This is a genomic window from Syntrophothermus sp. (assembly GCF_013314835.1).
Classification (GTDB): Bacteria; Bacillota; Syntrophomonadia; order Syntrophomonadales; family Syntrophothermaceae; genus Syntrophothermus; species Syntrophothermus lipocalidus.
Genome location: NZ_JABUEX010000002.1, coordinates 1 through 57,671, shown reverse-complemented (window position 1 = coordinate 57,671; position 57,671 = coordinate 1). Strand labels below are relative to the sequence as shown.

Here is a 57,671-nt window from a genome sequence, read left to right as displayed (position 1 = left end):
GCGGTCTTTATACCACCGCCGGTACTGACGGGCGAAGCCCCGATAAACATTAAGACTGTCAATACCAAAAGAGTAGACGGTTCCAGTTTGGCAACATCAACACTGGTATAGCCAGCGGTCCTAGGGGTAATACTCATGAACAACGAGTTTACCATTGATTTGAATACCCCTGTTCCCTGCAAGACGCCGTCACGTTCAATTCCCCAAAACAAGAAACAACCTAGTATTATTAGCAAGCCGGTAGTTATGAGCACAACCTTGCTGTGCAGGCTCAAAGTCTTAAAACGTCTCTGCCTCCGCAGATCAACCAGGACTGGAAATCCTAATCCTCCCAGAAGAATCATGCTGCCTATTATGCCTAACACCCGCCAGTCGTGACGAAACGGAATCAAGCTACAGTACTGATAAAACTCCCGCCCGAACAAATCGAACCCCGCGTTACAGAAAGCGGAAACAGCGTGGAACACCCCGTAATATAAGGCCTTGCCAAAACCAAAATAGTTCCACAGAGTAAGAGTAAGTAACAAAGCGCCGACGCCCTCGATAAGAAAAGTCATTAACAAAATGGCCCTGACTAAACGCACTATACCCCCTAGGCTCTCCACATTAAGCGCTTCCTTCATAACCAGGCGTTCCCTAAGGCCTATACGTTTGCGCAGAAGAAAGGCGTATATGCTGGCAACCGTTACTATACCCAAACCGCCCACTTGAATCAGCAAGAGTATAATTACTTGTCCAAAACGGGAGTAAAAAGTCCCTGTATCTACGACGACCAGCCCGGTAACACACACGGCCGAAGTCGCTGTGAACAGAGCATCGACATAAGAGTTGTCCCGTGCCCCCGCCACGGCCGCCGGTAAGGTTAAGAGAACAGAGCCTACGAAGATCACGGCCGCAAATCCGAGAACCACAAGCTTGGCCGGAGACAACTTCCAAACGCCATTGTTCTTAACCAACACTCAACTCTCACCTTGCTTAAAAAAAGCATGGTATCTATATACCACGCTTTTCTATGAAATCGCCGTTGTATGTTCCTAGCCTACCCTGTACTAAAGGTTCTTCTTGGCCAAAGCTGCCAGTTCCGAAAACGCGTCCGGATCGTTTACAGCCAGGTCGGCCAGTACCTTCCGGTTAATTCCAACTCCTGCCACTTTCAAGCCAAACATCATCCTGCTATAGGATATACCGTTATTCCGGGCAGCTGCGTTGATGCGGGCTATCCAGAGCTTGCGAAAATCCCTCTTCTTCAGCCGGCGGTGAATGTATGCGTAATTGCCCGACTTCATCACCTGTTGCTTCGCTACCCTGAACAGCTTGGACTTGGCACCGCGGTACCCTTTGGCTAGCTTGAGAATCTTCTTATGTCTTCTGTGGGTAGTGACTCCACCTTTTACCCTTGGCATAATCCGTACCTCCTCTATTTATAAGGAATCAGGTTGGCAATCCTTTTGGTATCACTTTTGCTGACCAGAGTTGACTTGCGCAGATTCCTCTTCCTCTTGGAGGTTTTCCCTCCCAGCAAATGGCTGTGAAAAGCTTTGGCTCTTTTAATCTTGCCTGATCCAGTTTTTCCGAAACGCTTAGCTGCACCCCGGTGTGTTTTCATTTTGGGCATCGTCCAGTATCCTCCTTTGCGTAATCAAGCATTAACCGTGTCATTACGGGGAGTAAGTATCATTATCATGTTCTTGCCTTCAACCCTGGGCTCGCGTTCAATCGAGGCCAAAGAAGACAGTTCTTCCGCAAACCTCATGCATAATTCTTGTCCTAGCTGGGCATGCGAGATTTCCCGGCCCCGGAACATTATCGTTACTTTAACTTTATCTCCATTCTGCAAAAACCGCCTGGCATTTTTAGCTTTGACGAGGAAATCGTGATGATCGATTTTCGGACGCATCTTAACTTCCTTGACCGTTATTACTTTTTGCTTTTTACGCGCTTCCTTATCCCGTTTACTCTGCTCATACCTGAACTTTCCAAAGTCCATCAAACGACAAACCGGCGGCTTGGCCCCAGGTGCGACTTCTACTAGATCAAGGTTTTTCTCAATTGCTCTCTGTAATGCTTCTTTCACCGGTACTATACCTATCTGTTCCCCGTTTTCATCGATCAACCTAACCTCTCGAGCCCGGATTTCCTCATTGATTCGCCAGTCCTTGCTAATAAGAAATTCACCTCCTGAAAACTACAAGCGGGCCCGCTTAGCCCGCTCAATCATGTCTCCCCGTGGCGCAAAACAGTTTTGCCCAGCACCTAGCATCTACTAACCCAGTACCTTATAAGCACCCTGATCGCCATAAGGTGAGAAGCGGAGCTTCTACTTAGAAACAACTATGCTCATTGCCAGATACTAGTCTACCTTCTTGCAACCGCCTTGTCAATAGCTCCCTTGCCTCTTTTCTACCCTACTACTTTTCCTGCGATCTCTTTCTTTATCCGATTCAAGAACTCGGCAACCGGTTGCGGCCCGAGGTCACCCTCCTTGCGCTTGCGAACCGAGACCGTTTTGTTTTCCGTCTCCTTGTCTCCCACTACCAAGAGGTACGGTATACGCTGTAATTGGCCTTCCCGGATCTTGTAACCCACCTTCTCGCTCCTGAGATCGCTCTCTACCCTGAGCCCAGCTTCCCGGAAACCGGCTTCCAGTTCCACAGCGTACCCGTGATGCCGCTCGGTTATCGGAATTATGCGTACCTGCACCGGAGCCAGCCAAGTAGGAAAGGCGCCACCGAAGTGCTCGGTAAGTATTCCGATGAACCTTTCCAAGCTGCCGTAAATAACCCGGTGTATCATAACCGGGCGGTGTTTTTCACCGTCTTCACCGACATAGGTTAGGTCGAATTTCTCCGGCATAAGAAAATCAAGCTGGATGGTCCCACACTGCCAGGTCCGGTCTAACGAGTCCCGCAGGTGAAAATCGATCTTGGGGCCGTAGAAAGCGCCGTCGCCCTCATTGATCTTGTACTCCATCCCCTTCTCTTCCAATGCCTGCCGCAACGCGCCGGTCGCCTTTTCCCAGATTTCGTCGGATCCCATCGCCTTCTCCGGTTTGGTCGACAGCTCAACATGGTAGCTGAAGCCAAACAGACGGTAAAAATGATCAACCATGTCGATGACGCCTTTGATTTCTTGGGTTATCTGCGAAGGTAGCATGAAAATATGGGCGTCGTCTTGGGTAAAAGCCCTGACCCTCATCAACCCGTGCAGTACCCCTGATTTTTCGTGACGGTGTACCAAGCCTAATTCGCCCAGACGTATAGGCAACTCCCGATAACTGTGCAGGTTCTGTTTGTAAACCAGTATCCCCCCTGGACAGTTCATGGGCTTTACCGCGTAATCTTCTTCGTCGATGGTAGTGAAGTACATGTTCTCGCGATAGTGCTCCCAGTGTCCGGATTTCTCCCACAAAGAACGGTTGAGGATTATCGGGGTTTTTACCTCCTGGTAGCCGGCTTTAATGTGTTCCTGCCTCCAGAAAGTCTCCAATTCGTTGCGGATTATCATTCCCTTGGGTAAGAAGAAAGGAAACCCCGGGCCTTCATCAAGAACTACAAACAGACCTAGCTCTCGCCCTAAACGGCGATGATCCCGCTTCTTGGCTTCTTCTAATTTATACAGGTAATCATCGAGCATAGATTTCTTAGGAAAAGAGGTGGCGTAGATCCTCTGTAGCATCTTGTTCCGTTCGTCCCCGCGCCAATAAGCCCCAGCCAAACTCATCAGCTTGATGGCTTTGATCTTGCCGGTGGACACCAGGTGAGGACCGGCGCAGAGATCGATAAACTCTCCCTGCTGGTAAACGCTGATGGTCTCCCCTTCTGCCAGTCCCTCGATCAGTTCCACCTTATACGTTTCACCCAAACCAGAGAAAAGCTCGAGCGCTTCTTCACGGGAAATTTCCTTTCTCACGATCGGGTAATCGGCGGAGATGATACTCTGCATTTCTTGCTCAATACGATCAAAATCCTCAGGAGTAAACGGCTGTTCCGGATCAAAATCGTAATAAAAACCTTTGTCTATAGCCGGGCCTATCGCCAGTCGCGTTCCGGGAAACAACCGCTTCACCGCCTGGGCCATAACGTGAGCACTGGAGTGGCGGTATACTTCGCGCCCGTCCTCATCCTCAAAAGTCAGTATCTCCAGCCTCCCGTCCGCAGGTATAGGGGCAGCGAGGTCCATCAGTTTCCCGTTAAACCGAACGGCCAGAGCCTCACTCATCAACCTTCCACCTAGGTCCTGAACCACTTGAGCAAAAGTCGTTCCTTCCGGGTAATCTCTAACCTTTCCATCCCCGAGCGTGATCCTCAACATCGACTGGTCGCCTCCCATAATAATAGCCTCGACAACATAAACCGCTGCTAGTCTGCGTAAGACATGGATGTCCTGAACGTTGTTAATGAATATAGCAGACTTTGGCTGGTGCCGCAACCGACCGCGAGTGGTTCACGAGTAGTTTAGGCTGAGGAAGGACCGCAATCTTTGCTCACGGTTTCCTTTAAAGCCGCAAAAACCCCACCCAGCCCTGAAAGCTCGCTCGGAATGATGATCTTGGTAGCATTACCGTAACCGAGTTCTTTCAAGGTCTCCAGGGATTTCAAAGCAAGAACCTTCTCATCCGCTCCCGCTTCTTTAATCATTTTCAAGCTGTCAGCGAAGGCCTGCTGAACCTTCAGAATAGCCTGGGCTTCCCCTTCAGCCTTTAGAATCGTAGATTCCTTGATTCCCTCCGCTTCCCGAATAGCAGCTTCTCTCTTGGCTTCAGCCTGGAGGATGGTTGCCTGTTTTTCCCCTTCCGCGGTAAGGATAGCCGCAGTCTTTTGCCCTTCAGCCCTTAAGATAGCTTCCCTTTTTTCACGCTCGGCTCGCATCTGTTTCTCCATCGCCTGCTGTATGTCGGCCGGAGGCAGAATGTTTTTCAGCTCAACCCGGTTGACCTTAATCCCCCACTTGTCGGTTGCTTCGTCCAGTACCTGACGCAACTTCGTGTTCACGATGTCCCGTGAAGTGAGGGTATGGTCTAATTCCAACTCGCCCACGATGTTGCGGAGGGTAGTAGCCGTCAAATTCTCGATAGCCGCGATCGGGTTTGCAATCTCATACACATAGCGAAATGGGTCGGTAACTTGATAGTACACCACCGTGTCAATCTGCATAGTCACATTGTCTCGGGTTATCACCGGTTGGGGAGGAAAATCCACGACCTGTTCGCGCAGGTCTACGATGGCCCGGAACCGATCAATAAAGGGTATCACGATATTTATGCCTTGTTCGGCCTTACCATGAAACTTCCCCAGTCTTTCGATGATCCCTACCGTCGACTGTCTGATGATCTTGATCGACCTGAACAGGATGACCAGAACAAATATTAGTAGAATCCAGGAAATAACTTCCATTCCTTTCACCTCCGGTTTTTTGCCTAACAAACCTTCCTCAAAGGAGCTTACTGGTCTGCGGGTTGGACCCTTACCTTGACTCCTTCCACCGAACGAATAATTACAGGCACACCTTCAGGAATGTCCTGGTCGGCTACAGCCGTCCACACGTCGCCGTAGACCTTGACCTGACCCGTTTCTCGCGGAGAGATAGCTTTGATGACAACCGCTCGTTTGCCGATAAGCGAATCCACGTTACTCCTCACGTCCCTGGTTTCAAAAAACTTCATCGCCAAAGGCCTGGTGAAAACCGTAAAAAAGACGGTAAATCCTGCGAAAACGGCCAGCTGTGCCGCCAGCGATTTAGTCAGGCCAACCCAGGTGAACAAAGCCACCAAAAGCGCAGCCAAAGCCAGCCACAAGAACCAAAACCCGACTGTTAGTATTTCGACGATTCCACACGCCAAAGCTATGACCATCCAGACCACATGGCTCACGCCTACCCCTCCTCTCCCGTGAAGTTGAAGTGACATCGCTGATTTCAGTGCAAGCAGTTGTTCCCGACCCTTCTCGTAGACCTACCTTCGCACAACATCTAACAGGATATTCGCCTTTAGGTCGTACAAATCCTTTATAAACGTTGGGAAAATGTCGGAATTACAGACAACATCCGTAACCAAAACCTAGGAGTGACATAGGAAAGCGACAAAAGAAGATGTTTGAACGGCAGGAAAAGACGGCCAAATTGCCACGACACTACTGATGTCACGACCAGATATAGCAGTAATGCTAAGGTCCATTATGGCTACATGGTATGTTAGTGTTCATCCGCGAACGTCAGTGTGCATCTGTGGTTACATTTTCGGAACAAAAACTTAAACGTCGCCTTTCTTGATCAAGCTTTCGCGGCAACGATCGCATCCGGTACAGGTAACGATTTTCTCCTTGAAGACCTTCTTTATGATCTTTATCGACTCATTGCAAGGCAGGTTTCCACTGCTTCCATGCAAAACAACCCGGCGGGGTGCTAACGTTATCAACACGCTCACCAACACGTCGTCAGTGCTTATATCGTCAGTGAATATTTCCTCCAGACATCCCCGCACATAGGTTTCGTCTAAGGAATTTCCACTTTCATCCCACATCGAGAACCCCCCCGCACCTGTCATCATTAAATTTACTTCCAGCACGCGGGATGGCTGCGAGTCGACAAAGTAGCGCAGTAACTTGACAAATTCGTTATATTCCTTCTCGTTGTTCACTTCCTCCCATGCCAAGTCAACTGCAAACTGTATTTCCTTCAAGTAATCCCTTAAGTAAAAGCTTACAAAACCGTCCAAGATGAGCATGTCATGCTCTAAGAGGTGATCAAGGACCCGGTGAGCTATCCTGCTCTTACGGCCAAACCGCATCAAAAGACTCAGGCTCTCGCTGTCATCGCAACATCTCATGAAACTAAGGGCCTTTTCCAGAATCAACGACCTTTCTTCCGGCAAAAGGCCTCGGTACGTTTTGTCCAGCCTGCGTTTAACCAACTCTTCTTCCCACAAACTGATGATATGTTCCGCCACAATCTCAGCCAACTGGTACTTAAAAATGTACACGAAGTCCTCTTCTCGAAATAAAACCCCTTTCCGTGGATAATGCAGGGTCACCAGCAAACAGTGATACCTGTCCTGCTGCTCGTACCTGGTCTCTATCGAACAACCCCTTTCTTTAAGCCAGTTGAAATTATGGTGCAATTCTCGTTCAAGACTATTAATTGCTATACTACTGGCTATTCGCATCCTGTAAGTCATCGCTAGCCCTCCCTGCAGTTGATACTCTAATTATATGTGAGGGCCAATCCTCCTATACGAACACGCCAACCCCAGAAAAAACTACCTGAGAAGGTACGACTGAACACAACAGGTCTCTGTCTCCAGACTGCATGAAAGGTGTGCCTTTGAGGGGTCTTTATAGTTGTATTGTCTATCACGGTGATGTCTCGGCAGAAGCTAAAAGCTCGGTTAAAGTTACAAACCTGTAACCCATTTTTTGGTATTCATTTATCAGTATAGGCAAAGCCTTTACTGTCAAACTCCGGTCAAGCCGGCCATCGTGGGCAAGAATGATTATTCCAGGATGAGCCTTCCCTACTACCCTATAGGCCATGTCCCTGGGATCCCTAAAAGCGCGGTGTTCCACTCCTATGTCCCATAGAACGGTTTTCATCCCCAGCCTCTGCGCAATTTCCACAACCTGGGTATTGAATAAGCCTCGGGGTGGCCGGAAGTATCGGGGAGCCCTTCCAGCCGTAATTTCGATGACTTTCTGGGTAGTCTCCAGCTCCTTCAATATCTCCGCCGCGTTCTTTTTACCCAAATCCGGGTGAGTATAGCTGTGATTCTCTATCTCATGTCCCTCTTGTAACTCCCTCTTTACTATATCAGGATGCCTTTGGACCGACTCGCCTACCACAAAAAAAGTAGCGTGTACACGGTGTTGTTTTAATATGTCTAACACTTGAGGAGTATAGCGAGGATCCGGCCCGTCATCGAAGGTTAAAGCTACCAACTTTTCCTTGGCGTGAACGTGATGTATCACCCGAGAGTCGAACCAGTACCTGAGAACGAACAGGTTTTGCCCGGAATAGATGTTGTCGGCGGGATAGGCCCATATGTTCTCCTTCAGCCAGACCCCGGTTGTGATCATCGCAGCCAAGGTAACAATCACCTGTAATATGACCTGGCTCGTCTTGCTCACAAAAAACACTCCTATTTTGACTCGTGTTTCATGCTTGTGACTCTCTTTGCCCTATTCCTATCCCGACCAAACCGGGCGTAACCGTACTCCCTATCTGGAAACACCAAACAGTAGACGCGTTTAATAAACGGCCTTGGGATAAAGCCAGGCGCTAATGGTGGCAATAACCAGCACATCTAGAACCAGTATACCGAAGCACCTCAATACTACCGGATTACCCGTGACCAGAAACGAGCGCAGGAGTTCCACCACGTACGTCAAAGGATTTACTCTGGCAATCAATTGAAGCCAGTGCGGCATAATATTCAGCGGATATAGAGCATTTGAGGTAAAGAAAAACGGCATGGTAAAAGTCGACCGAAACAGCCTGGGGCACATAACCGATATATCTACGGGCCAGGCCAGGTTGGGTAACAATGTCGAAGCCCATAACCCAGGCAACGCCGGAAGTAGGAGGTAAGAGGGTTGTGAGCATTCGGACAGTAGTAGTCTTTCCCGCACCGTTAGGTCCTACTACTCCAAAAATCTCCCCTTCCTTTACCGAAAAAGAAACCCCGTCGACTGCCACCTTGGTCCCAAACACCTTGCTCAAGCCTTCTACCCGCAGAGTGTATGCGCCGCTATCCTCGCCGTTTTTTACCAAGCCTATCCCTCCCGTAGCAAGGCGCCTCCAGGTTTGCCCCTTCTTGGCCTTTTCCTTCGGCCCTTATAACATTCAGGCCATTCAACAAAGCCACAAGATTCTCATTCAAGTCATCCAGGTTTAGGCCGTCGCCATGAGCAACTGCCTCTTCCAGGATGAAGGCTCGGTACTTAAAAACCCGCCTGCACAGTTCTTGTCCTTCCGGGTTGGGAGCAAGGTACACCGAGCGCCGGTCCGACTCCTCCCGCCAGCGGTTTACCAGTCCAGCTTCCACTAAGCCATCTACCAACCCGGTGAGGGTTGCGGGGGCCATTCCGAGACGCTTTTGTATATCGCCCATAGTCGTAGGATAATTCTCATTTACGTCTTGAAGAACAATAAACCGGGCCATAGTAAGCCCCTGCTTGGAAAGAAACTTCCTGGTATGCAGATTGATCCTCTGAAAGACCCGCCATAGTAGCTGCTGCAGTTCCTCGACCCTGTCAAAACATCTGCTCATTATTTAGCCTCCCGTATATTTAGGAAACCAAATTATTAGTCCGCTGTCAAGCTGGTAGGCTACAGGAAAATGCGCCGAACCCGGTACAGGGGATTTCTTTGAACTAGCAAGATTAGCTAGCAAAAGCCAAAAAATACCGGACGGGCCAAACCAGTCTCTGCCCATGTATTGGTTCCTAACGGCAAAACATAAGAGAAACAAAATAAGCTAAAATCATCGTATGGCATGCGATAACTCCCGAGAGAGGAGTCAGGCTGACCCGGGCTCCTGGCAAGTAACCGTCGACTTTTTCAGAGGAGTAATAACAGCTATGACCTCGAGAGTAAGAAACATCGCTCTGATGATAACTTTAGTCTTTGGTTTAATTGCTGTCGTTGTCTTCTGTATGGTTCTAGGACATAGAACTATGAATCCGCAAAAAAGTTTGGTTCACAACAGAGTCACCAGTTCACCGAAACATCGAATTCTGATCATAGCCCCGCACCCAGATGATGAAAGTCTTGGGACCGGGGGTCTTATCGCTGATGCAGCGATTAGAGGTGATAAGGTCAAGATCCTTTTCATGACCAACGGAGACGGTTTTCATTTCGGGGCTGAAAAATATACGGGGCGGGCAAAGGTGAACAAAGATGATTACTTGCGTTACGGTTTCCAAAGGCAGAAGGAGGCCATTTGCGCCGCCACTAAACTGGGGATCAGAACCAATGACGTGACCTTCCTCGGTTTTCCTGACCAGGGGTTAGCTTCTATATGGCGCCATTACTGGGATCCAAGCAAGCCGTTCATATCAAGGCAGACCAAGTTTTCTCATGTTCCTTACCCTACGGCCGTGGATTACGGACAGGCTTACTCAGCTCCTGTTCTGCTCGGGGTTTTGGAACGGATAATGATGGAATACCAGCCCACGGATATCTATGTTACCGGTACCTCCGACCGCCATCCCGACCATTGGGCAACTGGTGTTTTTACTCTTCTCGCGATGAGTATGCTAGAAAGTAAGGATCCCTGCTTTTGCCCACATTTGTACACCTTCGATATCCACCGGGCGAATTGGCAAGTAGATTTACCGGTCGGCACAGACAGTGACCTGTCGCTACCCGACTCTTTCTTCGACTATGGAGATGAGTTATACAAGCGTAAGGTGTCACGGAAAGCCTTAGAAGCCAAAAAGCAGGCACTTTCCTGCTATAAAACCCAGGCCATCGTGATGCCCTCGTTTCTTAAGAGCTTTGAGCGGCCATACGAGCTGTTCCGCCTGCACACACCGCGGAGTATTGTCTCTACAAACCAAGTTCCAAAAAACAGCTGGCCGGCATCATCGTTGCTGGCTCTCCACCCGGTTGATCACCCCAAGCGAGAATCGGGAAGCGTGATCAAATCAGCCTACGTCTTGCAACACGGTCCGGACTTATACTTAAAGCTAGTAACCGGAGGCAATTGCTCCCCCGGTACCTCCTACTCAATTAATGTTTGTACAGTGCCGAGCGGTCCTAACGAAGCGATCGAGAGGGTCTCTTTGCGGTTAATACCCAAAACCAGAAGCTATGAATTGGTAGATGTATGGCCTCCACTCAATACCAAAGAAGTCAAAGTGGCTTATACCAAAGACGCTGTTCAGATAAGACTAGCTGGTATTCTTCTGCCAAACGCAAAATATTTCTTGTTCAACATCGACTTGAACAACTACGGGAAAATTGTAGACAGGATACCATGGGAGAGGTTTAATGTTACGCCAAACCGGAACTGGAGAAAACCACTTAACTGTCGGGTTGAGGCTCGACAGCAGGTGGCGGTTTCGCCTCCGTCAATTTAGGAGAAGAAGATTCGTTGCCCCCTTTTGGCTCATCTGCATTGCGTATTTCTACTACGTAGATGACCCGGGGCGCAGCCACAACCCGAGGAAATATCATTCGAGACTTGACAGAATATGTTCTTCCCTCCGGTATGTAGTTCTTAATCTCACTGTAGGTTTGCTGGCTTAGGACCGCAATCAGCTTTCTGCGGGAATAACGGTCTACCATTTTCACCCAAGTCATCCTCGCCTGAGCTCCTTGTCTGCCGCTCTTGTTCGAAACCAACACATAACTTTGATGGCTCAGAGTGAGCAGGTACGGTAACGGCTGATTTTCTAAGGGCAACCGCTGGTCAAGCAATACCATGCTGTTTCTACCAGCTTCCTCGTCCACGATGGACATCACCTTCAAGGCCGCGCGATTTGACAGGTTGGTGGAATCCAAACGCCGGCAGTAAGTGTAGAACGGTATGGCCTGACAGGCTATCACCAATAACAAAACGGCCGTTACCGGTGCCTCGATCGTTTTCGTGTTAACAACTACATCCTTCAGTTTCTGCCGTACGAAAAAAGCACCGGTTACCAAGCCCAGGGATATTAGCACCACAGCGCAGATAACTTCGGGCATAATATAGCGCGTAGCCAGATAGAAGGTGTAGCGATGATTTATCCAAGGAATGACGAGTATCCCTGAAAGCAGCATACTCAGCAGCAATCGCTCTCCTTGACGGTAAGCAAAACAGCATCCGGCCAGAAGCAACACAGATGCCAACACCAGTAAGGGGTTTTGTAGATATTCCCACAGATGGTTGTGACTAGCATACGTCGAACTTACGGCTCGCGTCAATTCGACCAAGAGCTGGGTAAGGTTAACCAGGAACGAATGCAGTCCCGGATGATGTTCCAAGGCATACCCTTTGTGGCCAAGCCAGGTAATGCTGCCGCCACGCGAAATAATGTTGTAATAAATCATGTTGGCATAGCCAGCTAGAAAAACCACCACTGCAGCCGCGTACCATCGCGCGGTTAGTTGGGTTTTGCGGCGAAAGGCAGGAGAAAATACATAGACAGCTGCTGCTAAAACATAAATAATCGCCGAGGAATGGGTTTGTAGAGTGGCGGCCCACAAAAGCGCGGCCGTCAGCAACCACTTACCGTTCTTTTCGTCTTCAGCCTTCAGCGTTGCCAGCAGAGCTAGGGAAAAGAAAAATGGAGTGGTGCTGTTGGCCCAAGCCATATGCGTAACCAGCATGTGCATTCCGTTGGTCAGTAAAAGTGCAGCTGCTAAAATGCCTGTATACCGGTCAAACATTCTTTTCCCTAGAAAGTAAACAACGGCCACAGTTAAAGCCCCGGTTACCGCGACGTATAAACGGGGAAGGTATATGTTAGGGCCAAACAGCTTAAAAAGTCCTGCCAGGATGTAGTTATGCATGGCTCCAATATCGTGAGCCACATTGTGCAACGGCAGAATCTGGCCCCGGTATATAGCGTATGCCAAATTTACCTCTTTCAGTTCATCTATATACCGCGGAACCTGCCACAACCAAGGCAAGCGCACCGCCAGGGCGGTTGCGAATAACATCACCGCAATCAACAGCTCCGTAAGGCAGTTGCCTCTGTCGGGTAACCCGTACACGTTCATCTCTAGAGCTAGCCGGACCCTAAAGACATCCCAGATCATTTGCAGTGGTGCCAGCAGACGGTTTACGCTTGATCCCTCACAGTCCACTGCTGTGACCGGAACTAACACCAGGTCGAAATTCAGTGCCCGTACCAGTGCCAGAACTTCCACATCAAAGGCAAACCTGTTCAATCGTTGACGCCCAAACACCTCGCGGGCTGCCGCCTGAGTAAAGCCCTTTAAACCGCACTGCGTATCCCTTACCCCCGGCAGAACCAAAGCCTGAACCAGCAGATTGAAAGCACGTCCCATTAGGTGGCGCAGAGCTTTTTCATTTCTTAACCGCTTGCCACGTCCCGCATCACGACAGCCTGCAGCTACTTGGTGCCCTTCCCGTAAGGCCGTCACTACCTGTTCAATGTGTTCGACGGAGAAGGTCTCATCTGCGTCAGTATAAACCACATACTCTCCTCGAGAAGCCAAAACTCCGGTCCTTACTGCCGCTCCCTTGCCCAGATTACGCGGATGGCTGATGCACCTGATTATCGGGTACTCCATAGCCAACATCTCGGCCAAATCCCTAGTATTATCTGTGCTGCCGTCGTTTACAACAATAATCTCCACCGGAAAACGCCGTGGTGCCAATTCGGCCAAGCGCTTCAACCGTCCTGGAAGGCGCGATTTCTCATTATAAGCAGGGATCACAATGCTGACCAGGCCAGGCATTACTTCCGGAGCCAGTCGCACCGCACCTTCTGCTTCATCAGTCTCAGTAGAAACAAAAACCCACAGCCGATAGACCATAAAGTTCCAGGTGGCAGAAAACACCGTTCCCAGCAACTTGCCGGTGTTGAGCACGATGTACACAGGGAGGGGTATCCAATATACAAGCGCGGAAATACCGCTGACCACTGCACTATTGATAAGCATACCGACAATAGTGGCCGGTATAAACCGAACTATCTCTTTAGTCTCATGCTTCCCCCTGGTTTGAAAGGTCCAGCGTCGGTTCATGAAATAGCTGTTGGCGGCCGCAACACCAACAGCCACGATGTTTATCAGACCAACCTGCCAACCATCGCGTGCGCCGGTGAAAAAAACCAAAATATTGAACAGCCCGAAATCGATCAAAGTATTGACTACCCCGGTAATGCTGAAGCGAACCAGCTGTCTGCACAAATCTCTCATAAGGGTTTCCGCCTGAACCGCGTCTTCATGGAAGACGATAGAAAAAGCGGATCTACTACCTCCTCAAATGTCCTCTGAAGCTAGTCTCGTGTATCGACCGGTTGTTTTTCCTCAGGGTCTGTTTGAGTCAGCCTGGAATCCGAAACAGCCGGAGGGGCCTCAAAGGCCTGCTTGACTTCTTGCTCGATTCCCGAGGAAGCGCGCCGAAACTCCCCAATGGCTTTCCCAACCGCCTTGCCGACATCCGGTAACTTCCCTGGGCCGAAGATGATCAGGGCAATGACGAGGATCAATATCAACTCCCACGGACCAACGTTCCCAAACATAGGGTATCCTCCTTTTTACTCACTAATACAGCCGGAGCGAGTATCCTGCTCCGGCTGTACTTTAGTTTTCCGCTTTATCCCTCTTCACACTACTTCTTGACAGGCTTCACTGCTTTCTTCGCTTTCACTTTGACGATTTTGTGCCGGTCTTTGACTGCCTTTTTCGCCTTTGCCTTGGTAGTCGCTAGAGCCTTAGCAGCAGCAGCTACCGGGGAAGCATGCGCTTTCTGCTTCGCAACGCTGACCACTTTGGTGGCCGGTTTCGTCGGCTGGACAGGCGTTGATGTGCTGGCCAAAGCCGCCGGTGCCGAACCGAAGATAAAACTACTAAGGGCAAGGACAGCAACTGTGCGTTTGACCTTCTTCATGACACTACCTCCTCGATGTTTTTATGGTTTATCCAGCTACAAGTATAAAGACCATTTATTACAAACTTATTAACGATCGAGGAAGAGATTATAAATTCTCATCCCACCGCTACCGGAAGCACCACCGTTACCTTCGTTCCTTTTCCCCGTAAACTGTCGATGGTAATTTCGCCATCGTGTAACTGCACAATAGCCTTACAGATTGCCAAACCCAAACCGCTTTCCTCGTATTTCCTGGCTCTTGACGGGTCGGCTTTATAGAAGCCGTCGAAAACAAAGGGGAGTTTTTCGGGTTCAATGCCCTGCCCGTCGTCCTCGACGATAATCTTCACTGTCGTTCCACTGTGGAAAGCTCGTACAAAAACGTTGCCGTCTGTAGTAAACTGAAGAGCGTTCTTGACCAAGTTCTGTAGCAGTTGTTCAACACGAATCTTGTCAGCTCGAACCATTATCGGTTCCCCATCAAGCTCAGCATGGATGACATCTCCCTGCTCCGTCGCCAGGTGCAACAGCCTGGTTACTACCCGATGGACGATCTCGCCAAGATCAAACTCAGACTTGTTGATGGAATAGTTCTGCGAGTTTAAGCGAGAGAGGTCAATTAAGTCATTCACCATGTTTTTCATAAACGTAGCTTCCTGATAGAGGAGGCCTAGCACTTGTTTTTGATCTTCTTGGGCAATCATCCCATCCTGCAACGCCTCCAGATAACCACAGATATTGGTAAGAGGAGTTCGAATTTCATGAGAGACGCCGGCTAATAGAGCCTGGCGCCTTTCATTGCTTAGGGCGAGCTGTTGCGCCATCCGGTTTATGTCCTTCGCTACGTCCCCTAGCTCATCCCCGGTAATAACCGGGATCCGGTAACGAAAATCTTCCTGAGAAAACCGTCGAGTACCAGCGAATATCTCCCTAATCTGGCGGGTCATCTTGAGCGATACCCCCAAACTGATAACGACCCCCATCAGCAGGGCTAACAGGGCTCCTTTGATGAGCTGACGGTGCAGCTTTTTCAAAGCCTTTTCGATAGAACCGCTTGGCGATGTGAGAACCAGATAACCCCGCTCACCGTCATTTCTAGGGAGAGAGGTAGCGAAGGCGATCTCCTCATGACCCGTCGGCGACTCGCTCCATTCCCATGAAACGTCTCGCCCCTTTCTGAGTTCCTCTAGCACCTGCTCAGAAAGCGCTACCTTCTGTCCTCGCAGGTCCACCGAGGATAACCGACAGTTACCCTCGAGATCCATAACGTACACGCTTCCTCCAAAACTTCGGGCAATTTTTTGAAGAAAAGCGTGGCTGGCACCCCCGGAGGCCAGGCTATCCTCTACCTTGTCGGACACAATTTGAAGCTGTTCTATGGTCTCCCTGACCAGGTGCTGACGAATAAAGACCGTAGAAGAAGCATCCCATATTATCACGACAACCAGGACAACAGCCACATAGCTTATAAGGAATTTAGCCCATATGCGGTTAATCCTCATCTCCGCTTTTGTTTTCAAGCGGCTTCACCTCGAATTTGTAGCCAACTCCCCATACAGTCTGTATGTAAGTGTAATCGGAATTACTCAGTTTCTGGCGCAGTCGCTTCACATGTACGTTTACAGTGCGGTCGTCCTCTGGACAATGGTAGCCCCATACCTGCTCCAACAACGCACCCCGGGAAAAAACACGCCCGGGATGCCGAGCCAAGCAAGCCAAAAGTTCAAACTCTTTGGGAGTGAGGCTTATAGTCTGAGAGGCACACACCACCTCCCGCCCCTCCAGGTCGATACTGAGACCGGGAAACGTGTACCTGGGCGTTGAAGCGGACGCGGTACCGCAATATCTTCGGCACAAGGCCCTTACCCTAGCCACCAGCTCACGAGGGCTGAAGGGCTTGGTTACGTAGTCATCAGCCCCCAATTCCAAGCCGAGGACCTTGTCAGCTTCCTCATCACGAGCCGTAAGCACGATAATAGGAATGCCAGATTTGCCCCGGACCTTTCTTATGATCTCCCAGCCGTCAAGGCGGGGCATCATAATATCCAGGATTAGCATGTCCGGCTGCTGACTCTGATATATTTCTAAAGCTTCCTGCCCATCTTTGGCTAACAAAACGAAGTAACCCTCCTTGCTCAGGTAGAGCCTGACCAGGTTGGCTATATTGCTGTCATCCTCGGCCACGAGAACTTTGAGGCTCACTACTGTTCCCCTCCTTGATCCCTCCCGCCGCTGCCGAAAAAACAGTCGTGACAAGGGTAGGCGTCTATGTCTTTCCTTTCCTACAAGTCCTGTATATAAAAAGGCATGATTGAAACTACTACGTCCCTCTTGTGAAACATCGCATTGGCTATGAAAAGGCTCGTATTGTTATGCAAAAACAGTTCCCACCAGCGGGAAACGAAAAACTGAGGCAAAAGTATGGTGATAACATCACCAGGGCGCGAAGCATGTTCTTCCGAGTCGATGTATTCCACCAGTGGCCTTATGATTTCCCTATAAGGGGAGTATCTGATGATTAAAGGAATATCCGTTTTTAACAACGTCCATTTCTTTCTCAGCTTATCTGCTTCTCCTTTGTAAATCTCTAAGTGAAATGCAACCACATTGGGAGTCAAGGTTTTAGCGTACCTCAAAGCTTTTACAGTCATCTTGTTAAGGCTATCGATCGGCACTATAACATGATGGGAATACTTGGGAGTAAGGTCCAATCGTTCCAGTTCGTCGTTGGGAATATCCAGTTGAGCTGCTACCGACAGATAGTGCCTCTTAATTCGTATCATTATTAACATGAGTAAAGGAACTACTACCAAGACAATCCAAGCACCTTCGGTGAACTTAGTTATGCTCAGTATAACGACCGTGACAAAGGTAGCAACAGCTCCTAAGCCGTTTATCAAAGCCCGGGAAAGCCATCCGGCAGGCTTGGAACGAAGCCAACGCATCAACATCCCAAACTGGGAAAGGGTAAAGGAAGTGAAAACTCCCAAAGCATAAAGAGGTATCAGAAGGTGCGTATCCCCTTGAAATGCAACAACTAAAATTATGGCCAAAACCGACAGCAGTAATATACCGTTGTTGTAGTTCAGACGATGACCCCGAAGAGCCAGCTGGCGTGGGGCATACCCGTCTAGCGCCATAACTGAAAGCAGCATCGGAAATCCGCTGTATGAAGTGTTTGCAGCCAAAACCAGAATTAAGGCAGTCGTCGCCTGAATGAAGTAAAACATACCTCCGCGGCCGAAAACGTCAGTCGCAATCTGCGCGATAACTGTGCTATGGGGATCTGGTACTGCATGGTATATAGATGCTAGATAGGCTACCCCCCCAAAAGTCGAGGCTACCGCCAAGGCCATAAGAATATAGGCTACCCGGGCATTGCGTACCGTGGGTTTTTCAAAATTTGGCACGGCATTGCTTACGGCTTCTACCCCTGTCAAGGCGGCGCAACCGGCGGAGAATGCACGTAAGAGGAGAAGGAAGGTAACAGCTTGGGTCCCGAAAGAAACATGAGAAGTTGACGGATTAGGCACGTGAGCGTAGCCCATGACATGGTGCTTCCATATTCCAGCTACGATTAAAGCCAGGACGGCGATAACGAAAGCGTAGGTCGGAACACTAAAAACACGAGATGATTCTCTGATTCCCCGCAGGTTACCTACAGCGAGAAGAACAATAACAATGACCGAAATAAGAACCCGATGTGGGAATAGATGGGGAAAGGCAGACGTGATTGCGGCTGTACCCGCACAGGTACTAACGGCAACGGTCAGAGTGTAATCGACGGCCAACGAGGCTCCGGCTACTAGGCCCAACAAAGTATTCAGGTTGTCCTTAGCAACAACGTATGCCCCGCCTCCGTTGGGATAGGCCGCCACTGTCTGCCGGTAGGAAAGGGTGAGAATCACCAGCAAAAGGATGATAATCACCGCAATCCGAGACATCCACAAATAAGAGGCCATACCTACAACAGGAACCAGGACCCACAGGATTTCTTCCACAGCATAAGCCACTGACGAAACCGTGTCACTGGCAAGAATTGGCGTTCCCCAGAAAACGTTAAACTTCTGCTCTTCGAGACGTTCATTTTCCAACTTCTTGCCCAGAACCCAGCGAATAAACTGGTTTATCATATTGACCTCTTATTCCTCCTTTTGCGTCTACTTGCAGTTCTGAGGTTTTAAGAGTACCCGTCGACATGCTGCGACGGTTTCAAGTACTAAACTCGGTCAGCGGCGCCGGAAAACTTTCACAGTACCAGGTATTGGGAAAACCTTATATTCCCAACATCAAGCTTAAGCCTAAGTTGAATTGTACTCCTCCGGAGTCTCCTATTCAACTATTACCACTGTATACATCTATCGCTTCAAAACTCGATATGCGAACCTACCGTGCTTGGTATAACATGCCGTAAAAATGGCTTCCTCGAACACGTCCGTTGTCCTCGAGTTCGAGATTTCTATGCCAAAAACTCATTCGCAGCTGCCGAACAAATACTGTCCTTAATTCAGCTAAGAATGCATTGACGTTTCAAGTAAATGAAATGCGAGGAGTAAGAAGGCGTTGGCGTAGGCAAAGACTACGAACAGGCACAAAGTGAATAAAGAAGAGGCGATCGACGGGCTAAGGAACTTAGAACAATCACCGTGTCCGTTGCTTCTTCATTTGAGATAGCTGCTTTGTCAAGAGTGGCTGTACAGACGACCTTGATGAAGAAAGGCAGCACCACTGTCCACCCAGTATAACATCGAGGCTGTTCGTGATGGTTCAGAATATGCTAGGGGCGGTATCAAGTCCCCTCTCCCGCACCTGTCTTTGAGAGGCTTCAGTGTCCGTGCATCCTAACCACCTCTTCCCAGTTTGGAAGCAGCAACGCCAGCAAAAAAGCGGCTGCTGGCAGCAGGGGCATCACGTGAAACATGGTCGTCAGGCCCCAGTGATCGGCCACCCACCCCAACAGCGTGGTACCAACTCCCCCCATGCCCACCCCGAAGCCCAGGGTGAGACCGGAGGCAAGCCCGACATTACGAGGTAGCAGTTCCTGCCCCAAAACAACCGTCACCGCGAAAGTAGAAACAATGATAAACCCCGTTACCGCCACAGTCAAAATCAACCAAAGATCGGTCAAGCGGGGAAAAAGGTATAACATCGGCATTAGAAGGCCCATGGAAAGCATGATTATCGTTTTCAAGCCCCAGCGGTCGGCTAGAGGACCGCCTACGAGGGTTCCCACAGCCCCTGCCAGAAGAAATAGGGATACGATGTCCGCAGCGTAAGTGTGGCTGTGGTGGAGGCAACGCGTGTAATACTGGGGCAAAAAAGTAATGATTCCAAAATGCGTCCAGGAACGTAATGTTATTACAAGAACCAACAAAATAACAGGAACCAGTGCTTTCCCTATCCTGCTCGACGCGTTTCGATGTTTCCCTGCTATGTTGCCATTCGTAAAGTCAAAAACTGACTAATTGTGTAGAACCATTGAGCCAGAGCAAGGCTCCCGTTAAATGGTATTGATTGTAATGCCTCAATAATTTCTTATCGGGTGCTGGGGAGGTAAGGACTACCATAACTGCTTCGATCAGTCTTAATATGGAAGTATTGGATGCCCAAGCTACCCAACAGGTACAAGCAAAACGCTACGAACACACAGACGAGCGTTCGGGTCACCTTCAAAAATAAACCCATGTTACTGGAAGGATTTCCAGGGATAATCAGTTTCCGAATGAGAAATCTTAAAACAGGAGGTGATAACGGTGCGGGCTTTGTGGAGAGGTTCCATCAGTTTCGGCCTGGTAAACGTGCCGGTAAGAATGTATGCGGCCACCGAGCGGAAAAGCGTAAGCTTCCGACAGATCCATAGGGAATGCGGCACTCCCATACGCTACGAGAAGGTATGCCCTGCGTGCAACCGGAAGGTCGAGGAAGATGAGATAACTCGGGGTTACGAATACGAAAAAGGAAGGTTTGTAATAATCGAGGACAAGGACCTGGAAGCCATACCGGACGAAACCACTCGCACCATCGATATTATAGATTTTGTGGACCTTAAAGAAATAGACCCGGTATATTTTGATCACTCCTATTTTCTCGGGCCCGAGGAAACCGGGCAAAAGGCTTACCTCCTGCTCTTTGAAGCCCTGAGAAAAACCGGCAAAATCGCCATAGCAAAAGTCATGATTCGAGCAAAGCAAAGCCTGGCGTGCCTGAGGCCTTACGGTGAAAACCAGCTGGTGATAGAGACCATGTTTTATCCCGACGAGGTCCGGGATGAGGGGGAAATAACCGTCTCGCCGGGAATAAAGCTGCATGAAAACGAAATCAAAATGGCGGTGCAGCTTATCGATTCCCTAGCTGCCGAATTCAGGCCCGAAAAATACACCGACGAGTACAGGAAGGCCCTGCTCGATATAATAAGGGCCAAAGTGGAGGGTCAGGAGATAAAAATACCCGCTCCCCGGGAGGAGAAGGTTGTGGACCTCATGGAAGCCCTGAAGGCGAGCCTGGCCATGGTGGAAGAGGAAAAAGGAAAAAAACAGCCTGCCGGCCGGGGCAGGAAGAAGAGGGCCATTTCATAACCCCAGTTCCACCCGCTTGATGACCGGGTGTCTGAGATAACCTCTCTCCGTGGAGTCGTAAAATTCCACTTCAACGGAGGCTGACGGTAGTACCCATACGGGATTTTCCCTTCTTTCCACGGCGGGCGGATTGACGAAGGGACAGGTATTTCCGGCCCTCCGGGATAGAAAGTCGTAAAGAGCCCTGCCCGTTTCCTCATCGAGGCCGCTGGAAGCCCGGCCTATATAAATTAAGTCCCCTTCCACAAGCTGGCCGAGAAAGAGGGACCGCACCTGCTTCCCTTCTGCCACAAACCCCCCCACCAGGGCGATGGTCCGCTGGCGGTTTTTAATTTTAAGCCATTTTGCACTTTTCTTCCCGATCTGGTAGGTGCTTTCTAGTCTTTTAGCCACTATGCCCTCCAGGCCCTTTTCCCTGACGATTGCAAAAAGGGCCTTCCCACAGCCCTTGAAGGTATCGGTTACCACCACCGGGTCCGAAGATTTTAAAGTGGATCTCAATATCCCGTCCCGCTGCCAAAAGGGAAGGTCCGCCAGGCACTTATCTTTTAGGTACAGGATGTCAAAGACCACATAGGTCACCGGTATTCTGGTGGCCAGGTGGTTTATGGTGCGCGCGTCGGTGGCCCGGTCACGCCTCATCAGCTGGTGGAAATTGGGCTTGCCGCCGGAAAGGGTTACGATTTCCCCGTCCAGCACGGCGCTTGTGCCCCTAAGGGCCTCCTTCAACGCATCGGCCACTTCGGGATACTGGGCGGTGCGCTTTTTCATCTTCCGGGTGAAAAGTTGCACCGGGCCGTCTAGGTGGGCTATTATCCTTGTTCCGTCCCACTTTATCTGAAAACCGTAGTTTTCATCGTCAAAGGCCTCCGGGTGGAGGACCGGTTCCATGGGAATGAAGGGGGTTCCCGGCTTTATCACAGACATCACCATACATATTCTGCCCCTTTTAGAAGAAATTAAAGAAACAAGGTAAATACTATAGTAATACCGGGGAGGTGTTGCGTTTGCCGGTGGTAGTCGTAGAAGGCGAAAAGCTGGAACTGACAAACCTCTCAAAGGTGATGTGGCCTGAGGAAAATATAACAAAAGCTGATTTTATCGATTATTGCCTGCGGATAGCTCCCTACATTCTACCCCACCTCAAGGACCGCCCCCTGGTTTTTACGCGCTACCCCGATGGAATATACGGCAAGGCTTTTTACCAGAAAAACGTACCCGATTACGCCCCGGACTGGATCATGACTTACGATGAAGAAAGTAATGCCGGCCACCGGAGGAAGCTGATAAGGTATGCACTCATAAATGATGTGAAAAGCCTTATCTGGGCCGCCAACCAGGCCAGCCTGGAGATGCATTCCTGGCTTTCCCGGGTGTGGACTATCGACTACCCTGATTTCGTGGTCTTCGATCTGGACCCCATGGAAAATACAGGTTTCGAGGATGCTCGGCAGCTGGCGCTAGCCCTGAAAAGATTGCTCGAGATGGAAGGGCTGAAGGGCTTCCCTAAGACTTCCGGCGCTACTGGCCTGCAGGTCTACGTGCCGGTGGAGGCCAGGTACACTTACCTGCAGGTCAGGACCTTTGCCGAATTTTTCTGCAGGGTGCTGGAAAAGACTTTTCCGGAAAAAGCCACGACGGAAAGGAGCATAAAAAACCGCAGGGGTAAAGTATACCTAGATTATCTGCAAAACGTGAAGGGCAAAACCCTGATAGCACCGTACAGCCCAAGGCCTCTGGCAGGAGCAACGGTTTCCGCACCGGTTACGTGGGATGAACTGGAAGACGGCGCGGTGCCCTCTATGTTCAGCATCCGGAACATGGCCGAAAGGCTGGAAAAGATAGGGGATCTGTTCAGGGGCGTCCTGGAAGAAAAGCAGCGCATAGACCGGTGGTTGCAGTAACAGCTTCAGGATTATTTTAACAATTTCGTGGGGCTTGGCCGTTTGCGGCTATTCTTCGAACTCGAGTTTGTGACTCCATTTGTTACTCCCTCGTTACTCCGCATAGAAGAAAAGTCCGAGATCTAGGAATTCGTCGAAGGACAAATCTTCTGCCGTATTTTTTCTACAAACTAAAAAAAATCCCGACATATCGGGATTTTCTCGTGTTCAATATGGTGGGCGCTACAAGACTCGAACTTGTGACCCCTTCCGCGTCAAGGAAGTGCTCTCCCTCTGAGCTAAGCGCCCACTTGTTCCACGTTTATAATATTACCACGTATTTTCTAAAAATCAAGCACCATTCCCGGTGCTTGTTTCAATACGAATTGCTCATTCTCTCCTGTTAACCGAGGTTCCACCCGGTCTTCATTACCTGGATGTAGGTTTAATCCTCCTCGCCAGTTCCTTTATCTCGTTGGCAAACCCGGATATGGGCCGCCCTTTAGCGATCGCACTGGCCAGGTCGCGGATGCGCTTGACCAAATCCGGATCACTGGTCACGTTAACGGTCGATAGCCGGGGCTCAGCTGACTTGAGCTTTTTCTCCACTTCCTTTTTAACCTTATCGGTTTGGGCTCCTTTAACGTCCGGGGTCAGATTCACACCTACATAGGCGTTCGGTTTGGCTCCAGTGGTATCGACAACTACGTAAGCTTTGTTGACGCCTTTCACTTTCACCGCTTCCTGAGCCAAGCATTTGGCTATTCGGTCGGCTTCGGTTGCGGTAATGGTTGATGTTACGGGCTTCTTCTGGGGTTGCGTTACCGTTTTTCGAACGGTGGCGGGTTTCTTGGCTGGAGTCGTCTTTTGCGACTTCTCACACCCAATTGCCCCGGTAAGAATGAACAACAGCGTTGTAATCAAAGTTAACACGCGAAGCCAGCTTTTTTTCATTTCAGCCCTCACCTCCTTTCCTTATCATAGTTTGGTGAGAAGTCGACCATATGAAACTGGAAATTATTCACGGCATTGACTAGTAGTACACAAAATAGAATTTTGACAAGAAGGGTTCGCCCTGAAACACCTTCATCGGCAAATTCGGTCTATCGATAGGGGTGTTGAACCTTGATTCTCTTGCTCCGCAAAAGAACATGTATCGTTATTCTGGGGCTCTTATTTCTTCTGACGCTTTCATTGTTGGTGAGATTTGTCTTGCCTTGTAAGACTGTGCCCAGTACTGCGATTCCGAACGTGGTGCCAGAAGTGAAAACATCCACCTTGGTCATTGCCATGACCTTTGACGACGGTCCTGATCCTGAAGGGACACCTGCCGTCTTACAAGTTCTGAGCAAACACCAGGCTAAAGCTACTTTTTTTATGATAGGCAAACAAGCCGAAAAATATCCGGACCTAGTTCGACGGGTTCACCTTGAGGGGCATGAGATTGGTAATCACGGATATCTTCACAGTTACTCGCTTTACCGGAATGTCTCGAAAGCTATGAAAGACATTGAAGAAACCCAAAACCTCATTTATCGTTTGACCGGTCGTCGGCCTGCTCTTTACCGTCCTCCTGGCGGGTATATTTCCGAGGAACTAGCCCTGGCCCTAGCTAAAAAAAGCATCACAGTCGTCACATGGTCTTGGATACAAGATACCAAAGACTGGCGTTCGCCGCCAGCCGATATTCAAGCCGGACACATACTACACTACGCCAAACCTGGTCAAATACTGATTTTTCACGACGGCGGGCCCAACCGCGGGGAGACTATCAAGACCGTGGACATTTGCCTCGCTAAATTAACCTCCCAAGGCTACCGGTTTGTAACCGTCAGCGAGCTCATTCAGATGAAGGGAAACCAGGAATAAATACACACGATAGTAAATACCCATTAGAGTAGGAATGGCCTATAGCGTAACAAGAGAGTTCATTTTTTGGCCACCTTATCCTCATAAGGCCCTCAGCGTGAGGCGAAGCACACGCCCGTTTTTCACGTCTAGCCATTAAAAAAGGGGGATGACGATGAGACCGGCAGTCTTCGGTTTCTATCATATGACTCGAAAAGCCAAACTTACAATTCTCACCCTTGCCGTGACAGTCTTCTTCACCACCGGCGTGGTGTATGTCCAGGCCTATCACAAGTTGAAGCCAATATTCGAAGTCCCTACCAATAAAAAAATCGTTGCACTAACTTTTGATATCAGCTGGGGTAATACAACACCTATGCCTGTAATCGAAATCCTTAAAAAAGAGGCAGTTAGGTGCACGTTTTTCTTGTCAGGTCCTTGGGTGCGACAGTATCCGGATATACCGCAGAGGATAAAAGCTGACGGGCACGAAATCGGAAGTCACGGCAATCGTCATGTAAACCTTTCTACCCTCTCCAAAGCGGAGATCAAGAAAGAAATTGAAGAAGCTCACAAAGCTATTCAAGAGGTAACCGGGATAGAACCGAATCTAATCCGCACCCCTAACGGCGATTACAACGACACAGTCATACAGACCGCAGAAGAATGCAACTACCGAGTTATCCAATGGAGTGTTGATTCGTTAGACTGGATGAATCCCGGCGTCGACATCATAGTGGAAAGAGTTACCAAGAAGGTCCACCCTGGGGCTATTATTCTAATGCACGCCAGTGATACCTGTAAGCAGACTACCGAGGCCTTGCCTAGAATAATCCAAGGACTGAAAAGAGAAGGTTACGAACTGGTAACGGTTTCTGAATTACTTAGGGAAGCAGAGAAACATTGATGTTCCGGGAAATATCCTTGCAATACACATACAGAACTAAAGCTGGGCTTCATTGCCCAGCTTTAGTTCTATTCACCAAACCTATTTATCATTTCTAACACCATTCGTAAGAACGGCTTCAAGTCCTCCCGAGCCCGGATTCCTGCCTTGAAGCCCATTTCTGGGAACTTCCCGCGGCTCCTGATTTTCACTTCTATAGTGCAATAAGCATTATCTATACCTTCGTCGGCTTCTAAACCCTCATCATCGTTTTCATCCCAGTCTTCGTCATCAAGTTCCTCGTCTTCATCGATGGAGTCGCAGAATTCTTCGGCCTCTCCTAACTGCAGGTTTTCATTTTCATCCAATATCTCTGATACTATCCACAGTATGTCCGAGCAACTCAAGTTCATCTCGTCCCGCAGACGAAGAATCTCGTTTGCCACTGGGGTTATCTTCAACAGATCCGACAAGTTCACTGGTTCACCCTTTTTCCATCTGTCTTTCACCAGCCTCACCTCCAAAGCTAACACTACAACCGACCCCATTCAGATTATACCATACTCTAATTCCTCCCCTTTGTCCATAATCAATTTCATCTTTTTGTTACTAATATATGTAAGGCCCGGATCAGAAAAACCGGGAGTTTTTCCCGGCTGTTAAATCTTAACCGGTCCACCATCCGTCCAACCAACAGTTTGCGCTATTCATTTCAGCCCATCGGCAGACTGAAGGAAATCTCGCAGCTCTCTCACCACCACGGGCAGTGGAACTATTCTTTCCTCCACCCGGGTAACCTTGCGGCCGTAGAAGTACATCTCGTCTCTCCGCTCACCCAAACCTCGGTCAGCGCGGGCAAAACCCTCTATCCCAGACAGCCATTTTCTGGCAATCGACAAAGGCAGGTGGAAGCAGAACCGATAATTATCGCTTTCGATGATGAATTCTACCAATGAATAATACTCCCGTTCCAGAACTTGCACCTCGCACTTCGAACAATAGCCGTGGTGTTCAACGTATTCCCTATACGAGTACCCGTTCGACCGGGCTGTACTACAACAGTCCTCGCACAACCATACGTGAACCTTGTCTTCACCAATCAAATACACGCACCGGACCTGATCCGGGTACCGGTTAACTATACGCTCCAAAACCTGGCTTTTCAAAGGATATAGTTCATCGCGTTTTTCTGGATAAGCCTTGGCATAATGATTCAAATGAAAAAGGTAGTAGCAGGCTTTTAACAGGTGGAAATCCGGGAGATCAGCTATCATTCCTATAAATCTATCGTGGCGCCGGGCAACAACCTGCCGCTTTTTCCATTCCCAGGCGGAGACCTTAGTCCTCGCCTTGTCCCTGGTCTTTATTTCCCTTATCTCAGCCAGTACTTCAGCCACATCTATCGATTCCAGCTGGTTTTCGGCAAACAAATACCCGATTCCTCCGCTCCTGCAGCGATAAGTATCGGCCACCGGTAGATAACCGTAGTCCACCATATCTTGGACCTGACTGTTAGTAATTCTCAGTTTTTTAGCTACCTCACTGGTTTTCAACACGCACGCTCCCCCCAGGTTACCGTTTAAATCAAATAAACCCCCTGGCTTTTCACGCGTTTTATATAGAATACAACAAAAATGGGTAAAGATAAATCATACCGAAACCCGCGGTCGTTAGGAGGTCACGGCGTGCAAAAGAACTGGTCTACTGTTTTTGCTCTTTTCCTTTCGTGCCTTATCATCTCCCTGATCGTCTCTCGCTGGCTGGTACCCTTCCCCCCACCGGCAAAGAAACCTGTGCCCCCCGCTCCCTCCCAGCCCTCACCCACATGGGTAATGGTCATTAACCTGGCCAAGCAACAATTGGCTACCGCGTATACAGAGTCACCCGGTTCCCGGCCCACAGCCAGCGGCCAGCCTTATCGTCTTGGTTCAGTAGCCGTACACCCAAAAACACCTGGAGGTAACCCCTTGGACCCGATCATCCCTTTCGGCACTACCATTCACCTTCTCAACCCGGGATACATGACTATTGGGGGGCAGAAATTCACCGACTTTGAAGTCACAGATACTGGCGATGTGAACTGGTCCCTACGCGGGGAATCGCCTTTTTGGATCGACGTTTATTACGGCCCTACCAGCAACTGGACCTTTCAGCAAGCTTCTCAACACGGAGTAACCCGTGTAGACTTTTACTGGTTTCACCTAGTTAGTCATTCGGGGCAAGCTGATTGACTGGGCCCTTGCCCGGCCGGCGAAAAGCTGCATAGCGGTTTGCCTGAAGCAAAATGCTGATTGTATAATATTGGAATCGTTTTGCTAATGCAGTACTTTATATTCGTCAGTAAGAATGATAAAATCATAGTCAATAACAACAGTGCGGCTTGTCCAGATCTGGATATTGATAACTGAATATATTAGATGCAGGAGCGACGGGATTACGAGAAGGAGGAATCAACGATAGACATCTGGAGTATATCCATGTTGCTTTTGGCCGTGGGGTTAGTAGCCTTGAACGCGTTTTTTGTAATGAGTGAATTCGCGCTAGTAAAGGTTCGAAGAACCCGCTTGCAGGAACTCGCCGACAAAGGGAGCCGTAAAGCGCGACTGGCTCTGGAAGCGGTTGAAAAGATATACCCTTATTTGTCGGCAGCCCAGTTGGGAATCACCATGGCCTCGCTTGGATTGGGTTGGATAGGGGAACCTGCTATTGCCCGCTTGATTAGCCCGTTGTTTGTCGACTTGACAGAATGGTCGCCAGTTTACACACACACAGTCGCCGGGATAATAGCTTTTATTCTGATAACTCTGTTTCACATCGTTCTGGGAGAACAAGTGCCCAAGTCCGTTGCCATAGAAAAAGCAGAGGGGATTGCCTTCTTCGTCATCAGCCCTTTGCGGTTCTTCTATCGCTTGTTCTACCCAATTGTATGGGCCTTTAATGAAGTTGCTCGTCTTATACTGGGAACCATGAACATTAAGCTGGCAAACGAAGCTGACCTCGCCCACACCGAGGAAGAATTGCGCATGCTGGTTTCGGCAAGTCAGGAACAAGGCTACCTCGACATCGTTGAAGGCAATCTTCTAAGTAAGGTATTCACTTTTTCGGATCGCGTGGCTAGAGAAGTTATGGTACCACGCCAGGACATAATCTGCTTGTATACAGATGACACTTATGAAGAGGTGCTGGAACTCATCCGGCAGCATGGCCATACCCGCTATCCCCTCTGCGAAGGCGACAAGGACCACGTAATCGGACTCATTCATATCCGCGACATTCTCGAGCTCGCGGGATCTCCCCTTTCCCTAAACATCGCTGACCTTAAGCGTGACATACTCATCGTCCCTGAAGGGATGCTTATCGCTGAACTAATGCAGAAAATGCGCCAATCTCGAACCCATATGGCCATCGTAGCCGACGAATTCGGCGGAACTGCGGGTCTGATCACCATGGAAGATATTTTGGAAGAACTCGTGGGCGAGATTTATGATGAATTTGATCTGACGCCTCCGGAAATTGTCAAGAATGAGGAAGGAGAGTACGTCATCAGTGGGCGCGTCCTTTTAGAGGAACTGGAAGATTTCCTGGACATCGATTTCGATGAGGACGATGAAGTCGATACCATCGGCGGTTTGATATTCTCCCTCCTGGGTAGAAAACCGCAAGCGGGCGATTACGTTGACATAGGTAAATACCGTTTTGAAATTTCTGAAGTGGATGGTATGAGAATTCTCAAGGTACGGGTATACGAAATATCGCCTCCTGATTTGGGATCAGGTTCCGAAACCCCGGTTGGCTGAATTAGAACACAGACGAGAATGGAGGCCAACTATGAAATCTAGAAAAGAGTTGTTCTTTTTCGTGCTCACCACAATCGTGCTCGTAGCGGGGATGATAGGTTTTTTGGTAGTGCTTGCGAGGTAAAGCGGGAGCCCATCGATGTTCCCGGGCTCCTGTCTAACCGTGTAGCATACCGCCCTGTTGAACTGGCTGCCGGCTGTTAGTTCTGGCCCGTACGCGGAAATGATTGATGAGGTTTAGTCCACCCAAAACCAAAAAAATGAAGCCGGTAATCCGGTTAAAAGTACCCGGGCCTATGCGTCGGGCTAAATGTGCTCCTACGGTAACCTCGATGATCACGCATGAGGTTAAAGCCAAAAGACTTGCAGCCAAGATGAGCCAGCGTTTACCGGGGCTGTTGCTGCTCATAAGGAGAACTGCCACCTGAGTTTTGTCCCCTAATTCACACATGGCAATCAGAATATAGGTTGTTACCAACGTGATGATCTGGTCATGCACCCTGCGTCCCCTCACTTTTTAACCGAGCTTCATCGCTTGGATTTGTCCCACCATCCCGCCAACCAACATCAAGCCCAAAGCCACAAATACGATACCTGTAAGTATCCTAATAGTGTCCGGCTTGATAAACCTAGCGATTATCTTGGTACCAACTATCACCTCTATAAAAGAGGCGCAGCCCAGAGCCAGGGCTGATCCCAAGCCAACCCACCACAGGTGTGCTGGTTTAGCCCCGGCCAACAGCATGGTGGTGATTTGAGTCTTATCACCCATTTCGGACAAAAACACGACCCCGAAAGCCAGCAAAAAAAGACGCAAACCATCGCTTACCGCCAAAAACTTCGCCCCCTTGATGATTCGCTTGTTTTTCAGTTAACCCTCGCGCCCCCCCACCCGTACTCAACTGTGAAGACCTGGCACAATCTGACGGGCAGGCAAATCAAGTGTCCACGAAAACTTCAACGTTGTCACAAAAGAGAATAAGACTGAGCAGGGTCTTCGGGTCTACACAGTACCATTACACAGTACTATATGTGGTCTGTACCCAGAGTGTTACCATAACGCGAACCGTTCTGCCCTAATCCACATATTATATAGCAACCGACACGAGAGGAGGTTACTTATGCCCTACGCCGACGGATTAACTTACTATTACTTCGGGAGCAGACTTCTCCGCTTGACCAGCCCTTATACCCGCGGCACCGATGTGAAAGTCCTGCAATCGCTGCTCAACTACTTCAAAGATCCTCTGGGTATACAGCTTTTGACCGAAGACGGTATCTTCGGGCCGAAAACCGAGTCAGCAGTAATCAAGTTTCAGCAATATGTTCAAATAAGCGTGGACGGAATTGTCGGCCCTCAGACCTATTGGTGTTTGGGACAGCCGACGGGCAAGTACGCACAGGGCAGGGTGTTCGGGGCTCGCACTCTAAGGCGAGGCAGCAGGCACACAGATGTATGGATTCTCCAAAACCGGCTTAACGCCAAGGCTAAGAAATACGCCGTTGCTCTGGGAGGCCCAGCTGACGGCAACTTCGGTCCTAAGACCGAAACCGCGGTTAAGCTTTTCCAGGGAGATTCTGGAATCTCTGTTGATGGAGTAGTGGGTCCGTTAACGTTCAACCAGCTTTTCACCCGCACCTTTATGGGAGGCAGGAATTTGCAAAAAGGCAGGAACGGCATCGATGTTTTCGCCTTGCAGAAAAAGCTGGTAGCTTTGTCGTATAATCCAGGACCTTGTGACGGTAAGTTTGGACCCAAAACCGAAGCGGCACTCATAAAATTTCAAAAAGATGCCGGCATAGCCCCAGATGGAATCGCAGGTCCCCAGACTTATTACAGCCTGGGCATAAGAGGAACCTAGTTTTTGCCTTGAAAAGTAGCCACAGATACACACGGATGTCGATAGATGAACACAGATTTTCCTTGATAAAACATATTGTTTGGCTACTTTCGAAATATCCCGTGTGAATCATCTAAAGTGGTAACACCGTTCGATGTCCTGGGAATCCGTTCCAAAACCGAGCCAAAGATTCAAGAGCTACCTCGGCGCCCGTCCGGCACTCAAAGATTATTCTGATTTGCTTGCGATTGTAACCCGTTATCCATCTCCTAGCTAACATTCTCACTCATGTCAGCCTTATTGAGTGCCGGACGAGGGCAATATTTTTACCCACACCTTGCGCTGGCGAGGTCCGTCGAACTCACAAAACATTACGCCTTGCCAAGTACCCAACACTAAATGACCGTTATGTATCAATACGTTTACCGAGGACCCAACTAAACTGGCCTTGATATGAGCATCCGAATTTCCTTCCAGGTGCTGGTAATAGCCGGTTTTGGCCGGAATTATCTGGGCCAAAGTCGACAGTATGTCCTGTTTTACTGTGGGATCCGCGTTCTCGTTAATGGTGATGCCCGCGGTGGTATGAGGCACAAACACTGTTACGACTCCGCTGGTAACCCCTGATGATGCAACTAATTGCTCAATATTCCCGGTAATATCTATGATCTCCGTTCTCTGTCTCGTTTTAACACTCACAGTAAACATTGGTTTCACCTCCTTAGCATCCAAACTCCCCAATTCTTCATTCTCAATTCTTAATTCTCAATTCTTAATTCCCTTTTTCCCCAGCTTCGTCTCCAACCGCGCCAAACGTTTTGCCAGGTCCGAATGTTCGGTATCTCTCCCGGTCAACCGGGCCAACTGTCTCTCTATCTCCATAGCCCTCAGGGCACACTGGCGGGCAGACGGATAATCTCTTCGCCGGTGCTCATAGTACTTTGCCAGTTCGATCCAGGGTTCGGAATTGAGACCGGCAGTCGCCGCTGTTTTTTCCCAGAGCTCAACTGCTCGCTCATAGTCCCCTTGACGCTTGTGTAACCGGGCTAAAAAACAAAGTTCAGATGCTGGAAGATCTCCTCCTCGGTCCAGGTAATTCTCCAGGTAGTCCGTAGCCCGAACATAGTCCCCCTTATCCGCCCATATCCTGGCGGCATTCACTACTTCTTGCCGGTAACAACATTGATCCGCTCCCAAAAAGACACGGCCTAGCCGTTGCAACAATTCTATCAAGCTGGCAATATCCCGGTAGTTGTGTTCCAGAATCGGAGGGATTTCCCGGGTGGAACCGGTACGGAGAAAATTAGCATAAGCAGCCGGAACCAGGTATCCGGGTAAATCATCTATCCTCTCGAGCCCCAGGATACAGCGTTCCACTTCTCTGAGGCTGAAACTGTTCAGGACGCCCTTCCATATCCTCCTGGCTGCGTGCAAAAGGTCCAGGTGTAGCCCTTCCAGCTCTGGGACACTCATACGGTGAAAAAGAAACCGATCCGATAACAGAGGCCAGTCGAAACACTTGCCATTGTAGCTGACTATACCTTCGAATTGCTCCATAAACTCCCTCAAGTCATGGAGAGCAGCAGGCTCATCCCGGTGATCACGCAAGAAATACTGCCTCACCTTGGCTTTCCCGGAATCTAGATAACCTATACCTATAGTAAAAGCAAAAGCTCCGGCTCCCAGGTTCAAACCTGTCGTCTCCAAGTCAATGAAGCACATCTTCCCCAACTCGGGTTCTCTAGGCGCAGGGTTCTTCCCAATTACGCCCCAAATGTACGCTGGCGCGCCATCCTCGATGCGTATCCGTAAAGCCGGAACCTCTCGGACCAGGAAAGTTCCTGCCCGGTTGTTCGAAAACACGAAGCCTAACTCTTCCCAGAGGCCGGTTTGTAGAGGCGCTCTATCCTGTTTCTTAGGTTTCCAAATAGCGTTCAGCCGCTCGTAAATACTCATTCCAGACATCTTGTCAGAATACTCACCACCACTTCTTTAATACTTCTGGTGGTTGAAACAGGCGGTCCAATACAAGATGGACAACCCCCTTGGCACCCGCAATTTTTGACCATATCCAAAGCCGCCTCCATAACCTCTTCATTTGTCTTGAACAATCCCTCTGCTAAGCCGATGCCGCCCGGATACCGGTCATAAACGTATACCGTAGGCAACCCTGATTCGACGGCTTTGACCTGGGGAGCAACGCCTATGTCTTGACTATCGCACATAAGGAAAATGGGGGTCAAGTTCTTGTAGAGGTTGGCTAGACCTAGCAGGGCCAGTTCTTTTTCTTCGTTAGACATGTTCTGTGTCACCTCAGAACCTATACTCAACCAAAAACCTGAGGTATGCATGTCTTCTTGCGGAAGGTTGATCGGTCCGTAGCCCACGTTTTCGTGAGTACGGTATTTTATCTTTTTGTAAACCGTAGGCATCTGAGTGACCATAACCTCTCCCCACTTTTTCACGGCTGCTCCCGTTTCCTGCTGAGAAAAAACGTTCAGCACCTTTATGTCGACCGCAAGATCGGCATCCGTATAATAGTCCACCCTGACCTTCTTAACATAAGCCCTGCCATTATCGAAATCAAACCTGATAACCTGGTACTGTCCTTCTTGATGCAGGTATATGGCTCCTTCGTACAACATCGTCATGGCACTGCTGCGATCCATTTCTCCGATAACCACAGGGTTCGGGTCCGTAACATCCATAATCACTACGTTGGCAGCACCAACGCTACGCAGGCTCACCTCATGGGCCGGATATGCATCTGCTATCCAGTAATAGCGGTCATCAACAGAGTGAAGAAACCGGTTGTCTACCAGGTATTCGAGTATCTCTAACGCCTCAGGATCATCTTCGACTTCCTCAACAGCCACCGGTAATTCAAAACTAGCACACTTCAGATGCTCAGCCTTTATAATGAAATTTTCGGGATTTATCAGGCCCATCTCCGGAGATTGTTCGAGGAAATAGCGGGGATGGCGAACCAGGTACTGATCAAGCGGTGCACTGGACGCAACCAAAACCGTTACCGATTCCTTGCTTCGCCGCCCAGCCCGTCCGGCCTGCTGCCATGTGCTGGCAATGCTACCAGGATACCCTGCCATAATACTGACATCTAGCTCGCCGATATCAACCCCCAGCTCCATCGCGTTAGTACATACAACACCGTCAATATCCCCTGAACGCAGTCCCTTCTCTATCTCCCGCCGTTCTTTGGGGAGATAACCTCCCCGGTAAGTCTTGACGTTTTTGCCCCTGGCCTTTTTCTTTTCCCTTTCCCGCAGGTACCTACCCAATAGTTCAACCCGCAGCCTGCTTTTGGCAAAAACAATAGTCTTGAAGCCGCGGTCCAAAAAATGTCCTGCCAGTCTTTGGGCTTCATTAAGAGAACTACGCCGGATTCCCAGTTCCTCGTTGACAACTGGTGGGTTATAGAATATAAAATAACGCCCACCTCTCGGTGCCCCGCATTCGGATATCAGGCGAAACCTTTCCCCCGTCAGCCGGCTCGCTAACTCCTCCGGGTTGGCGATGGTAGCAGAGCACATGATGAAAACGGGTTGACTCCCGTAGTACTTGGCTATCCGCTTAAGGCGACGTATAACGTGTGCCATATGGGAACCGAATACTCCCCGGTAGCTGTGCATCTCATCGATAACAATGAACTTCAGGTTCTCAAACAAAGTAATCCATCGAGGGTGATGAGGCAGTATGCCCGTGTGCAGCATGTCGGGGTTGGTTATCACCAGGTTGGCCATCCGTCGGACCGAACGTCTCGCGTCTACCGGCGTATCCCCGTCATAAGTAAACACCTTGATGCCGGATCCCACAAGCGAACACAGCTCTTCGAGTTCGTTCAGCTGATCCTGGGCCAAAGCCTTGGTAGGAAAGATATACAAAGCCCGGGTTTCCGGTTCTTTTATGATAGTATCAATCACTGGCAGGTTGTAGCACATGGTCTTCCCCGAAGCAGTAGGGGTTACGATTACTACATCGTTTCCCTCAACTACCGCCGTGTAAGCCTCGGCCTGATGCGAGTAAAGCTTGTCGATACCTCGTTTCTTATATACGGTGACCAGTTGCTTGGAACAAGCTTCAGGGAATTCTTGGTACTTGCCCTCAGAGGGAGATAAGTAGTGCCTGAAAACTATCCCGGAAGCAAAGTACCTGTCTCGGCACAAAAAATCTACTGCTTCTCTTATCGTCAACTGAGACGCCCCCTGTTCTTTTGGTTCACCACACCTGCGAGCATACGTTCGCGTTGTTTTTATAGATTTCCATAAACAAGCCAAAACTCCTCTTCATTAAAGCCGGTTTTCACGTTACCTGTATAGGTCGGTGATTATCTATTTATCTGTGGTTCCCTCTCGAGAACTGGAGTATAATTAACGCAAAGGGCCGAATTACAGGCTGTCTAGGGCCCGGAAGGAGGGAACGGAGTGCCGGATATCGACATTAATGATGTCAATGATAGGGCTTTTTACGACACACTCCAAGAGCTGATCGACGGGTATATGAAAGGTTTTCGGGTTACTGATCTTTTAGATACCTCTGCCATAAGGTACGTGTGCAAAAAGAGGATCGTGGAGTTAGAGAGGCTTAAAGGTCGCCAGCGTGATATTGAATTGTGCAAACGTTTCTTGGAAATCCTGGAAAAGGAAGACGCAGACAAGAAGAAGAAATAGAAAAGCTAGCCTGAAAGGCGATGATAACACAAGGAAAACCGTGCCTCAGCACGGCTTAGGGAATTACACGCGGTGCCATCAACGTGCAAAAAGAATTAGATTACTCTGGTTACTAAGGTAATCTTGTTGACAGGGATGTAGGTAACAGGGGTATTTCCGCCGGCAACAGTGACGTAATGCGGGGTAATGCCGACCAAGAGACCGACTGTGGGGGCCACATCGCCTTCGGTCAGTATGGAAACGTTAAAATTGAGCAAGCTGTGCAACAAGGACAAGAACGAGGTCCCCACTCCTGGCCCCGTTAAGCCGGGAAACCCGTATCCACCGTAACCGTTGAACATCCTGAGACGGCTGTTTATGCCCACCGGTATGCCTCCTTTCGTTTGGTATGGAATGGGGTTTTATCCTTTTACATACTATTCTACCTGCTTTCGGTTGGTTCGCATTTTACAGGCTTAAACTCTTTCTGTAAATCGGCGTGCCAGTACCGTTTTAGGACTTACTGGGCGCACTCCATACAACTCAGCAGGTGGCTTAACGTTCAGAGGTAATTGCAACTGATAACAGCGTCTTGAGAAAATCCATAGAAACGAAGGTGGCGGAAGTTGATCGACACCAACACCAGGGTCTATCACCTGGAAAATGTCTCCCGGCTTTACGAGATGGGCGAGGTTGAAGTCCGGGCCCTCGATCGAGTAGATCTAGACGTTTTTAAAGGGGAGTTCACAGTTGTCCTTGGCCCTAGCGGCTCAGGTAAAAGCACGTTGTTAAATCTGCTGGGCGGGCTCGACCGCCCTACCCACGGACGTGTCCTTTTTTACGACCAAGACTTAAACGAGCTGTCAGACAACGAACTGGCTAAGTTTCGGCGTGATAAAGTCGGTTTCGTGTTCCAGTTTTTTAACCTGGTTCCTACTCTGACCGCGCTTGAAAACGTAGAATTGGCAGCAGCCATTGCGGGACTAAAAGGAGACGCCAAAAAATACCTGGACCTGGTCGGGTTGGGACCCCGGGCCGATAGCTTTCCCTCTAAACTGTCAGGGGGTGAACAGCAAAGGGTAGCCATAGCCCGGGCTTTAGTTAAGGAGCCGGAGATAATTCTCTGTGATGAACCGACTGGAGCCCTGGATTACGAAACCGGGATCGTCGTGCTCAGAGTGCTGGCTGATATCAACCGCCAAGTCGGGCATAATGTCATGGTGATAACCCACAATGCCGCTATAGCAGCCATGGCCGACAGGGTTGTTTTCCTCCGCAGCGGGAGAATCGACCGGGTTGAGGTCAACTCTTCCCCAGTCGAGCCGGAAGAGGTGAAATGGTAATGCGGGCTTTAGCCCGGGTTTTTATGCGCGATCTGGTAGCCTACCGCGCGCAGTTTGCTGCTGTAACCCTGCTGGTTGTCTTGGGTATATCCCTCTTCGCCGCAGTCTACACCTCGTTTCAAAACCTCAAGTCATCGGCCGATTACTCCTATGACCGTTTGTTGTTCGGCGATGCCTGGTTCTCCGTGTATCACGCCCCGGACACTGTAGTCCCTGTTATAAAGGGTCTGGAAGGTGTGGCCGCGGTTGAAGGCAGAGTTGTTCAAGATGTCTCTCTCAAACTCCCTTTTAAAGTGAAAGACAAAGTTACCTGCCGCATAATCTCGATGCCCTCTCCCAATCCCCAAGTCAACCGGGTGGTTATCGAAGAAGGATCCTACCCACGTACGCGGTACAGTGGGCTCATCCACGAAGACTTCTTTTTTTATTATGGTTTGAAAATAGGAGACAAGCTGAGAGTAGAAGTAAACGGTCAAGAGTACGATATATCCATAGCCGGGGTCATCCGCACTCCCGAGTACCTCTATCCCATGAAGGGCCAGCTGGACATAACCCCCAGCACCCGTAATTTTGCCATTCTTTTCATGCCAGAAGATCAGGCCCAGCAGATACTGGGACTTACCCACTCTTTCAACGACATAAGCGTGCGCTTTCTCCCAGGAGCTGATTCGGAAAGAGTTACCAAAAACATAGAAACAATCCTGGAGCCCTACGGATTGTTACGAACCATCCCGCGTCGCTACCAGCCATCAGCCATGACCATCGAAATGGAATTAATGGGCTTGGAACAGATGGCTGTCATGTTCCCTTTTCTCTTCCTTTCCGTTGCCGGCTTCACCATCTATATCCTGCTCTTCCGCCTGGTCAACCAGCAAAAGCAGCAGATAGGGTTGTTCATGGCTCTGGGGGTACTGGCGCGAGGCATCTTCCTCTATTACCTCTCATTTGCCCTGGTCGTGGGCTTGGTCGGAGCTGTGGTCGGGGTCTTGGTAGGAGAGGTTTTTTCTGGCGGTCTGACCGGCCTTTATGCCGATATTTATAACCTGCCTTACGTTGAGCACGTCCATCACGCCTCCGTATTTGCCATCGCCATACTTTTAACCTGGTTTGCCCTTATTGCGGCCACCTACAGTGCGGCGCGAATGGCGAGCAAGCTACCGCCCGCCCAGGCCATGCGAAAGGAGGCACCGGAATCGGCTAGAGTCATGTTTTCTTCTCTCTTCACCCGTCTGACTTCGGGCGCAAGCCTAATTAGCCGGATGGCCCTGCGCAACCTGGCCCGAACCAAAAGGCGTTTTCTTCTAACCGCTCTGGGGGTTTCTTTTGCTGTGCTCCTGCTGGTTGTTTCACTGTCTTTTTGGGACGAAGTCGACTTCCTGATGATACGGTATTTTGACCAGATACAGACCTTCGACCTCCAGGTTTATTTCGACCGGCCATTAGGACTGGATGCGGTAGACGAAATCGCAAGGCTTGACGGCGTAGAACAGGTAGAACCGGTCTTGGAATTTCCGTGTAGGTACTCCCACGAAAACAAGTCGGTCGATTCGCTGGCTGTCGCCTTAGTGCCGCACAGCCGCCTCCACCGGCTACATGATAAAGAGGACCGCCCTATATCGGTGAAAGAAAACGGGATTGTCCTGACCGAGACCTTGCGCAACGCTCTTAGGGTCGAAGCCGGAGACTACATAACAGCTAAGCCCTTGACTGCCAACGCCGAAGCCAGCCTTCTCAAAGTCATCGGGTTTACCGATGAAATGGTCGGGCACGCAGGTTACCTCACCTTTAGCCAGGCTTGGTCTGTCCTGGGCCAAGGCGAAGGTTACACCTCTTGCATGGTGGCGGTCAAACCCGACAAGCGGCTGGCGGTAAAAAACTATCTAGCCGATTCACCACGGGTACTGTATATTCAAGATCAGGTGTTCGCTAAGATCGACTTCAAAACGTATTTGAAGTTTTTCTATACTTTCTTGGCTTTTATGCTGACTTTTGCACTGGGAATGGGAGCCGCAATCGTTTTCAACACAACTACGATTAATCTCTGGGAACGAAAAAAGGAACTGTCGATATTGATGGTGCTGGGGCTCTCAGGCGCGGCGATAAAGCGGTTGGTCCTGTTGGAAAACACGTTCATAGGAGTAGCAGGCACGGTTATTGGGTTCCCGCTGGGTTTCTGGGTATCGTGGCTTTTTGCTAACAGCTATTCGACCGAATTGATGCAGCTGCCTTTTGTGATTTATCCTCGCACCTATGTTCTGACATTGTCCATATTGCTCTTGTTGCTGTGGATATCCCAAACCATAGCCTTGCGTAACCTAAGGCACTGGGACCTAGTAGAACTGATAAAAGAAAGAGAGTGATCTTTGATGCGACCCCGTCACAAATTGCCCAAAATACCGAAGTGGTTGCTGGTGGCGATGGCAGGATTCATTGGACTGGCATCATGGTATAACCTGAGAGCCACCCCGGTAACAGTTGCACATCTTGAAACAAAGACGATTACTAGTGAGGTCAAAGCCTCGGGTGAAATCGAACCTGCCGAAAAGCTGATGTTGACCAGTAAAACTTCAGGCAAAGTAGAAACGGTAGCGGTAGAAGCCGGGAGTATGGTCAAAAAAGGCCAGGTCTTGGCTAGTTTGGACACGACAGAGCTGAAGCTTGAAACGGCAATAGCCGAAGCCCGCTACCAGGCTCTAGTTGCTCAGTTAGCCGGGGTCCAAGCGGTAGAGCCGGCTAAAGCCGAGGCAGCCCTTACCAAGGCCAAGGCAGCCCTTCAATCCGCCGAGCGGCAGTACGAACGGGCTCAGCTGTTGTTCGAAGCAGGTGCCATCTCTAAGTCGGACTTGGAAACATACGAATTGTCTCTGGAAGAAGCTAGAACTGCCGTCACCATAGCTGAACAGGAAGCCAAAAAAGTCCAATCCCCTGGCGGCTATGAAATCAAAACCCTGTCATTTCAAGTAAAAGAAGCGTTGGCCAACCTCGATCTGGCGAGGTCCAGGTTACAGCAGGCGGTGATTACCGCTCCGTTCGACAGCCGCGTTTATTACCGCTACGTTGATCCGGGTTCATACGTAAATCCGGGTACAGCTCTTTTCATGTTAGGGCGGGGACAAGAAATGGTGGTCAAATCTTACATACTGGAAGAAGAGGCTCCCGGGGTAAAACAAGGACAGGAAGCCAGAATGTCCGGTCCTGTCCTCGGTGATTCCGTTCTCTACGGGCATGTGGTTTACGTAGCACCGGCCGCCGAAAAAGTTGTTTCCAGTCTGGGGGTCGAGCAAACCAAAGTAATGGTCAAGATTCTGCCTAATGACAGTTCACGGCTGAAACCCGGGTTTAAACTGGACCTCGCCATAATCACCGCCAAAAAGGAAAATGTCTCTGCTATCCCGGTGTCGGCCGTGTTAGAAGATGGAACCAAGCACCAGGTACTGGTAGTCGATAAAGGAAAGGTCGCGCTTAAGACAGTGGAAACCGGAATAACGGACGGCGAGTACGTAGAAATCGTAAAGGGACTCTCCCCTGCTGATAAGGTGATACTGGAGCCGGATAAGATCAAATCAGGCCAGCGGGTGAAACCGGTTCCAGTCTTAAAATAGGCCACAGATTTGCACAGATGTGGATGGATGAACACAGATTATACCAACTAAAACGCGAATCGTGAAGCTTGTCTTGCATTTATAATGCATCGGGAAGTCTTCTCAGTTTTTGTTTTTAAAAATTTGGTTCCTTTTGTGGTCTTTTTTGGCTATAATCTATTTGGGTAAACACGCGTGGTTTAATCTTTTTAATAACTGTCCTTTTCTGGAGGAATCAAACAAACGTGAACAGATGGATATCTAAGGAAGACGAGCTTTATATGGAGAATCTCAAACGTGAGCTTCACTACGACGTAGCCAGCGGCCTGCTCAAACCTTTAGACGTTTATCCCATTCTGGCGGGCGGCCAAGAGTACCTGCGGTTGCGCAGGCGTGTTTTGGAAACCGTGGCCCGCAGCCGGGACTGGCTGCAAACTGCTTCTCGGCCGGCCCGCCGTTTCCGTTATTACTTGTATAAGTGGAGGGTATCTATGAGAGTAAAGAACCATTTTAGCCCAGAAAAAATAATGAAGGAATTCACTTCTCTCGATTACGTCTGCGATGAGACTATTGCCGAAGCCGTCTACCTGGCCCTGCTGCTTAAGAAGCCGCTCCTGGTAGAAGGAGAGCCCGGAGTGGGCAAAACCGAGATCGCCAAGGTTTTGGCCAAGATGCTCAACACCCAATTGATTCGCCTCCAGTGCTACGAAGGACTTGATGAAAGTAAGGCGTTATACGAGTGGAACTATCAAAAACAGCTTCTGTATATTCAAGGGAAAGACAAGGCGGCAGGAGATGTGTTTACTAACGAATTCTTGATGGTTAGGCCGCTCTTGAAAGCTATTTTGGCTGAAGACCAGGCCCCGGTACTCCTCATCGACGAGATTGACAAAGCTGATGAAGAATTCGAAGCTTTTCTCTTGGAGGTCTTGTCTGATTTTCAGGTTTCAATCCCCGAGTTCGGCACGGTTAAGGCTAAGACAATTCCGTACATCGTTATCACCAACAACGATGCCCGGGAACTGACCAACGCCTTGAAAAGACGGTGCATTTTTCTTTACATCGATTACCCTACCGTAGAAAAAGAGGAAAAAATCCTCCTTCACCGGGTGCCGGGCATCTACAAAGAACTGGCTCACCAGGTAGCTGAATTGATGAACGCCCTACGAAAAAGAACAGACTTGGTCAAAAAGCCGAGCATAGCCGAAGGCATCGATTTTGCCCAGGCCCTGACTATGGAAGGTATTACAACTGTTGACGACAAGGTAGTGGACAGGTTGTTGCCCGCTCTTTTGAAAACCAAGGAAGACATAACCGCCTTCCGCAAGCGAGGAGAAGGGAAATGGATTGGCGGGTTCTAGGATTGTTTTTTCTTTACCGGCTAAAAAAAGCGTGGTTGAGACTCGGGCGCAAAGGCTTACAAGGTGGCCGTTTCCGTCCCCAGCCTCCACCCCCTCGAAGTTCTCCAGAACGATTAGACCAGGGCAGCCAACAAAAACCGAGCAGCAGCAAGGGCCTTACCGGGTCACCTGTAACCTACAGGGACCCTTCCAGGGACGGAGCGATGCAGCCGGGGCTGAGCGGGGGCAAGAAAAGTGATTACCTGCCTTCGTCCATCGATTTTGAACAGACTAGGGAAACGGGGAAACTGGTGAAGAAGCTGGCCACCCCTATATCGCGGCGTCGAAAACGCGGTCACAAGCGCAAGCACCTGGACTTAAAAACCACTATACACCGTAGCACCCTGCAAGGCGGCACCCTGCTCAAGCTGCGCTGGAAGATGAAAAAGCCGGCTAAACCAAGGATAGTCCTCATACTGGATACCTCGTCGTCCATGATGAAAAGCGCTACCATAATGCTCCAGTTCCTCTATGCGCTCAAAAAAGAGTTCCGGCAGCTAGAAGTTTTCATTTTCGGCAACGAGCTCAATTATGTGACTCCTTACCTGCATCTCACTTTCGAAAACCTTATTCTTAACATGAGCCAGTTGCCGCAGTGGGATTTCGGCGGCACCGAGCTCTGGCGCCCTCTAGCCCAGCTAAAAAATAACTTTTCTCACTTACTGAGATCGAAAACCACGGTCATCCTGTTGACCGATTGCCAGTTTTACGAAAGGTTCTTCGCCTTAGCCCCGCTGAACAACCTGAGACGCCGGGTTAAGAATCTCTACCTGTTTAACCCGGATCCCAGAGTTAAAGACTTGACCGATACTCACTACCAGGAGACTATTAAAAACTTTAAAACTGTAGTCGACCGCATGTTTTATACCGAAACCATACGCGACGTGGCCTCCGCCCTCCGCCAGATCCTGGCCTGAGAAGATGGTTGCGGGAAAGAGCAGTTGACTTGAGTATGCCCGGATCTGCTAAAAAGCACAGGGGCAGGCCGCCCCTGTATGACCAACCCGCCCCTCATCGTATCGGCTCTTTATAGGGTTTTAGATGGAGTGCATAGACCTATTCCGTTTTTGATAGTTGGGCAAACCACCTGCCGTTGTGGTGTGAGGTGAACTCGGCATCAACGTATCCGTCCAGCATCATGGAACTGAATTCAACCCTCGACTTCGGATGAATCGCGGCCAGGAAGAAGTGTCCTGCTACCGCCAATATCATGATAATCGCGTCCCAAAAATGAACATTATAACAAAAGTTGAGAAAAGCAGGGGATACATCGTGGCGCCAAAACCACATGGGATACCCGGTTAAGATGAACACCAGGCACCCGAAGATTACCACCCATCCCAACAGCTTCTGCCCGGCGTTGTACTTGTCTTGAGGAGGAACTTCCCCTTTAAGGAACGGCAGGTAGCCGCCCATGGTCTTCAGCCACTTGAAATCGTCCGCCGAAAAGCTCGAAATGGTGTCGATGAACTTGGAAAAACGTTCAAAATTTAATAGAATATACACGGCGGGTCCGGCCGTGAATACAACCGCCGTCCACCTGTGCACGAGTGAGGCGTTGGCTGGCCCGCCGAACAGGTTGTTAATCCAGCTTACGTGCCAGTGAAACCCGATGCCGGTTAACCCCAGGATGATAAAGCATATCAGGTGTACCCAGTGCATGGTTCTGGTTTGCTCTGCGTGTTTCAGAACTTTCCCTTTTACTGTACTCATCTACGGCCCTCCTTCCGTAAACTACGCAGCTTCTTCACGGTGCCCTTTTAACTCTTCGATGAAAGCAGGAATATCCTGCCCGTATCTGGTATGCAGCAGGTGATGGGCTTTTTCGCTCATAGGCTTCACTTCTCCCGGAGACAAAAAATCCTTGTACAGCTGTATTATTTCCGGATTTTCGTGCGACTTCCTTATGGTCATCTTCTCGTCCAAGGTGTACAGCCCTTGCGCCCTTTTGGCGATGTAATCGTCGCCCGCCTTAGTCATATCGATCCCGATTTTAGAAAAAACCCCGGTCAATACTGCGGTAATCGCCAATATCCCGGCTCCCTTAAAAAATTGACGTCGGGTTATTCCGCCCTTTTCCGAAAATACAGTCACCTCTCGTCACCCCCTAATAAGTGTCTCTGCGGATGGGCTGGCCGCCACCGTTGACACAACCGCCCGGGCAGTTCATGACCTCGATGAAGTGATAAGGGCTGCGCCCCTTAAGGACATCTTTTATGACCCCGTCTACATGTTTGGTGCCCGATACAACACATACTTTGACTGGCAGCGTTTTCCCTAGGTCCTTAATCGGGATCTCCACGCTGGCTTCCCTTATCGGTCTGAGCCCTCTGACATTCTTGAAGTCGATTTGCTCAAGAGACTGCCCGCTCAACACTTCATAAGCGGTTCTCAACGCGGCTTCCATAACTCCCCCGGTAGCCCCGAATATGGTCGCTGCTCCGGTGGAAAGCCCTACAAACTTGTCCGCCTTTTCGTCGGGCAAACTGGCAAAATCAATGCCTGCCTCCTTTATCATCTGCGCCAGCTCCCTGGTAGTGATGACAGCATCGACGTCTTTGTGTCCGCTCGCTATCATCTCCGGGCGGTTGCACTCGTATTTCTTGGCAGTGCAGGGCATGACCGAAACCACAAACATACTCGACGGGTCCACGTTCAGTTTCTGGGCGGCGTAGGTCTTGGCTACCGCTCCGAACATCTGCTGCGGCGACTTGGCCGAAGATATGTGCGGCAATACCTCAGGATAGTTGTCCTCGGCGTACTTGACCCAGGCCGGGCAACAGGAGGTAAACTGGGGTAGCGGCCCTACATGTTCGTACCCAGGTATTCCTAGATGTTTGAATATGCGGTGAATAAGCTCTGTCCCTTCTTCCATAATGGTGAGGTCTGCCGCAAATTCCGTGTCGTATACACGATCAAACCCGAGCTTGCGCAAAGCCGCGTACATCTTCCCCTTGACGTTCGTACCCGGAGCCATCCCGAACTCTTCACCCAACGCAACCCTTACCGAAGGCGCTTCTTGGACTACCACAAAGATATCAGGATCAGCCAGAGCTTTCTTGACTTGACTCACCATGCTCGCGTCTTCAATAGCCCCAAAGGGACAGCTGATCAAGCACTGGCCGCAGTTCAAACATTTCCTGGTATCGATGTGGTGCTGTTCCCCGATCCTCCCTTTGATGGCATGGGAAGGACAGACTGACGTACAGTAATCGCAGCCGTGGCAATCAGACGTGACTTTTATGATACCGGTATCCGCTGCGGTTAAGCTCAATGTCTTTACCTCCTCTCGATGCTCACCGTTTTTGGCCATTCGACTGGTTCCTGCCAATCCTGATGTTTATTTCTGCCATTATCACCTCCCTGACACACAATCAACAGGCAACAAAACAAAAAACCATGAAAGACAGCCCTGGCCTCATGCCAGTCGGGTCCTTCATGGCCCTTTAATCCAGCTTTATTAGATGACTTCCCTTTGTTACTGGAGGTAATACCTGTAATAAATAGCAACAACTGAGAGCACTTTCTAGTGCTGCGGTGCATTCTTAACACTAATTGTTCTAAATCTTTCCAAAGGTTCCAACCCTAGGAACGCCGCCACTCCCAGTACTAGCGCTTTGCGTCTGATGTCCAAAGCTTATATATACGACAAAGAAAACGAATCTCCTTCTTTCGAAGGCAAAACTTTTCTCCCAACTTAACCCTGACAATGAAAAAGAGCATATCCCTTGCCGCGAGGAAGATGGTCATTTGCCCAACTGTTTCCAGGCAAACTTCCTTAAGACCAAACCGGTCACCATCCTGGCTTCTTCCATCCTCAGTGCTAAGGTAAGCCCGACATAGACCAACGTGCCTACGACGAGGCCCACACCCACTGCCTCCAGTTGAACAGTCTTTGTAGCCCAGGTAGTACCAACAGTCACAAGTATGGCGCCGCGCACGGCCAGGTACATGAGTACGGCTGCCGCTGATGCCAGAGCTGTACTGGTCACGACCTGGCGTCCGCCCAGAGAACCAAGCCTTTTTCTCAACATCAACATAAGAATAATCATGTTAATATACCCGGCCATGGAGTAAGCAAGGGCCAGCCCCACATGGGCCAAAGGTTTGACCAGCCATATCGATAGAACTATGTTCGCAAAAATAGTCACCACTGCTGCGCTCACCGGCGTAACCGTGTCCTTGATGGCGTAAAAAGCGCGGTTCAAGACTTGAAGAGCTGAATAAGGGACCAGCCCTAGAGAGTAAAAGAAAAGTGCTTGAGCAGTGGCTATGGTGTGTTCAGCCGTAAACCTCCTCCACTCAAACATGAGTTTGATGGCCGGCTCTCCTATCGCCATCAACCCCAAGGCCGAAGGTATAGTTATGAAAAACACTTGACGCAGGCCCAGGTTGAGCGTGCGTTTGAAGTCATCAGTCTCACCGCGAGCTGCCTGTGAGGTCAAGGTAGGAAAAACCGCAATGGCGATGGAGATGGCAAATATACCTATCGGAAGCTGCATTATGCGTTGGGCGATTCTCAGAGCGGTAATCGTGCCTTCGGCCAACCCAGAAGCCAAGTTTTGACTAACGAAGAGGTTGAATTGGGTAACCGCAAGCCCCATTGCCACTGGGAGCATCAATACCAGAATCTGTCGAAACCCCTCGTTTCTCCAGTCAAGCGAAGGGTACAGTTTCAACCCTGTACTTTTTAGAGCCGGTATTTGTATAACGAAATTGCAGAAGGCACCTACTACCACCCCCCAGGAAAACGCGGCTATGCCTAATTTACTTACCAAGGCCGCGCCAACCGTAATTATCCCCAGGTTGTAGAGAATGCCGCCCCAAGCTGGAGTCGTAAAATGGTGGTGCGAATTGAGTATCCCCATGGCAATACCGTTTAAGGCCATAAAAAACATCTGGATAAACATGATCCGGGTAAGATGAGCAGCCAGTTTCAGAAAAGGCGCCGGTAGTTTGGGGGCCAAAAGGTGGACCAAAGGCTCGGTAAATATGAAAGCTATACTGATGAGAACCGCCATAGCTACAAGCATGTACGACACTACTACCCCGGCCGTTCGGTAGGCTTCTTCCCGCCTCTCAGTAGCGATCATCGATGAAAAGACGGGAATGAAAGCCGAGCTCAAGGCCCCGCCAACCAATAGCATATATATGAAGTCAGGAATGGAAAAAGCGGCATTGAAGGCGTCAGTAGCATAGGTTTCACCAAAATGAGTGTATATGAACCAGTCCCGAACATACCCGAGCAGCCGTGATAAAAAAGCAGTAACCATCATGAGTCCTGCCGCTTTTGCCACTCGTCTTCCCTGAGCGTTCACCTGGACACCCCCGCGTTCACAATTTTATAATTTCAAAATGTCACAACCTTACACGTCCTCGCAACGCCTGTTACACGTCGCTCGGCATTACCTACCTGGAAGAAAGAACCTAGCCCTCTCCGGGTCTTGAAAAGGCCGGTTTTCCATCCGGGTTCGTTCGCACCTGACCCCGATTTTATACCTGCGCTTGCCTGGAGTCAATCCGGCTAGACGAAACAAGAACAGCGATTACGTATTGCCTGATCTAAGGCTACGGTTTCTGTTGCAGGTACTTGGCTGTTACTGCTCTTCCTGAGCGATTATGAATGCCAAGACTTGCCAACTAGGGTATAATTAAAAAGCAAGCTAATAATGCTTGAATCAATCGAGAAGGAGGTGGAAGACTTGAAAAGTGTCGAAATCGCTTCTGGGGTTCACTGGGTAGGGGTTCTTGACCCGTCTCTTCGGGTATTCGACGTAGTAATGGAAGCCCCTCACGGCACTACCTACAACGCTTACCTGATCCAAGGTAAGGACAAGGTCGCTCTCATCGAAACGGTAAAAGAGAAGTTCTTTGACGAATACCTAGAAAAACTTCGAGAATTGACCGACCTGTCGAAGATTGCGTACCTCGTATTGAATCACACCGAACCCGATCATTCCGGAAGTGTGGCCAAACTGGTCGAACTCATCCCCGGGCTCGAGATCGTGGGATCACCTACCGCCTTAAAATTCTTGCAGGGTATAGCGAACCGGCCCCTCAACGCCCGCGAGGTCGGCGACGGCGACCTTCTCGATATCGGAGGTGTTAGCCTCAAATTCATTTCAGCCCCGTTTTTGCACTGGCCCGACTCCATGTTCACCTATCTCCCCGAAAAGCAGTTCCTGTTCACCTGTGATGCTTTCGGTGCCCATTATTCCGACGAGCGGTTGTTTGTCGACCTGATAGAAGAAGATTACTTGCCGGAGTACAAGTATTACTTCGACGTTCTTATGAAACCCTTCAAGTCTTACGTGCTCGAGGCTTTGGCTAAAATCGAGTTTCTGCCTATATCCTGCATATGCCCGGGGCACGGTATGATACTGAGACAAGACTGGCAGCATTATGTAAACTTGTACCGCGAGTGGGCTAGCGAAGAACCGTTAGGTGACAGGCAGCGCAGGGTCGCCGTGCTCTACGTTTCAGCCTACGGTTACACCCGAGAAATAGCCTCTTATATCGTCGAAGGCCTGCAAACCGCCGGAGAATTCGAAGTAGAGACCCTCGACCTCGAAACGACTGACATCGACACCGCGGTCAAAGCGGTTAGAAGCTCCGGCGCGCTTTTACTCGGTTCTCCCACCATTATGGGCGATGCTCTCCCACCAGTGTGGAAACTGCTAACACGGCTCAGCCCCATCATAGACGCAGGGAAGATGGCCGCTGCTTTCGGCTCGTACGGCTGGAGCGGAGAAGCTGTTCCCAACATCGAAAACCGCCTGCGCTCTTTGCGCATGAAGGTCTTGCCCGGACTGAAAATCAATTTCAAACCCTCGCCTCCCGACCTGGATAAAGCTTTCATGTTCGGTTACCAGTTCGGCCAGCAACTCTTGGAAGCGGCAAAATCGGAGGAGGAGCGCAAATGGCGCTGCACCGTGTGCGGACAGGTTTTCACCGGGGCGGAACCGCCTGCCGTCTGCCCCGCCTGCGGGGCTTCTCAAGAAAACTTCGTCCGGGTGAAAGACGAAGAGATAGAATTTACCTCTGATGCTGCGCTTTCGATAATTATTGTCGGGAGCGGAGCCGCAGCCGTCGCAGCCGCTGAAGCCATCAGGAAGCGCAATCAGGTATGCGGGGTCAAGATGGTTTCAAAAGACGGGCACCTCCCCTACTACCGGCCCGCTCTGTCGGACCTGCTGAGCGAAGACCTGGCCGATGAAGAGCTGTATATCCATGACGAGAGCTGGTACAAAGCCCAGAACATCGAACTGGTGCTGGGAACCGAGGTGACGGAATTCGATATTTCTCGCCAGGTTGTAACCCTCGAAGACGGTACCAAGCTCCGCTACGACAGGCTAATAATCGCCACCGGCAGCCGCAGCAACACCTTAAACATCCTCCCTGGATTCGATAAGCAAGGTGTGTTTACCCTGCGAACCCTTGATGACTGCCTGCGGATTAAAGACAAAGCCAAAGATGCTAAGGCTGCGGTAGTAGTAGGAGGCGGCGTCCTGGGGTTAGAAGCGGCTTGGGCCCTCCGGCAACTGGGCCTGGAGGTGACCGTCATCGAAAACGCTCCCCGTCTCCTCCCCCGGCAACTTGACCCGAGCGGGTCGCAGATCCTGGAAGAAGCAGTTGCCGAATCAGGCATAAAGATAGTACGGGGAGCTACCCTGGCGGAAATATCAGGGGATGAGCAGGTAATCGGAGTGAGTATGTCCGACGGCCAGAGCTTGCCCGCGGATCTCGTCCTGTTTTCAATCGGGGTGACTCCCAATGTCGAGCTGGCTAAAGCGGCAGGCATAAACGTCAACCGCGGCATCGTAGTAAATAGAAACATGGCAACCAGCGCTCCGAACGTCTTTGCCGCCGGGGACGTCGCGGAACTGGATGGTGCGGTAGGCGGCCTGTGGTCTCAAGCATTGGAACAGGGAAGAATAGCTGGCGCCTGCGCGGTTGGAGACTGGCAAGAGTACAAATCCGGCATCATCGCTACGTACTTAGACGCTTTCAATATCACAGTAGTAGCTGCCGGGGATGCAGGCAATAACCCGGATGCCGTTTACAAAACAGTCGAAGTAAGGGATCCTGCTCAAAAAACTTACAAGAAATATTATTTTATCGACGGAGTGTTAAAAGGAGCAGTAGTTATAGGGCCAAAAGCCTCCGCCACTGGTATTCTAGCTGCCTTGGAAGCCAGTCAGGTCAAAAAGCGGCGGGGCCAGCGCTGGCAGTGCCTGCGCTGCGGTTACATCCATGAAGGTCCGGAACCTCCTGACATCTGTCCGGTATGCGGCGCTCCCAAGAACATGTTTATACCGATAGACTAACTATCGGCGTTTCATCTGCTAACGTAATTTTTATGAAATTGAGGAGGGATTGGCCATGACCGAACTCAAACAGATTTACAGGTGCAATGTGTGTGGGAACATGGTGGAAATGGTTCGAGCAGGCAAAGGTGAGTTGGTCTGCTGCGGGCAGCCTATGCAGCTCATGCAGCCCCAGTCTACCGAAATGGCTTATGAAAAACATCTGCCGGTAGTAATTGAACGGCAGGGCAGCAAGGTAATAGTCCGGGTGGGAGCAACCCCCCATCCCATGATGCCTGAACATTACATCGAGTGGATAGAACTGATAGCCGAAGACCGGGTGCTTCGCCAACACCTGAAGCCGGGGGGAGAACCCGTGGCCGAGTTCTTATTTGAAGGGGATACCTTCCGACTGAGGGAGTTCTGCAATCTGCACGGATTATGGGAAGCTAAAATCGGATCCTAGCCCAGCAACCAACAAAAACCCGGAAAGCGGTGCATACCTGACATGAACAAACTGAGCACTGAACCTTCTGACCTAAAATTGGCCGTTGTCTCCTTTTGTCGTGAACAGGGAGCCGACGTGGTAGGGTTTGCCTCTGTAGAACGCTGGAACGAACAAAATGAAGTGCCGGGGGATCACCGCCCCCAGACCCTCTTTCCCCCTGCCAAGACGGTCATAGTCATCGGGTTATCCATGCCTTTGCCTGTTGTAGAAACTACACCATCGATACTTCACAAAGAGGCCTATGACACGACCAACCGGCAGTTGGACAGCTTGGCCCTGGCTCTGGTTCGCTATTTGAACGCCCGGGGCCACGCTTCTCATTTTTTCAGCCGCGACGGGTTCGGCAGCCTTGGAGCCATAAAAGAAAAGCCGGGCATAGCCTTCAACCACATACCGGCTGCCCGTTACGCTGGACTGGGAACAGTGGGGCTTAGCAACTTGATCTTGACCCCGGAATTCGGCTCTAGGGTCCGCTTCGTATCGGTGTTCACAGCAGCACCCATCCCCGGCGATCCCATGATAGAAAAGGACCTGTGTATCCAGTGCGGGGCGTGTGCTCGCTTGTGTCCGGTTAACGCCATTATTCCGGTTGAAGGAAGCGTGGTGGGGAATTTCGACCGTGAAGCGTGTTTGGAACGGCACATAGAGCTTACCAGAAAGAAGCGGTACCCGTGCGGCATCTGCACTAAAGTGTGCCCGGTCGGAAAAGACCGGCTGCTTTACCGGCAAAAAGGCATAATCAAAAAGTACGAAAATGAAGAAGAGACGCTTAAGAATAATCCAGATCATCCCGACTACAAGTCGTGGACGGTTGTACGCAGGTTCGGAACCCGAGACTGATCTTAAACTGAAGGGAGGATGAATATTTAATGGACCTTAATCAGTTTGTCGAAAAGTTCGAAATTTTCTTAAAAGGGAACCCGCCGCTGGAAGAGATATTCTCCGCCGGGCGCAGCATGGTAGGCGAGCTTGTTTCCAGCCCGGGGTGCCTGAACGAAACTCTTACCCGCCTGGTTTTGGACGACGATTTCCTCAACTCGCAGTGGCACGCCATCGACCCTAACGACATTGTCCTGTACCGCCATCCCGAGAAGCTCTTCACTGTAAGGGCTTTCATCTGGGAGCCCGGTGCGTTTTACCCGGTGCACGATCACGGTTCCTGGGGGCTGGTAGGAGCATACATCAACCGCATCCGCGAGCGCAAATACATAAGAACTGATGATGGGAGCAATGAAAAATATGCAGATATCGAGATTACCGCAGATGCGGTGCTTGATCCCGGACAGACAACTTATGTAGAGTTTCTGGGCCTGCACCAGATGGAAGCCGCCGAGGACAAGGTAACAGTCACCATTCACGTATACGGCAAACCCATGCGTAAAGGCTACATCCAGCTCTTCAACCTGCACAACAAGCGCATACACAGAGTATATGCACCTTCGCTCTTTCCCAGGGTTTTAGCCATAAGGACCCTGGGTTCCATCTCTGAAGACTGGGCCAAAGAAATGCTCCGAAAGTCCTTATCTAAAGGACAGGCGGACTACCTCCAGAAGGAATGCCTATTGGCCTTACACGATGCTTCTGGTGGAGTTTGATTAGGTTTGATTGCACCCTTGAAAAGAATTAGAATGTAGGAAGCAGGGTCGGCATTTGTTTTGGTTAGTAGAGGAGGACCGGATAATGCGCTTCAAGGTATTGCTTGAGTGGGATAGTGAAACCGGCGTTTATGTGGCTACTGTTCCGGACTTACCCGGTTGCGCTACCCAGGGGAAAACTAAAGAACAAGCATTGGAACGCGCTAAAGAGGCTATAGCCGTGACTGTGGCAGGACTCAAGGCTGCGGGCCAGCCCGTTCCCACGACCGATGTCGATATTTCAGTAGCAGAAGTGGTGATACCTGCTTGAGCAAGCTCCCCCGGGTAACTGGCAAAGAGATGTTACAGGCGTTACAGCGAAGCGGGTTCGTAATTACACGCGTTCAAAGCAGTCGTCATTTTCTTTGCCACCCAAAGGACCGAACCCGCTGGGCCACAGTGCCTGTACATGGCAAAGAGACGCTATCGCCTAAAGTTATTAAGTCTATTTATGAAGAGTGCCCGTTTATCACCAGAAGAACTTGAGAAGCTGCTATCAGTGATACCTATAAATGGGAAAACAAGCAAAAAGTTCTGCAAAGAGCTTAATGTCTAGCCCGACTTTTTCAATTTCCTCTGCGCACAAATTTTCTTCATAAACTTGTATTCACAAGGACATTTCTTGTGCTTTTTTGGGCACATTCCAGGAAAAGTAAAACCCCGCTAACCTAGGCGGGGCCTTTGTTTTCTGGTGCCGGGGACCCGAGCGTTTCAATCCACGCTCCCGCGCGGGGAGCGACTACATATATGCCTGCAGTCTTACAAGTTAAGCGTGTTTCAATCCACGCTCCCGCGCGGGGAGCGACGCTGCCTTACTGACGGCGGCGGGGATTACTTTGTTTCAATCCACGCTCCCGCGCGGGGAGCGACTCTGCGCCGTATAGAACAGGTCTAACCCGTCTTTCCGTTTCAATCCACGCTCCCGCGCGGGGAGCGACGGTTACAGAAACGCTTACGGGTTTATGGGAATAAAGTTTCAATCCACGCTCCCGCGCGGGGAGCGACTCGCTTTGAGAGGGCTACGACGGTGTAGCCCGGCTGGTTTCAATCCACGCTCCCGCGCGGGGAGCGACCAAAATCAGGACGGCTACGGTGCATGAGTATTTGTTTCAATCCACGCTCCCGCGCGGGGAGCGACTTAACTCCCTTCTTCACAACAAACCCCCACCTTCTCGTTTCAATCCACGCTCCCGCGCGGGGAGCGACGGATTGGTTAGATGAGTATAATCGGGGTGTGTAAGGTTTCAATCCACGCTCCCGCGCGGGGAGCGACCACCTCACTACCGTAACCTACCCCGGCCCCCTGTCGTTTCAATCCACGCTCCCGCGCGGGGAGCGACCTGTGCGTAGTAGGGAGATCAGGGTTAAGGTTACAGTTTCAATCCACGCTCCCGCGCGGGGAGCGACGCCATCACCATCAAACATTCCCCTAATGTAATGCGTTTCAATCCACGCTCCCGCGCGGGGAGCGACCTTATCGCAAAATCCGATACCGCATGTTCTTATGGTTTCAATCCACGCTCCCGCGCGGGGAGCGACGGCGCCGATGCCGTAGCCAACCGCAACTACTTCGAGTTTCAATCCACGCTCCCGCGCGGGGAGCGACGGAACTGGCTCGTCTGTCTGGCATAAGCAACACCGTTTCAATCCACGCTCCCGCGCGGGGAGCGACCAATGTAAGATAGACGTGTTGTTTATTGATTTGGTTTCAATCCACGCTCCCGCGCGGGGAGCGACCTCGATGCGGCCAATGGTGGTTTGCCCCGTGAGGGTGTTTCAATCCACGCTCCCGCGCGGGGAGCGACAGTCTCATCTCCGGTTCTATCCCCTGCCTGTAACGTTTCAATCCACGCTCCCGCGCGGGGAGCGACAAGAACCCATATTAGGCAGTTGGCCTGCCGATCCGGTTTCAATCCACGCTCCCGCGCGGGGAGCGACAGTATATCTGGGCGCCCGGTTCGTCGTCGGCCACGTTTCAATCCACGCTCCCGCGCGGGGAGCGACATCATGCCATCACCCCTTTAGCTTGCGGCCATCACGTTTCAATCCACGCTCCCGCGCGGGGAGCGACGATGGCAAACACATCGTTGAGCCAGATGACATATTTGTTTCAATCCACGCTCCCGCGCGGGGAGCGACTTCGTACCATTCTCGCTGCTCCCTCGTCATAAAGTTTCAATCCACGCTCCCGCGCGGGGAGCGACAGGGGCTGCCAATTGTAGTCGCGCCCCCTGAAATGTTTCAATCCACGCTCCCGCGCGGGGAGCGACTCAACCATCATAGCCATTTCTTCCAACATCGACTGTTTCAATCCACGCTCCCGCGCGGGGAGCGACTCTCGTTAAAAATAATCCTAAAGAGCCGCCGCTTAGTTTCAATCCACGCTCCCGCGCGGGGAGCGACTGCCCGGCTGATATCCAGACGGCCACGGTAGTGCAAGTTTCAATCCACGCTCCCGCGCGGGGAGCGACTATAGTTGCCTCCCTTTTAACCCAGCTTGTTTCAGTTTCAATCCACGCTCCCGCGCGGGGAGCGACAAGCTAGGCAGACGGGAGCCTTTGGTCTTGATGAAGTTTCAATCCACGCTCCCGCGCGGGGAGCGACGGAATAGCATTGACGACCTGGATTCGGAGACCGTGTTTCAATCCACGCTCCCGCGCGGGGAGCGACATCCATTGTGTTTTGGGCGGATGCACTTTGACCGGTTTCAATCCACGCTCCCGCGCGGGGAGCGACGATGGCAAACACATCGTTGAGCCAGATGACATATTTGTTTCAATCCACGCTCCCGCGCGGGGAGCGACTTCGTACCATTCTCGCTGCTCCCTCGTCATAAAGTTTCAATCCACGCTCCCGCGCGGGGAGCGACAGGGGCTGCCAATTGTAGTCGCGCCCCCTGAAATGTTTCAATCCACGCTCCCGCGCGGGGAGCGACTCAACCATCATAGCCATTTCTTCCAACATCGACTGTTTCAATCCACGCTCCCGCGCGGGGAGCGACTCTCGTTAAAAATAATCCTAAAGAGCCGCCGCTTAGTTTCAATCCACGCTCCCGCGCGGGGAGCGACTGCCCGGCTGATATCCAGACGGCCACGGTAGTGCAAGTTTCAATCCACGCTCCCGCGCGGGGAGCGACTATAGTTGCCTCCCTTTTAACCCAGCTTGTTTCAGTTTCAATCCACGCTCCCGCGCGGGGAGCGACAAGCTAGGCAGACGGGAGCCTTTGGTCTTGATGAAGTTTCAATCCACGCTCCCGCGCGGGGAGCGACGGAATAGCATTGACGACCTGGATTCGGAGACCGTGTTTCAATCCACGCTCCCGCGCGGGGAGCGACATCCATTGTGTTTTGGGCGGATGCACTTTGACCGGTTTCAATCCACGCTCCCGCGCGGGGAGCGACCTCTGATAAGAACCTGTCCAAGCTTCCCGAGATTTTGTTTCAATCCACGCTCCCGCGCGGGGAGCGACGAGATAATCGAGTGGCTGCGGCGCAACGGCTGTGTTTCAATCCACGCTCCCGCGCGGGGAGCGACAACCGGAGTTCCAGCATATCCGGTAGGCTTAACCTGTTTCAATCCACGCTCCCGCGCGGGGAGCGACAAACACGGGCAGCAAGTATCATCGTGATGGTTGCAGTTTCAATCCACGCTCCCGCGCGGGGAGCGACTGCCCGGCTGATATCCAGACGGCCACGGTAGTGCAAGTTTCAATCCACGCTCCCGCGCGGGGAGCGACGTCGCAGAGATACAAAGTACGATGCAGCTGTCGCAGTTTCAATCCACGCTCCCGCGCGGGGAGCGACCCTAACCTCAACATAGGTCTTTCCATCTACGATGTTTCAATCCACGCTCCCGCGCGGGGAGCGACGGAAGCGCGGCATATTCAAGGGCGGTTGGTAACCTGTTTCAATCCACGCTCCCGCGCGGGGAGCGACATCCCATTTCGCATCCTTCTTCCTGCGCATTCTGTTTCAATCCACGCTCCCGCGCGGGGAGCGACCTTGGTTGGCCGCGGCTATCCAATGTTTTGATCGCGTTTCAATCCACGCTCCCGCGCGGGGAGCGACCCATAGTTAGTAGCACTACTCCCTGCCGTACCCGATGTTTCAATCCACGCTCCCGCGCGGGGAGCGACGACATCTTCTGGCGCGTCCAGATATTAAGCGCCAAGTTTCAATCCACGCTCCCGCGCGGGGAGCGACTCTCGAGTAGGATGCGCCGGCGCTCCTGCCAGTGTTTCAATCCACGCTCCCGCGCGGGGAGCGACCGCCAGTATGGCCTCGATAACATGAGCAGGCTAGTTTCAATCCACGCTCCCGCGCGGGGAGCGACTAATATTTGCCAACTATCCCGGTAACAGGCTCATGTTTCAATCCACGCTCCCGCGCGGGGAGCGACCCAAAATTGCCGTCATAATTTTGCTGTTTCGTAGTTTCAATCCACGCTCCCGCGCGGGGAGCGACGTACTGCCGACCGTAACAACACCGGCAGTCCCTGTTTCAATCCACGCTCCCGCGCGGGGAGCGACAGGAATGGCAGCCGGTGAACGGCCTTATAACCCTGTTTCAATCCACGCTCCCGCGCGGGGAGCGACGCTCGGCTATCTCACGGCTTCCGGTTACGGCCAGGAGTTTCAATCCACGCTCCCGCGCGGGGAGCGACCTTGGATTTTCTTTCCATGGTGGTAGGGCGTATGGTGTTTCAATCCACGCTCCCGCGCGGGGAGCGACCAACAAAGGGCTTGCGAATCCCGCGGCCATAATGTTTCAATCCACGCTCCCGCGCGGGGAGCGACCGTTGCTGGCGGGTTTTTTAGCTGAGCTTCTTCGCAGTTTCAATCCACGCTCCCGCGCGGGGAGCGAC

General features: G+C 50.7%; 54 protein-coding genes, 1 tRNA gene and 1 CRISPR repeat array (1 of these 56 running past the window's edge). Of the genes, 20 read left to right on the top strand and 35 right to left on the bottom strand.

Annotated elements, in window-relative coordinates; translation table 11 throughout:
* From HPY90_RS01510 to HPY90_RS01455, 12 genes are all read right to left on the bottom strand, one after another.
* Positions 1-959, bottom strand: the 5' portion of a protein-coding gene (locus HPY90_RS01510) for a TrkH family potassium uptake protein (protein ID WP_013175659.1). 391 nt of this gene lie to the left of the window's left edge; 959 of the gene's 1,350 nt are visible here — the first part of the coding sequence; its start codon is at positions 957-959; the stop codon falls past the left edge of the window.
* Between the two features lie 90 nt (positions 960-1,049).
* On the bottom strand, positions 1,050-1,403 hold the full coding sequence (gene rplT / locus HPY90_RS01505; RefSeq protein ID WP_013175660.1) for a 50S ribosomal protein L20: 354 nt from the start codon (positions 1,401-1,403) through the stop codon (positions 1,050-1,052).
* A 14-nt stretch (positions 1,404-1,417) separates the two neighbouring features.
* A complete protein-coding gene (rpmI, locus tag HPY90_RS01500; RefSeq protein ID WP_287190304.1) occupies positions 1,418-1,615 on the bottom strand; it encodes a 50S ribosomal protein L35 in 198 nt (65 codons plus the stop codon).
* A gap of 24 nt (positions 1,616-1,639) precedes the next feature.
* Positions 1,640-2,164 carry a translation initiation factor IF-3 gene (gene infC, locus HPY90_RS01495; RefSeq protein ID WP_148216543.1) on the bottom strand — a complete coding sequence of 175 codons (525 nt, stop codon included), beginning with the start codon at positions 2,162-2,164 and terminating at the stop codon, positions 1,640-1,642.
* Between the two features lie 236 nt (positions 2,165-2,400).
* A complete protein-coding gene (thrS, locus tag HPY90_RS01490) occupies positions 2,401-4,311 on the bottom strand; it encodes a threonine--tRNA ligase (RefSeq protein WP_287190301.1) in 1,911 nt (636 codons plus the stop codon).
* A 143-nt stretch (positions 4,312-4,454) separates the two neighbouring features.
* Positions 4,455-5,393 (bottom strand): SPFH domain-containing protein, encoded by a 939-nt coding sequence (locus HPY90_RS01485; protein WP_013175664.1) that lies wholly within the window; start codon positions 5,391-5,393, stop codon positions 4,455-4,457.
* A 47-nt stretch (positions 5,394-5,440) separates the two neighbouring features.
* The gene (locus HPY90_RS01480) at positions 5,441-5,869 is read right to left on the bottom strand and encodes an NfeD family protein (RefSeq protein ID WP_013175665.1); all 429 of its coding nucleotides are present in this window, start codon (positions 5,867-5,869) and stop codon (positions 5,441-5,443) included.
* Positions 5,870-6,247: 378 nt separating this feature from the next.
* A complete protein-coding gene (gene ytxC, locus HPY90_RS01475) occupies positions 6,248-7,171 on the bottom strand; it encodes a putative sporulation protein YtxC (protein ID WP_287190295.1) in 924 nt (307 codons plus the stop codon).
* A gap of 175 nt (positions 7,172-7,346) precedes the next feature.
* On the bottom strand, positions 7,347-8,117 hold the full coding sequence (locus HPY90_RS01470) for a polysaccharide deacetylase family protein (RefSeq protein ID WP_287190292.1): 771 nt from the start codon (positions 8,115-8,117) through the stop codon (positions 7,347-7,349).
* A gap of 120 nt (positions 8,118-8,237) precedes the next feature.
* Positions 8,238-8,417: an ABC-2 transporter permease gene (locus HPY90_RS01465; protein WP_287190289.1), complete on the bottom strand. Its 180-nt coding sequence runs from the start codon at positions 8,415-8,417 to the stop codon at positions 8,238-8,240.
* Positions 8,332-8,760, bottom strand: coding sequence for an ATP-binding cassette domain-containing protein (locus HPY90_RS01460; protein ID WP_287190285.1), 429 nt, complete (start codon positions 8,758-8,760; stop codon positions 8,332-8,334). The genes HPY90_RS01465 and HPY90_RS01460 overlap by 86 nt, the downstream gene beginning before the upstream one ends.
* A complete protein-coding gene (locus HPY90_RS01455) occupies positions 8,738-9,259 on the bottom strand; it encodes a MarR family winged helix-turn-helix transcriptional regulator (RefSeq protein ID WP_287190282.1) in 522 nt (173 codons plus the stop codon). The genes HPY90_RS01460 and HPY90_RS01455 overlap by 23 nt, the downstream gene beginning before the upstream one ends.
* A gap of 310 nt (positions 9,260-9,569) precedes the next feature.
* On the opposite strand from HPY90_RS01455, the gene HPY90_RS01450 reads away from it, so the two are divergent.
* Complete coding sequence (locus HPY90_RS01450; RefSeq protein ID WP_287190280.1) at positions 9,570-11,072, top strand: PIG-L deacetylase family protein; 1,503 nt, start codon at positions 9,570-9,572, stop codon at positions 11,070-11,072.
* Here the strand turns inward: HPY90_RS01450 and HPY90_RS01445 are convergent.
* From HPY90_RS01445 to HPY90_RS01415, 7 genes are all read right to left on the bottom strand, one after another.
* Complete coding sequence (locus tag HPY90_RS01445; RefSeq protein ID WP_287190277.1) at positions 11,017-13,863, bottom strand: glycosyltransferase; 2,847 nt, start codon at positions 13,861-13,863, stop codon at positions 11,017-11,019. The genes HPY90_RS01450 and HPY90_RS01445 overlap by 56 nt on opposite strands.
* Before the next feature lie 80 nt (positions 13,864-13,943).
* Positions 13,944-14,189, bottom strand: a complete 246-nt coding sequence (locus tag HPY90_RS01440) for a Sec-independent protein translocase subunit TatA/TatB (protein ID WP_287190274.1) — start codon at positions 14,187-14,189, stop codon at positions 13,944-13,946.
* Between the two features lie 89 nt (positions 14,190-14,278).
* On the bottom strand, positions 14,279-14,557 hold the full coding sequence (locus HPY90_RS01435; protein ID WP_287190271.1) for a hypothetical protein: 279 nt from the start codon (positions 14,555-14,557) through the stop codon (positions 14,279-14,281).
* Between the two features lie 98 nt (positions 14,558-14,655).
* Complete coding sequence (locus HPY90_RS01430) at positions 14,656-16,059, bottom strand: sensor histidine kinase (RefSeq protein ID WP_287190269.1); 1,404 nt, start codon at positions 16,057-16,059, stop codon at positions 14,656-14,658.
* Positions 16,031-16,741 carry a response regulator transcription factor gene (locus HPY90_RS01425; RefSeq protein WP_287190266.1) on the bottom strand — a complete coding sequence of 237 codons (711 nt, stop codon included), beginning with the start codon at positions 16,739-16,741 and terminating at the stop codon, positions 16,031-16,033. The genes HPY90_RS01430 and HPY90_RS01425 overlap by 29 nt, the downstream gene beginning before the upstream one ends.
* A gap of 80 nt (positions 16,742-16,821) precedes the next feature.
* Complete coding sequence (locus HPY90_RS01420; RefSeq protein WP_287190261.1) at positions 16,822-18,672, bottom strand: APC family permease; 1,851 nt, start codon at positions 18,670-18,672, stop codon at positions 16,822-16,824.
* Positions 18,673-19,364: 692 nt separating this feature from the next.
* Positions 19,365-19,910 (bottom strand): MFS transporter, encoded by a 546-nt coding sequence (locus tag HPY90_RS01415; RefSeq protein ID WP_287190526.1) that lies wholly within the window; start codon positions 19,908-19,910, stop codon positions 19,365-19,367.
* Positions 19,911-20,292: 382 nt separating this feature from the next.
* Between HPY90_RS01415 and ku the strand changes: the two genes are divergently transcribed.
* Entirely contained in the window at positions 20,293-21,114 is an 822-nt protein-coding gene (ku, locus tag HPY90_RS01410) for a non-homologous end joining protein Ku (protein WP_287190259.1), read from the top strand.
* Here ku and HPY90_RS01405 read toward each other — a convergent pair.
* Positions 21,109-22,047, bottom strand: a complete 939-nt coding sequence (locus HPY90_RS01405; RefSeq protein ID WP_287190255.1) for an ATP-dependent DNA ligase — start codon at positions 22,045-22,047, stop codon at positions 21,109-21,111. The genes ku and HPY90_RS01405 overlap by 6 nt on opposite strands.
* 80 nt (positions 22,048-22,127) lie before the next feature.
* On the opposite strand from HPY90_RS01405, the gene ligD reads away from it, so the two are divergent.
* Positions 22,128-23,018, top strand: coding sequence for a non-homologous end-joining DNA ligase (gene ligD, locus HPY90_RS01400; RefSeq protein WP_287190524.1), 891 nt, complete (start codon positions 22,128-22,130; stop codon positions 23,016-23,018).
* A 213-nt stretch (positions 23,019-23,231) separates the two neighbouring features.
* Here the strand turns inward: ligD and HPY90_RS01395 are convergent.
* Together HPY90_RS01395 and HPY90_RS01390 are read right to left on the bottom strand one after the other, a co-directional pair.
* Positions 23,232-23,306: transfer RNA gene (locus HPY90_RS01395), tRNA-Val, on the bottom strand.
* Positions 23,307-23,426: 120 nt separating this feature from the next.
* Positions 23,427-23,951: a YhcN/YlaJ family sporulation lipoprotein gene (locus HPY90_RS01390; RefSeq protein WP_287190254.1), complete on the bottom strand. Its 525-nt coding sequence runs from the start codon at positions 23,949-23,951 to the stop codon at positions 23,427-23,429.
* 309 nt (positions 23,952-24,260) lie between these two features.
* Here HPY90_RS01390 and HPY90_RS01385 point away from each other — a divergent pair, with 309 nt between their 5' ends.
* Both HPY90_RS01385 and pdaB read left to right on the top strand, forming a co-directional pair.
* Positions 24,261-24,866 (top strand): polysaccharide deacetylase family protein, encoded by a 606-nt coding sequence (locus tag HPY90_RS01385; RefSeq protein WP_287190251.1) that lies wholly within the window; start codon positions 24,261-24,263, stop codon positions 24,864-24,866.
* A gap of 154 nt (positions 24,867-25,020) precedes the next feature.
* Positions 25,021-25,752, top strand: a complete 732-nt coding sequence (pdaB, locus tag HPY90_RS01380) for a polysaccharide deacetylase family sporulation protein PdaB (RefSeq protein WP_013175678.1) — start codon at positions 25,021-25,023, stop codon at positions 25,750-25,752.
* Positions 25,753-25,820: 68 nt separating this feature from the next.
* Here the strand turns inward: pdaB and HPY90_RS01375 are convergent, their stop codons facing one another.
* From HPY90_RS01375 to HPY90_RS01365, 3 genes are all read right to left on the bottom strand, one after another.
* On the bottom strand, positions 25,821-26,240 hold the full coding sequence (locus tag HPY90_RS01375; RefSeq protein ID WP_287190248.1) for a hypothetical protein: 420 nt from the start codon (positions 26,238-26,240) through the stop codon (positions 25,821-25,823).
* A gap of 198 nt (positions 26,241-26,438) precedes the next feature.
* Positions 26,439-27,287, bottom strand: coding sequence for a hypothetical protein (locus HPY90_RS01370; RefSeq protein ID WP_013175680.1), 849 nt, complete (start codon positions 27,285-27,287; stop codon positions 26,439-26,441).
* A gap of 122 nt (positions 27,288-27,409) precedes the next feature.
* A complete protein-coding gene (locus HPY90_RS01365) occupies positions 27,410-27,631 on the bottom strand; it encodes a hypothetical protein (RefSeq protein WP_287190245.1) in 222 nt (73 codons plus the stop codon).
* Between HPY90_RS01365 and HPY90_RS01360 the strand changes: the two genes are divergently transcribed.
* Positions 27,564-27,962: a DUF8837 domain-containing protein gene (locus tag HPY90_RS01360; protein WP_502707178.1), complete on the top strand. Its 399-nt coding sequence runs from the start codon at positions 27,564-27,566 to the stop codon at positions 27,960-27,962. The two genes, HPY90_RS01365 and HPY90_RS01360, sit on opposite strands and share 68 nt — an antisense overlap.
* Positions 27,963-28,208: 246 nt before the next feature.
* A complete protein-coding gene (locus tag HPY90_RS01355) occupies positions 28,209-29,528 on the top strand; it encodes a hemolysin family protein (RefSeq protein ID WP_287190523.1) in 1,320 nt (439 codons plus the stop codon).
* A gap of 157 nt (positions 29,529-29,685) precedes the next feature.
* Here HPY90_RS01355 and HPY90_RS01350 read toward each other — a convergent pair whose 3' ends face one another.
* Both HPY90_RS01350 and HPY90_RS01345 read right to left on the bottom strand, forming a co-directional pair.
* The gene (locus HPY90_RS01350) at positions 29,686-30,027 is read right to left on the bottom strand and encodes a TMEM165/GDT1 family protein (protein ID WP_273698406.1); all 342 of its coding nucleotides are present in this window, start codon (positions 30,025-30,027) and stop codon (positions 29,686-29,688) included.
* 18 nt (positions 30,028-30,045) lie between these two features.
* On the bottom strand, positions 30,046-30,363 hold the full coding sequence (locus HPY90_RS01345; protein ID WP_013175685.1) for a TMEM165/GDT1 family protein: 318 nt from the start codon (positions 30,361-30,363) through the stop codon (positions 30,046-30,048).
* A 286-nt stretch (positions 30,364-30,649) separates the two neighbouring features.
* On the opposite strand from HPY90_RS01345, the gene HPY90_RS01340 reads away from it, so the two are divergent.
* Complete coding sequence (locus HPY90_RS01340; RefSeq protein ID WP_287190233.1) at positions 30,650-31,390, top strand: peptidoglycan-binding domain-containing protein; 741 nt, start codon at positions 30,650-30,652, stop codon at positions 31,388-31,390.
* A gap of 276 nt (positions 31,391-31,666) precedes the next feature.
* Here the strand turns inward: HPY90_RS01340 and HPY90_RS01335 are convergent, their stop codons facing one another.
* The 3 genes from HPY90_RS01335 to HPY90_RS01325 are packed head-to-tail and all read right to left on the bottom strand — an operon-like array spanning position 31,667 to position 35,580.
* Entirely contained in the window at positions 31,667-32,077 is a 411-nt protein-coding gene (locus HPY90_RS01335) for a secondary thiamine-phosphate synthase enzyme YjbQ (protein WP_287190231.1), read from the bottom strand.
* Positions 32,078-32,134: 57 nt separating this feature from the next.
* Positions 32,135-33,325, bottom strand: a complete 1,191-nt coding sequence (locus HPY90_RS01330) for a ribonuclease H-like domain-containing protein (protein WP_287190228.1) — start codon at positions 33,323-33,325, stop codon at positions 32,135-32,137.
* Entirely contained in the window at positions 33,322-35,580 is a 2,259-nt protein-coding gene (locus tag HPY90_RS01325) for a DEAD/DEAH box helicase (protein ID WP_287190226.1), read from the bottom strand. The genes HPY90_RS01330 and HPY90_RS01325 overlap by 4 nt, the downstream gene beginning before the upstream one ends.
* Positions 35,581-35,811: 231 nt before the next feature.
* On the opposite strand from HPY90_RS01325, the gene HPY90_RS01320 reads away from it, so the two are divergent.
* A complete protein-coding gene (locus HPY90_RS01320; protein WP_287190224.1) occupies positions 35,812-36,057 on the top strand; it encodes a hypothetical protein in 246 nt (81 codons plus the stop codon).
* A 95-nt stretch (positions 36,058-36,152) separates the two neighbouring features.
* On the opposite strand, the gene HPY90_RS01315 is transcribed toward HPY90_RS01320, so the two are convergent.
* A complete protein-coding gene (locus tag HPY90_RS01315; RefSeq protein WP_287190223.1) occupies positions 36,153-36,422 on the bottom strand; it encodes a hypothetical protein in 270 nt (89 codons plus the stop codon).
* 240 nt (positions 36,423-36,662) lie between these two features.
* On the opposite strand from HPY90_RS01315, the gene HPY90_RS01310 reads away from it, so the two are divergent.
* From HPY90_RS01310 to HPY90_RS01290, 5 genes are all read left to right on the top strand, one after another.
* Entirely contained in the window at positions 36,663-37,379 is a 717-nt protein-coding gene (locus HPY90_RS01310) for an ABC transporter ATP-binding protein (protein ID WP_273698403.1), read from the top strand.
* Positions 37,379-39,739, top strand: a complete 2,361-nt coding sequence (locus HPY90_RS01305) for an ABC transporter permease (protein WP_287190219.1) — start codon at positions 37,379-37,381, stop codon at positions 39,737-39,739. Before HPY90_RS01310 ends, HPY90_RS01305 begins: the two co-directional genes overlap by 1 nt.
* Before the next feature lie 6 nt (positions 39,740-39,745).
* Entirely contained in the window at positions 39,746-40,981 is a 1,236-nt protein-coding gene (locus HPY90_RS01300; protein ID WP_287190521.1) for an efflux RND transporter periplasmic adaptor subunit, read from the top strand.
* 224 nt (positions 40,982-41,205) lie between these two features.
* Positions 41,206-42,321 carry an AAA family ATPase gene (locus HPY90_RS01295; protein ID WP_287190216.1) on the top strand — a complete coding sequence of 372 codons (1,116 nt, stop codon included), beginning with the start codon at positions 41,206-41,208 and terminating at the stop codon, positions 42,319-42,321.
* Positions 42,303-43,277 carry a VWA domain-containing protein gene (locus HPY90_RS01290; protein WP_287190214.1) on the top strand — a complete coding sequence of 325 codons (975 nt, stop codon included), beginning with the start codon at positions 42,303-42,305 and terminating at the stop codon, positions 43,275-43,277. The genes HPY90_RS01295 and HPY90_RS01290 overlap by 19 nt, the downstream gene beginning before the upstream one ends.
* 139 nt (positions 43,278-43,416) lie before the next feature.
* Here HPY90_RS01290 and HPY90_RS01285 read toward each other — a convergent pair whose 3' ends face one another.
* The 4 genes from HPY90_RS01285 to murJ form a co-directional block, all read right to left on the bottom strand.
* On the bottom strand, positions 43,417-44,073 hold the full coding sequence (locus HPY90_RS01285) for a formate dehydrogenase subunit gamma (RefSeq protein ID WP_287190211.1): 657 nt from the start codon (positions 44,071-44,073) through the stop codon (positions 43,417-43,419).
* 21 nt (positions 44,074-44,094) lie between these two features.
* Entirely contained in the window at positions 44,095-44,454 is a 360-nt protein-coding gene (locus tag HPY90_RS16065) for an iron hydrogenase small subunit (protein ID WP_353733629.1), read from the bottom strand.
* Positions 44,455-44,467: 13 nt separating this feature from the next.
* Positions 44,468-45,634 carry a [FeFe] hydrogenase, group A gene (locus HPY90_RS01275; RefSeq protein WP_287190208.1) on the bottom strand — a complete coding sequence of 389 codons (1,167 nt, stop codon included), beginning with the start codon at positions 45,632-45,634 and terminating at the stop codon, positions 44,468-44,470.
* A gap of 472 nt (positions 45,635-46,106) precedes the next feature.
* Entirely contained in the window at positions 46,107-47,678 is a 1,572-nt protein-coding gene (murJ, locus tag HPY90_RS01270; RefSeq protein ID WP_287190205.1) for a murein biosynthesis integral membrane protein MurJ, read from the bottom strand.
* A 384-nt stretch (positions 47,679-48,062) separates the two neighbouring features.
* Here murJ and HPY90_RS01265 point away from each other — a divergent pair, with 384 nt between their 5' ends.
* The 6 genes from HPY90_RS01265 to HPY90_RS01240 all read left to right on the top strand — a co-directional run bounded on the left by HPY90_RS01265 (position 48,063) and on the right by HPY90_RS01240 (position 53,294).
* On the top strand, positions 48,063-50,687 hold the full coding sequence (locus tag HPY90_RS01265; protein ID WP_287190202.1) for an FAD-dependent oxidoreductase: 2,625 nt from the start codon (positions 48,063-48,065) through the stop codon (positions 50,685-50,687).
* Between the two features lie 55 nt (positions 50,688-50,742).
* The gene (locus HPY90_RS01260) at positions 50,743-51,132 is read left to right on the top strand and encodes a desulfoferrodoxin (RefSeq protein ID WP_273698396.1); all 390 of its coding nucleotides are present in this window, start codon (positions 50,743-50,745) and stop codon (positions 51,130-51,132) included.
* Between the two features lie 42 nt (positions 51,133-51,174).
* Positions 51,175-52,014: an epoxyqueuosine reductase gene (locus HPY90_RS01255; RefSeq protein ID WP_273698395.1), complete on the top strand. Its 840-nt coding sequence runs from the start codon at positions 51,175-51,177 to the stop codon at positions 52,012-52,014.
* Positions 52,015-52,043: 29 nt separating this feature from the next.
* The gene (locus tag HPY90_RS01250; protein WP_287190197.1) at positions 52,044-52,769 is read left to right on the top strand and encodes a cysteine dioxygenase family protein; all 726 of its coding nucleotides are present in this window, start codon (positions 52,044-52,046) and stop codon (positions 52,767-52,769) included.
* An 85-nt stretch (positions 52,770-52,854) separates the two neighbouring features.
* The gene (locus tag HPY90_RS01245) at positions 52,855-53,079 is read left to right on the top strand and encodes a type II toxin-antitoxin system HicB family antitoxin (RefSeq protein WP_273698393.1); all 225 of its coding nucleotides are present in this window, start codon (positions 52,855-52,857) and stop codon (positions 53,077-53,079) included.
* 29 nt (positions 53,080-53,108) lie between these two features.
* Positions 53,109-53,294, top strand: coding sequence for a type II toxin-antitoxin system HicA family toxin (locus HPY90_RS01240; protein ID WP_273698461.1), 186 nt, complete (start codon positions 53,109-53,111; stop codon positions 53,292-53,294).
* Between the two features lie 222 nt (positions 53,295-53,516).
* A CRISPR array of direct repeats spans positions 53,517-57,671; the repeat unit is 32 nt; unit sequence GTTTCAATCCACGCTCCCGCGCGGGGAGCGAC.

Coding starts and splice junctions, on each gene's coding strand:
- HPY90_RS01300 (WP_287190521.1), top strand. CDS start 39,746: ATGCGACCCCGTCACAAATTGCCCAAAATACCGAAGTGGTTGCTGGTG.
- rpmI (WP_287190304.1), bottom strand. CDS start 1,615: ATGCCCAAAATGAAAACACACCGGGGTGCAGCTAAGCGTTTCGGAAAA.
- HPY90_RS01485 (WP_013175664.1), bottom strand. CDS start 5,393: ATGGAAGTTATTTCCTGGATTCTACTAATATTTGTTCTGGTCATCCTG.
- HPY90_RS01355 (WP_287190523.1), top strand. CDS start 28,209: ATGTTGCTTTTGGCCGTGGGGTTAGTAGCCTTGAACGCGTTTTTTGTA.
- HPY90_RS01240 (WP_273698461.1), top strand. CDS start 53,109: ATGTTACAGGCGTTACAGCGAAGCGGGTTCGTAATTACACGCGTTCAA.
- rplT (WP_013175660.1), bottom strand. CDS start 1,403: ATGCCAAGGGTAAAAGGTGGAGTCACTACCCACAGAAGACATAAGAAG.
- HPY90_RS01260 (WP_273698396.1), top strand. CDS start 50,743: ATGACCGAACTCAAACAGATTTACAGGTGCAATGTGTGTGGGAACATG.
- HPY90_RS01420 (WP_287190261.1), bottom strand. CDS start 18,672: ATGATAAACCAGTTTATTCGCTGGGTTCTGGGCAAGAAGTTGGAAAAT.
- HPY90_RS01330 (WP_287190228.1), bottom strand. CDS start 33,325: ATGAGTATTTACGAGCGGCTGAACGCTATTTGGAAACCTAAGAAACAG.
- pdaB (WP_013175678.1), top strand. CDS start 25,021: ATGAGACCGGCAGTCTTCGGTTTCTATCATATGACTCGAAAAGCCAAA.
- HPY90_RS01435 (WP_287190271.1), bottom strand. CDS start 14,557: ATGAAGAAGGTCAAACGCACAGTTGCTGTCCTTGCCCTTAGTAGTTTT.
- HPY90_RS01245 (WP_273698393.1), top strand. CDS start 52,855: ATGCGCTTCAAGGTATTGCTTGAGTGGGATAGTGAAACCGGCGTTTAT.
- HPY90_RS01445 (WP_287190277.1), bottom strand. CDS start 13,863: ATGAGAGATTTGTGCAGACAGCTGGTTCGCTTCAGCATTACCGGGGTA.
- ytxC (WP_287190295.1), bottom strand. CDS start 7,171: ATGACTTACAGGATGCGAATAGCCAGTAGTATAGCAATTAATAGTCTT.
- thrS (WP_287190301.1), bottom strand. CDS start 4,311: ATGTTGAGGATCACGCTCGGGGATGGAAAGGTTAGAGATTACCCGGAA.
- HPY90_RS01465 (WP_287190289.1), bottom strand. CDS start 8,417: ATGCCGCACTGGCTTCAATTGATTGCCAGAGTAAATCCTTTGACGTAC.
- HPY90_RS01290 (WP_287190214.1), top strand. CDS start 42,303: ATGGATTGGCGGGTTCTAGGATTGTTTTTTCTTTACCGGCTAAAAAAA.
- HPY90_RS01440 (WP_287190274.1), bottom strand. CDS start 14,189: ATGTTTGGGAACGTTGGTCCGTGGGAGTTGATATTGATCCTCGTCATT.
- HPY90_RS01340 (WP_287190233.1), top strand. CDS start 30,650: ATGCCCTACGCCGACGGATTAACTTACTATTACTTCGGGAGCAGACTT.
- HPY90_RS01450 (WP_287190280.1), top strand. CDS start 9,570: ATGACCTCGAGAGTAAGAAACATCGCTCTGATGATAACTTTAGTCTTT.
- HPY90_RS01405 (WP_287190255.1), bottom strand. CDS start 22,047: ATGGTGATGTCTGTGATAAAGCCGGGAACCCCCTTCATTCCCATGGAA.
- HPY90_RS01360 (WP_502707178.1), top strand. CDS start 27,564: ATGGTCATTAACCTGGCCAAGCAACAATTGGCTACCGCGTATACAGAG.
- HPY90_RS01390 (WP_287190254.1), bottom strand. CDS start 23,951: ATGAAAAAAAGCTGGCTTCGCGTGTTAACTTTGATTACAACGCTGTTG.
- HPY90_RS01455 (WP_287190282.1), bottom strand. CDS start 9,259: ATGAGCAGATGTTTTGACAGGGTCGAGGAACTGCAGCAGCTACTATGG.
- HPY90_RS01335 (WP_287190231.1), bottom strand. CDS start 32,077: ATGTTTACTGTGAGTGTTAAAACGAGACAGAGAACGGAGATCATAGAT.
- HPY90_RS01250 (WP_287190197.1), top strand. CDS start 52,044: ATGGACCTTAATCAGTTTGTCGAAAAGTTCGAAATTTTCTTAAAAGGG.
- HPY90_RS01285 (WP_287190211.1), bottom strand. CDS start 44,073: ATGAGTACAGTAAAAGGGAAAGTTCTGAAACACGCAGAGCAAACCAGA.
- HPY90_RS01305 (WP_287190219.1), top strand. CDS start 37,379: ATGCGGGCTTTAGCCCGGGTTTTTATGCGCGATCTGGTAGCCTACCGC.
- HPY90_RS01255 (WP_273698395.1), top strand. CDS start 51,175: ATGAACAAACTGAGCACTGAACCTTCTGACCTAAAATTGGCCGTTGTC.